The 57671-nt window shown below is 51.1% G+C and carries 49 protein-coding genes, 3 tRNA genes and 1 pseudogene (1 of these 53 running past the window's edge); 26 read left to right on the top strand and 27 right to left on the bottom strand.

Annotation, left to right across the window (positions count from 1 at the left end; all coding sequences use genetic code 11):
* Window positions 1-98, top strand: partial view of a 2,3-diphosphoglycerate-dependent phosphoglycerate mutase gene (locus tag IR141_RS04395; protein ID WP_135034450.1) — the 3' end only. The gene continues 586 nt to the left of window position 1, outside the view; 98 of the gene's 684 nt are visible here — the last part of the coding sequence; its start codon lies off the left edge, out of view; its stop codon occupies window positions 96-98.
* Between the two features lie 83 nt (window positions 99-181).
* On the opposite strand, the gene IR141_RS04390 is transcribed toward IR141_RS04395, so the two are convergent.
* The 3 genes from IR141_RS04390 to fba all read right to left on the bottom strand — a co-directional run bounded on the left by IR141_RS04390 (window position 182) and on the right by fba (window position 2305).
* A complete protein-coding gene (locus tag IR141_RS04390; RefSeq protein ID WP_135034449.1) occupies window positions 182-541 on the bottom strand; it encodes an MliC family protein in 360 nt (119 codons plus the stop codon).
* A gap of 435 nt (window positions 542-976) precedes the next feature.
* The gene (locus tag IR141_RS13785) at window positions 977-1111 is read right to left on the bottom strand and encodes a hypothetical protein (RefSeq protein ID WP_255518793.1); all 135 of its coding nucleotides are present in this window, start codon (window positions 1109-1111) and stop codon (window positions 977-979) included.
* Window positions 1112-1240: 129 nt separating this feature from the next.
* Window positions 1241-2305: a class II fructose-bisphosphate aldolase gene (fba, locus tag IR141_RS04385; RefSeq protein WP_135034448.1), complete on the bottom strand. Its 1065-nt coding sequence runs from the start codon at window positions 2303-2305 to the stop codon at window positions 1241-1243.
* Between the two features lie 278 nt (window positions 2306-2583).
* On the opposite strand from fba, the gene IR141_RS04380 reads away from it, so the two are divergent.
* On the top strand, window positions 2584-2982 hold the full coding sequence (locus IR141_RS04380) for a thioesterase family protein (protein WP_135034447.1): 399 nt from the start codon (window positions 2584-2586) through the stop codon (window positions 2980-2982).
* A 349-nt stretch (window positions 2983-3331) separates the two neighbouring features.
* On the opposite strand, the gene IR141_RS04375 is transcribed toward IR141_RS04380, so the two are convergent.
* Window positions 3332-3406, bottom strand: a tRNA-Glu gene (locus tag IR141_RS04375).
* 14 nt (window positions 3407-3420) lie between these two features.
* Window positions 3421-3497: transfer RNA gene (locus tag IR141_RS04370), tRNA-Arg, on the bottom strand.
* A gap of 103 nt (window positions 3498-3600) precedes the next feature.
* On the opposite strand from IR141_RS04370, the gene IR141_RS04365 reads away from it, so the two are divergent.
* From IR141_RS04365 to IR141_RS04350, 4 genes are all read left to right on the top strand, one after another.
* The gene (locus tag IR141_RS04365) at window positions 3601-4998 is read left to right on the top strand and encodes a PolC-type DNA polymerase III (protein WP_135034453.1); all 1398 of its coding nucleotides are present in this window, start codon (window positions 3601-3603) and stop codon (window positions 4996-4998) included.
* Window positions 4999-5464: 466 nt separating this feature from the next.
* Complete coding sequence (locus IR141_RS04360; protein WP_135034446.1) at window positions 5465-6256, top strand: Cof-type HAD-IIB family hydrolase; 792 nt, start codon at window positions 5465-5467, stop codon at window positions 6254-6256.
* A 313-nt stretch (window positions 6257-6569) separates the two neighbouring features.
* Window positions 6570-8021 (top strand): oligopeptide:H+ symporter, encoded by a 1452-nt coding sequence (locus IR141_RS04355; protein ID WP_135034445.1) that lies wholly within the window; start codon window positions 6570-6572, stop codon window positions 8019-8021.
* A 48-nt stretch (window positions 8022-8069) separates the two neighbouring features.
* A complete protein-coding gene (locus IR141_RS04350) occupies window positions 8070-9860 on the top strand; it encodes an aminopeptidase P family protein (protein WP_135034444.1) in 1791 nt (596 codons plus the stop codon).
* Window positions 9861-10728: 868 nt separating this feature from the next.
* Here the strand turns inward: IR141_RS04350 and IR141_RS04345 are convergent.
* The 13 genes from IR141_RS04345 to wecB all read right to left on the bottom strand — a co-directional run bounded on the left by IR141_RS04345 (window position 10729) and on the right by wecB (window position 30529).
* Window positions 10729-12516: a 2-isopropylmalate synthase gene (locus IR141_RS04345; RefSeq protein WP_135034443.1), complete on the bottom strand. Its 1788-nt coding sequence runs from the start codon at window positions 12514-12516 to the stop codon at window positions 10729-10731.
* Window positions 12517-13391: 875 nt separating this feature from the next.
* A complete protein-coding gene (locus IR141_RS04340) occupies window positions 13392-14234 on the bottom strand; it encodes a crotonase/enoyl-CoA hydratase family protein (protein ID WP_135034442.1) in 843 nt (280 codons plus the stop codon).
* Window positions 14235-14904: 670 nt separating this feature from the next.
* The gene (locus tag IR141_RS04335; protein WP_135034441.1) at window positions 14905-15261 is read right to left on the bottom strand and encodes an STAS/SEC14 domain-containing protein; all 357 of its coding nucleotides are present in this window, start codon (window positions 15259-15261) and stop codon (window positions 14905-14907) included.
* An 11-nt stretch (window positions 15262-15272) separates the two neighbouring features.
* Complete coding sequence (locus IR141_RS04330) at window positions 15273-16169, bottom strand: DMT family transporter (protein WP_135034440.1); 897 nt, start codon at window positions 16167-16169, stop codon at window positions 15273-15275.
* Window positions 16170-16396: 227 nt separating this feature from the next.
* On the bottom strand, window positions 16397-17659 hold the full coding sequence (locus IR141_RS04325) for a capsule biosynthesis protein (protein WP_135034439.1): 1263 nt from the start codon (window positions 17657-17659) through the stop codon (window positions 16397-16399).
* A gap of 211 nt (window positions 17660-17870) precedes the next feature.
* Window positions 17871-20012 (bottom strand): capsular polysaccharide biosynthesis protein, encoded by a 2142-nt coding sequence (locus IR141_RS04320; RefSeq protein WP_135034438.1) that lies wholly within the window; start codon window positions 20010-20012, stop codon window positions 17871-17873.
* 1 nt (window position 20013) lies between these two features.
* Window positions 20014-20994: a glycosyltransferase gene (locus tag IR141_RS04315; RefSeq protein ID WP_135034437.1), complete on the bottom strand. Its 981-nt coding sequence runs from the start codon at window positions 20992-20994 to the stop codon at window positions 20014-20016.
* Window positions 20991-22136: a DUF6270 domain-containing protein gene (locus tag IR141_RS04310; protein ID WP_135034436.1), complete on the bottom strand. Its 1146-nt coding sequence runs from the start codon at window positions 22134-22136 to the stop codon at window positions 20991-20993. Before IR141_RS04310 ends, IR141_RS04315 begins: the two co-directional genes overlap by 4 nt.
* Window positions 22137-22329: 193 nt before the next feature.
* Complete coding sequence (locus IR141_RS04305) at window positions 22330-23517, bottom strand: glycosyltransferase (RefSeq protein WP_135034435.1); 1188 nt, start codon at window positions 23515-23517, stop codon at window positions 22330-22332.
* A gap of 19 nt (window positions 23518-23536) precedes the next feature.
* Entirely contained in the window at window positions 23537-25903 is a 2367-nt protein-coding gene (locus tag IR141_RS04300) for a glycosyltransferase (RefSeq protein ID WP_135034434.1), read from the bottom strand.
* A complete protein-coding gene (locus IR141_RS04295; protein ID WP_135034433.1) occupies window positions 25900-27963 on the bottom strand; it encodes a glycosyltransferase in 2064 nt (687 codons plus the stop codon). The genes IR141_RS04300 and IR141_RS04295 overlap by 4 nt, the downstream gene beginning before the upstream one ends.
* Window positions 27964-28119: 156 nt before the next feature.
* Entirely contained in the window at window positions 28120-29388 is a 1269-nt protein-coding gene (wecC, locus tag IR141_RS04290) for a UDP-N-acetyl-D-mannosamine dehydrogenase (protein ID WP_135034432.1), read from the bottom strand.
* Window positions 29389-29401: 13 nt separating this feature from the next.
* On the bottom strand, window positions 29402-30529 hold the full coding sequence (gene wecB, locus IR141_RS04285; protein ID WP_368665548.1) for a non-hydrolyzing UDP-N-acetylglucosamine 2-epimerase: 1128 nt from the start codon (window positions 30527-30529) through the stop codon (window positions 29402-29404).
* Between the two features lie 365 nt (window positions 30530-30894).
* On the opposite strand from wecB, the gene IR141_RS04280 reads away from it, so the two are divergent.
* The 4 genes from IR141_RS04280 (at window position 30895) to IR141_RS04265 (ending at window position 34726) form a co-directional block, all read left to right on the top strand.
* Window positions 30895-32061: a polysaccharide biosynthesis/export family protein gene (locus IR141_RS04280; protein ID WP_135034430.1), complete on the top strand. Its 1167-nt coding sequence runs from the start codon at window positions 30895-30897 to the stop codon at window positions 32059-32061.
* A 105-nt stretch (window positions 32062-32166) separates the two neighbouring features.
* Window positions 32167-33282: a capsule biosynthesis protein gene (locus IR141_RS04275; RefSeq protein ID WP_228068158.1), complete on the top strand. Its 1116-nt coding sequence runs from the start codon at window positions 32167-32169 to the stop codon at window positions 33280-33282.
* Window positions 33282-34079, top strand: a complete 798-nt coding sequence (locus tag IR141_RS04270; RefSeq protein ID WP_135034428.1) for an ABC transporter permease — start codon at window positions 33282-33284, stop codon at window positions 34077-34079. The genes IR141_RS04275 and IR141_RS04270 overlap by 1 nt, the downstream gene beginning before the upstream one ends.
* Window positions 34076-34726: an ABC transporter ATP-binding protein gene (locus IR141_RS04265; protein ID WP_135034427.1), complete on the top strand. Its 651-nt coding sequence runs from the start codon at window positions 34076-34078 to the stop codon at window positions 34724-34726. The genes IR141_RS04270 and IR141_RS04265 overlap by 4 nt, the downstream gene beginning before the upstream one ends.
* Window positions 34727-35090: 364 nt before the next feature.
* Here IR141_RS04265 and groL read toward each other — a convergent pair whose 3' ends face one another.
* Window positions 35091-36731 (bottom strand): chaperonin GroEL, encoded by a 1641-nt coding sequence (groL, locus tag IR141_RS04260; RefSeq protein ID WP_135034426.1) that lies wholly within the window; start codon window positions 36729-36731, stop codon window positions 35091-35093.
* 79 nt (window positions 36732-36810) lie between these two features.
* A complete protein-coding gene (groES, locus tag IR141_RS04255; RefSeq protein WP_135034425.1) occupies window positions 36811-37098 on the bottom strand; it encodes a co-chaperone GroES in 288 nt (95 codons plus the stop codon).
* Between the two features lie 153 nt (window positions 37099-37251).
* On the opposite strand from groES, the gene IR141_RS13780 reads away from it, so the two are divergent.
* A complete protein-coding gene (locus tag IR141_RS13780; RefSeq protein ID WP_255518792.1) occupies window positions 37252-37377 on the top strand; it encodes a hypothetical protein in 126 nt (41 codons plus the stop codon).
* 298 nt (window positions 37378-37675) lie between these two features.
* Here IR141_RS13780 and IR141_RS04250 read toward each other — a convergent pair whose 3' ends face one another.
* Window positions 37676-38296 carry an isochorismatase family protein gene (locus tag IR141_RS04250; protein WP_135034424.1) on the bottom strand — a complete coding sequence of 207 codons (621 nt, stop codon included), beginning with the start codon at window positions 38294-38296 and terminating at the stop codon, window positions 37676-37678.
* A gap of 351 nt (window positions 38297-38647) precedes the next feature.
* On the opposite strand from IR141_RS04250, the gene IR141_RS04245 reads away from it, so the two are divergent.
* From IR141_RS04245 to IR141_RS04215, 7 genes are all read left to right on the top strand, one after another.
* Window positions 38648-38723 (top strand) — tRNA-Phe (locus IR141_RS04245).
* A 268-nt stretch (window positions 38724-38991) separates the two neighbouring features.
* Window positions 38992-40671 carry a type IV-A pilus assembly ATPase PilB gene (pilB, locus tag IR141_RS04240; protein WP_135034423.1) on the top strand — a complete coding sequence of 560 codons (1680 nt, stop codon included), beginning with the start codon at window positions 38992-38994 and terminating at the stop codon, window positions 40669-40671.
* 154 nt (window positions 40672-40825) lie between these two features.
* Entirely contained in the window at window positions 40826-42064 is a 1239-nt protein-coding gene (locus tag IR141_RS04235; RefSeq protein ID WP_135034422.1) for a type II secretion system F family protein, read from the top strand.
* A gap of 1 nt (window position 42065) precedes the next feature.
* Window positions 42066-42929 carry an A24 family peptidase gene (locus IR141_RS04230; RefSeq protein WP_135034421.1) on the top strand — a complete coding sequence of 288 codons (864 nt, stop codon included), beginning with the start codon at window positions 42066-42068 and terminating at the stop codon, window positions 42927-42929.
* 110 nt (window positions 42930-43039) lie between these two features.
* A complete protein-coding gene (coaE, locus tag IR141_RS04225) occupies window positions 43040-43660 on the top strand; it encodes a dephospho-CoA kinase (RefSeq protein ID WP_135034420.1) in 621 nt (206 codons plus the stop codon).
* Window positions 43657-44415 (top strand): cell division protein ZapD, encoded by a 759-nt coding sequence (gene zapD / locus IR141_RS04220; RefSeq protein WP_135034419.1) that lies wholly within the window; start codon window positions 43657-43659, stop codon window positions 44413-44415. Before coaE ends, zapD begins: the two co-directional genes overlap by 4 nt.
* 9 nt (window positions 44416-44424) lie before the next feature.
* The gene (locus IR141_RS04215) at window positions 44425-44622 is read left to right on the top strand and encodes a DNA gyrase inhibitor YacG (RefSeq protein WP_135034418.1); all 198 of its coding nucleotides are present in this window, start codon (window positions 44425-44427) and stop codon (window positions 44620-44622) included.
* Window positions 44623-45178: 556 nt separating this feature from the next.
* Here IR141_RS04215 and rfbD read toward each other — a convergent pair.
* The 4 genes from rfbD to rfbB all read right to left on the bottom strand — a co-directional run bounded on the left by rfbD (window position 45179) and on the right by rfbB (window position 48735).
* Window positions 45179-46054: a dTDP-4-dehydrorhamnose reductase gene (gene rfbD / locus IR141_RS04210; protein ID WP_135034417.1), complete on the bottom strand. Its 876-nt coding sequence runs from the start codon at window positions 46052-46054 to the stop codon at window positions 45179-45181.
* Window positions 46051-46587 (bottom strand): dTDP-4-dehydrorhamnose 3,5-epimerase, encoded by a 537-nt coding sequence (gene rfbC / locus IR141_RS04205; protein WP_135034416.1) that lies wholly within the window; start codon window positions 46585-46587, stop codon window positions 46051-46053. The genes rfbD and rfbC overlap by 4 nt, the downstream gene beginning before the upstream one ends.
* 81 nt (window positions 46588-46668) lie before the next feature.
* Complete coding sequence (gene rfbA / locus IR141_RS04200) at window positions 46669-47547, bottom strand: glucose-1-phosphate thymidylyltransferase RfbA (RefSeq protein WP_135034415.1); 879 nt, start codon at window positions 47545-47547, stop codon at window positions 46669-46671.
* 105 nt (window positions 47548-47652) lie between these two features.
* Window positions 47653-48735, bottom strand: coding sequence for a dTDP-glucose 4,6-dehydratase (gene rfbB / locus IR141_RS04195; protein WP_135034414.1), 1083 nt, complete (start codon window positions 48733-48735; stop codon window positions 47653-47655).
* Between the two features lie 188 nt (window positions 48736-48923).
* On the opposite strand from rfbB, the gene IR141_RS04190 reads away from it, so the two are divergent.
* The 3 genes from IR141_RS04190 to IR141_RS04180 all read left to right on the top strand — a co-directional run bounded on the left by IR141_RS04190 (window position 48924) and on the right by IR141_RS04180 (window position 51019).
* Entirely contained in the window at window positions 48924-49514 is a 591-nt protein-coding gene (locus tag IR141_RS04190; RefSeq protein ID WP_135034413.1) for a LemA family protein, read from the top strand.
* A 138-nt stretch (window positions 49515-49652) separates the two neighbouring features.
* On the top strand, window positions 49653-50510 hold the full coding sequence (locus tag IR141_RS04185; RefSeq protein WP_245231721.1) for a YgcG family protein: 858 nt from the start codon (window positions 49653-49655) through the stop codon (window positions 50508-50510).
* Window positions 50510-51019, top strand: coding sequence for a TPM domain-containing protein (locus IR141_RS04180; protein ID WP_135034412.1), 510 nt, complete (start codon window positions 50510-50512; stop codon window positions 51017-51019). The genes IR141_RS04185 and IR141_RS04180 overlap by 1 nt, the downstream gene beginning before the upstream one ends.
* A gap of 53 nt (window positions 51020-51072) precedes the next feature.
* Here the strand turns inward: IR141_RS04180 and IR141_RS04175 are convergent, their stop codons facing one another.
* Window positions 51073-52068 carry a hypothetical protein gene (locus tag IR141_RS04175; protein WP_135034411.1) on the bottom strand — a complete coding sequence of 332 codons (996 nt, stop codon included), beginning with the start codon at window positions 52066-52068 and terminating at the stop codon, window positions 51073-51075.
* Window positions 52069-52257: 189 nt separating this feature from the next.
* Here IR141_RS04175 and IR141_RS04170 point away from each other — a divergent pair, with 189 nt between their 5' ends.
* From IR141_RS04170 to IR141_RS04155, 4 genes are all read left to right on the top strand, one after another.
* The gene (locus tag IR141_RS04170) at window positions 52258-53604 is read left to right on the top strand and encodes a DUF2868 domain-containing protein (protein ID WP_194198375.1); all 1347 of its coding nucleotides are present in this window, start codon (window positions 52258-52260) and stop codon (window positions 53602-53604) included.
* Window positions 53605-53674: 70 nt separating this feature from the next.
* Window positions 53675-54850: a DUF262 domain-containing protein gene (locus IR141_RS04165; RefSeq protein WP_135034410.1), complete on the top strand. Its 1176-nt coding sequence runs from the start codon at window positions 53675-53677 to the stop codon at window positions 54848-54850.
* Between the two features lie 13 nt (window positions 54851-54863).
* The gene (locus tag IR141_RS04160) at window positions 54864-55427 is read left to right on the top strand and encodes a HEPN domain-containing protein (RefSeq protein WP_135034409.1); all 564 of its coding nucleotides are present in this window, start codon (window positions 54864-54866) and stop codon (window positions 55425-55427) included.
* Window positions 55424-56755 carry a GTPase/DUF3482 domain-containing protein gene (locus tag IR141_RS04155; protein WP_194198374.1) on the top strand — a complete coding sequence of 444 codons (1332 nt, stop codon included), beginning with the start codon at window positions 55424-55426 and terminating at the stop codon, window positions 56753-56755. Before IR141_RS04160 ends, IR141_RS04155 begins: the two co-directional genes overlap by 4 nt.
* A 289-nt stretch (window positions 56756-57044) precedes the next feature.
* Here IR141_RS04155 and IR141_RS04150 read toward each other — a convergent pair whose 3' ends face one another.
* Window positions 57045-57353 carry a hypothetical protein gene (locus IR141_RS04150; RefSeq protein ID WP_135034407.1) on the bottom strand — a complete coding sequence of 103 codons (309 nt, stop codon included), beginning with the start codon at window positions 57351-57353 and terminating at the stop codon, window positions 57045-57047.
* A gap of 109 nt (window positions 57354-57462) precedes the next feature.
* Here IR141_RS04150 and IR141_RS04145 point away from each other — a divergent pair.
* Window positions 57463-57671 (top strand): annotated as a pseudogene (locus tag IR141_RS04145) (IS1595 family transposase); the annotation flags it as partial.

The raw sequence follows: 57671 nt of genomic DNA, 5'->3' as shown, positions 1-57671 counted from the left end.
CAGATGACGACATTATGGGTTTGGAAATCCCCACCGGGCAACCGCTGGTGTATAAACTCGATGATAATTTGAAAGTGGTTGAAAAATTCTACCTGTAAGCCCGCGGGATAAAGCACTGCCATGCCAAAGGCCGTCTGAAAGGCTTTCAGACGGCCTGCTGGAATTGAAGTGCCGGAAGTTTTTATGATGCGTTGCAAACGGTTTCTACTTTATTGCCGTAGGGGTCGGTGAAGTTGAAGATGGCGGTGCCGTTTTTTTCATGCCATTGGGCGCCCGAACCAAACAGCCCGCTTTTGCTCACATAACGTACTCCGGAGCCTGAAACGGCATGATCCATCACGGTGGTTTTGTCGTTCAGTTGCAGTGCGATGCGCTCGGTACCCAGTTGGCGCACCGAAACGGACAAGCCGTTTTCGCATGAGTAGCGCATACTTTGTGCATGGTTGCTGCGGTTGTTTTCCATAGGCTCGGGGGTGTTGGGGGCGGCGCAGGCGGCAAGCATCAGTGCGGTAGAAGCAAGCAGGCAGAATCTGGTTTTCATGGGTATTTTCCTTGAGTAAAGTGAATCAGTGTGTAATTGGTGAATCCGGCAAAGCTGCAACGGCGGCTTTGCCGTAAATGATGCTAATCAATGCCGGCTTGGGCGGCAATGCCGTTTAACGTGAATTTACTTTTGAACGCGGCAATGTGGCTTTTTGCCGACTATGGTGCATCTTGCTTCATTTTCGATACAAAACAAGCCGCAGCCAGCGCAGACGGTATGGGCGGCATGAAACCGGTTTTGTTGCCTGGGCGGCCGGTAAAAGTGTTTGCTTTGGGTTGAGCCGCGGCAACGCAGTCATGGAAACGCAGTAGGTTCACTATATATGCAGACGTTGAGAGATCAGGCAATTATCAAGGCCGTCTGAAAGATTTTCAGACGGCCGTTGTTTTTTCAGACGGGATTTATAGAGCGTAACAACAAACGATGTGCGCCCTATCGGGCGGCGGGGCGCGGGGTGTCGGCCGCCGCTTCTGCGATTTGACGGGGTTGGAACCGCAATACGCCGAATTGCATACACAGCACGGTGAAACGCCCGATTATGCCCGCGATGCCTGTTTCAATTATCAAGCGTCAGGCTCGGCGTTTTTCACCGTTGTTTTTACAAAGCAGGCTTGGTGTCTGCCTGACGGATGGCGGGCAGCATAAAGGCCGTCTGAACATTCAGACGGCCTCGGTATTCTGTCTTTGGGAGCGGCGTTATTTTACGATTTGGTTCAGCTCGCCTTTGGCGTATTTCACGGCCATTTTTTCCAATGATACGGGCTTGATTTTATCTGCCTGCCCTTCGCAGCCGAAAGCGGTGTAGCGGTCGATGCAGATCTGCTTCATGGCTTCTACGGTTTTGGCCAGATATTTGCGCGGGTCGAATTCGGCGGGGTGCTCGGCCATAAATTTGCGGATGGCTCCGGTGGAGGCCAGGCGCAAATCGGTGTCGATATTGACTTTGCGCACGCCGTGTTTGATGCCTTCCACAATTTCCGCCACCGGCACGCCGTAGGTTTCGCCGATGTTGCCGCCGTATTCGTTGATGGTTTGCAGCCATTCCTGCGGCACCGAGCTGGAGCCGTGCATCACGATATGGGTGTTGGGCAGGGCGGCGTGGATTTCTTTGATGCGGTCGATACGCAGCACATCGCCGGTGGGCGGGCGGGTGAATTTGTAGGCCCCGTGGCTGGTGCCGATGGCAATCGCCAGCGCGTCCACGCCGGTGTCGCGCACGAAACGGGCGGCGTCTTCCACGCTGGTGAGCATTTGTTCGTGGGAAAGCTTGCCGGCGGCACCCACGCCGTCTTCTTCGCCGGCTTCGCCGGTTTCCAAATTGCCTAAAACGCCGATTTCGCCTTCGACCGACACGCCGCAGGCATGGGAAAATTCCACCACTTTGCGGGTTACTTCGGCATTATATTCGTAGCTGGACGGGGTTTTGCCGTCTTCGAGCAGCGAACCGTCCATCATTACCGAGCTGAAGCCCAGTTGGATGGAGCGTTGGCACACATCGGGTGATGTGCCGTGGTCTTGGTGCATCACCACGGGAATGTGCGGAAACTCTTCAACGGCGGCCAAAATCAGGTGGCGCAGAAACGGCGCGCCGGCATATTTGCGCGCACCTGCGCTGGCCTGTACGATAACGGGTGCGTTTACCTGGTCGGCGGCCTCCATAATCGCACGCATCTGTTCGAGATTGTTTACATTGAAAGCGGGCAGGCCGTAGCTGTTTTCAGCCGCATGATCAAGCAGTTGGCGCATGGATACGAGTGCCATAAACATCCTCCGGATTGGGGTGAAATATTGGATAACGGGCGGATTATATCAGGTTCGCTCAGAAAACTACACGCGACAACAAAAACAAGCCGTTTGAATAAAAAGTTGCTTCAGGCAGGGGCGGTGCTGCAGGTATGCGCCGGTACGGCCGGTTTGTTTGGGGAATCGCTTAGAATCACGGAATGCCGCATAGCCTCAGGAAGGCAGGCCGTGTCGTTATCGTGTGGCTGCCGGCGGCTTTGCAATGGTTGAAGCGGTTGTTTCTTAAGGAAGGGGTTATGCCGCGTATTCATCTGCCTTTGCCCGAAGCGGTTTTGTTCCGCACCGGCATAACGGTGCAAATCGGCGATATTAATTACGGCGGTCATTTGTCTAATGATGCGGCGTTGCGTTTGTGTCATGAATGCCGTTTGCGCCGGCTTGTGCTGCACGGTTTCAGCGAGTTGGATGCGGGCGGGGTCGGGCTGATTATGACGGATGCGGCGGTGGAAATGGGCGCGGCAGATGTCGGCCGCAGCGGTTTTGCACTGCTTTACCACATCAGCCGCGAAAGCGATGGTTCCAGTATTGCCAAAGTGCAGACGGGCACGGCGTGTTTCGACTATGCCGCGCAGAAAGTCTGCCGCCTGCCCGAAAGGTTGGGAGGGATATTGCGGCCGTCTGAAAAGGTGTTTTGATTTGGGTTGCAATATGTGCAGCCGAAACCTTTGTGAAACTACTTTAAGGCCGTCTGAAAATGCTTAACCTCCGTCATTCTTGTGCAGATGGGAATCTAGGGAGCATCTAAACATTTAAACATTTGTTTAAGCAATACATTAATATTTTCATCTGTATGCCCACTTGGGCGGGAGTTTAAACTTTTCAGACGGCCTGAAGATATTTTTCGAAAGATTCTTGCTGTTCGAACCGTGTTTTGATGGGGCTGAAAATTCATAGGCCGTCTGAGAAATGTTTTCAGACGGCCTGTGCGGCAGGGGGGGGGTGAAAAAAACGAAGCCCTTGAATATTTCAAGGGCTTCGGTTGTATGGCACGCCCACGGGGAATCGAACCCCGGTTACCGCCGTGAAAGGGCGATGTCCTAACCGCTAGACGATGGGCGCGGATAAATAAACTGTGGCGCACCCGGAGCGATTCGAACGCCCGACCCTCTGGTTCGTAGCCAGATACTCTATCCAACTGAGCTACGGGTGCGTGGAAGATTTGTATTATATGAATGCCTGTTAATGCTGTCAAGCGATTGCTGGCGAAAAAGTGTAAAATAGCGGGCTGTTATTTGAATTTAATCGGAAATATGATGGCGCTAGCCTCTAATCGTTGGCCGCTGCTGGCGGCGTGTTTCGACCGTTTGGGTGTGCCGGTGGTTGTGGTGGATGTCGAATCGACCGGCGGCAATCTGTTTGAGGACCGTATCACCGAGGTGGCGCTGCTGCGTTTTGAAAACGGTAGGGCAGAGCGGTATGAGCGGCTGGTGAATCCGCAACGGTCGGTTTCGGCGTTTATCACCCGCCTCACCGGCATCAGCAATGAGATGGTGACCGCTGCGCCGGCGTTTGCCGATTTGGTGGGAGAGCTGTTGCCGCTGTTGCGCGGTTCGCTGCTGGTGGCGCACAACAGCCGCTTCGACTACACCTTTCTTTGCCATGAGTTCCGGCGTGCGGGCGTGGATTTTGCCGCGCCGGCTTTGTGCAGCGTGAAATTGTCGCGCCGCCTGTATCCTCAGTTTCACAAGCATAATCTTGACAGCATTATCGAGCGTTTCGGCATTTCGGCGGCCAACCGCCACCGTGCGTTGGCCGATGTGTTGGCGTTGGCCGATTTTTTGGAAGCCAGTTTGGCCGAAAAAGGCGCAGAATGGGAAAACCATTGCCGAGAGCTGATGAATCCGAAGCTGCTGCCGGTTTGGCTGAATGCAGGTTTGGCGGAGCAGATTTATGCGCTGCCCGATACCCCGGGCGTGTCGGTTTGGCGGGACGGCTGGGGGCGTGCGCTGGAGGTTTGCGTGCATGAGAAGGCATTTGCCGAAGTGGCGATGATGCTGCATCTTGAAAGAAACCGGCCGTTGGTGTCGGAAACCGGCGGTTTGGATTTTATCCCGGCGGCGGGGCCGCTCCATGCGCTGTGGCTGAAAGTGCAATTGGCGGAACAATACGGCATCCGGCCGTCTGAAAGCGCCGGCGGTTATTTCACGGTTGAGTTTGTGCCGGACGGGCAGGCGCGCTTGCAGGCGCGGGTGGTGCCGTTGGTGCAGGGCGGCAGGCAGAATCCGCCCAATGGTTTGTTTGTGCACAAAAAAGCGGCCAAGCGTGCATTGGTGCAATGGGCGCAGGCGCACGGTTTGTGTCCGTTGCCGCTTGATATTCTGCCGCAAACCCATGCCAAAGGCGTGCCGTGTCCGCTGCAGGAGGCAGGGTGCTGCGATGGCGGCTGTGCCGCGGCGGGCGGTATCGAGGCGCAAAACAACCGTATTGCGCTGCTGGCGGGGCGGCTGCCGGTGGCGGGGTGGGGAAGGTCGTGCAAAATCGAAATCGTGGAAACCGATTGCCTGTCGGGGCGGTCGGCGGTGCTGCGCTGCGAAGGCGGTGCGCTGGCCTTGCCCGGCGGCCGGTGGTATTTTGATGAAACCCTGCCGCCGCTGTTGAAAGCCAAATTCAAGCAGGGCGGGGCGGCGGTGAAGGTGTTGGAGGCCGTCTGAAAAGATTGTACTGTTGATTTTTTCACGTTTTCCGACACTCGGATGCTGCGGCCGTCTGAAAAGGCGGCATGGCCGGCTCGATGAAACCACGGCAAGGCATCGGGCGGCAGACACAAACAGTGGGCGGGTGGTTGTGAAGCCGCCGGCTGAGGCGAACCAGCCCGAGGTCTGCCGTGTTTTGCCCGGCAACGGAAAAGTATAGTGAATGCCTTTGTTTCGGCACAAAGCAGGCTGTGGGCGGTGCGGGTATGGTGGAGCCGGTTCCGCTGCGGCTTCAGCGGCCTGTAAAACCTTTTTCTTTGAGACAAGGCCGGTACACTGTAACAGAAATAAAGCAGGCCATATCGGCTCCGGCCGTTTTCAGACGGCCTTATCCGCGCGATCGCTGCCGAGGGCAAACGGGCGCGGTGTATCGCGATGCCGGCAGTTTTCGGCAGCCTGCGGACATTATTCAGAAAGAAATGCTATGAAAACTCCCAAAATCATCTTTTTCGATATCGATGATACGCTTTACCGCAAATACACCGACACGCTGCGCCCATCGGTGGCGGAGGCCGTGAAAGCGTTGAAGGCGCGCGGCATCCTCACCGCCATTGCCACCGGCCGCCCGTATGCCGCCATGCCCGCCAAGGTGCGCGCGTTGGCGGCAGAGGCCGGTATGGATTTGCTGCTCACCATCAACGGCCAGTTTGTCCGCTATCGCGGCGAAGTGCTGCAAAAATATCCGCTGGAAACCGCCAAGGTCGAAGCATTGTGCGCTTATTTCGACCGCAAGGGCATTGCTTATGCGTTTGTGGCCGATCACACCATCGCCGTGTCCGAGCCCGTGCCTGAGGTGGAAGGGGCGATGGCGCATATTTTGCCCGATCACCCTGTGGACAAAGATTTTTACCGCCGCAACGAAGTGTTTCAAATGCTCGGTTTTTATGCTGCCGGGCGTGAAGCCGAGATGGCGGCCGCAGCGGCGGAACACGGTTGCAGAACCGTGCGCTGGCACGAATCGGCGGTGGATATACTCGATATAGAGGGTTCGAAAGCGCGCGGTATCCGCGCGGCGGCGGCAGGGTTGGGCATCGATATGCAGGAAGTGATGGCGTTCGGCGACGGTTTGAACGATATAGAAATGATAAAAGCCGTGGGGTTTGGCGTGGCAATGGGCAACGGCCATCCTGATTTGAAAGCGGCGGCGGATTATATCTGCCCGACAGTAGAAGAAGACGGCGTGTATAGCGGATTGAAATCGCTGGGGATTATCTAGCACCGCTCTGCCGGGCAGAAGCGGTCGGGGCGCGGGCGTTGGAACCGCCGAAGGTGCGGCGGGGATTGGCCGTCTGAAACCGTTTTTCGGACGGCCGGTGCCGTTTCCGGCGCCGCCGTGCCCGTGGTATGGTGCTCCGGCATGAGGGCAGGAGGTGCACGGGATGGTTGGCGCGCTGAAAAACAAAGCAGGTCTGCCGGCGTTTCAGACGGCCGAATCCGCCCGCAGGCAAACTGTTCTGCAAGGGCATTATCTGCTAAATTAAAAAAACGGAATCAAACCGGCTGTGCAGCCGTTTCAAGGAAAAAAAACAATGAATAAACTTGTAGAGAAAGAGCGTAAGTTTTTCGGGCATCCGTGGCAGCTTTCCTCGCTGTTTCAGATTGAGCTGTGGGAGCGTTTTTCGTTTTACGGTATGCAGGGTATCCTGCTGATCTATCTTTACTATCAAACCACCGAAGGCGGTTTGGGCATCGATAAGGCGGCGGCAGGCGGTATTGTCGGCACTTACGGCGGCAGCGTTTATCTTTCCACCATTTTGGGCGGCTGGCTGGCCGACCGTTTGTGGGGGGCGGAGCGCACGCTGTTTTATGCGGGCATGATGGTCATGGCCGGGCATATCGCGCTGGCTTTGATCCCGGGCGTGGCCGGCTTGTTTTGCGGCTTGGTGCTGATTGCGCTGGGCAGCGGCGGGGTGAAGGCAGCGGCAGGTTCGATGGTGGGATCGCTGTATGAAAGCGAAGAGTTGCGCCCGCTGCGCGATGCGGGGTTTTCGATTTTTTATATTTCCATCAATATCGGCGGTTTTTTGGGCCCGCTGCTGACCGGCCTGCTGCAAAGCAATCTGGGTTTCCATTACGGCTTCGGGGCGGCAGCAGTGGGCATGGCTTTGGGCCTGCTGCAATATGCGTACGGGCGCAAAGCGCTGCCGCCTACGCCGGCGCCGTTTCCGCTGCCCGCAGGTAAGGGAAAAGCGGCGGCAGCGGCAGCCGCGGGTGTGGTTGCGGTTTTGCTGGCAGCGGTATGGTCGGGTTGGCTCAATTTGGATAATTTTTCAACCTTGCTGCTGGCTGCGGTGATTCTGGCGGCTTTGGTTTATTTTGTGCGCCTGCTCGGCGGCTCGGGCGTAGAGGCGCAAAACAAGCGTTATATTACCGCCTATATCCCGCTGTTTGCGGCGATTTGTATTTTTTGGGCGCTGTGGTTCCAAGTGTTTACTGCGGTTACGGTGTATTTCGATGAAACGGCCGACCGCAGCATCGGCAGCTTTACCATACCCGTGGCGTGGAAAGATTCGCTGCAAAGTTTGTGGGTGATACTGTTTTCCGGCCTGATGGCGGCAATGTGGACGAAAATGGGCAGAAAACAGCCGAAAACGCCGTTGAAATTCGCGTTGTCGGTGATTGTGCTGGGCGTATCGTATTGGTGTTTCGTGCCGTTTATCACATCGGGCACGGTTATGCCGCTGGCAGTGTTTGCACTGGTTATTTTGGGCATCACCATTGCCGAATTGCTCATTTCGCCGATTTCTTTGTCGCTGACTACCAAAATCGCGCCGCCCCACTTCAAAACCCAGATGGTTGCGCTGACCTTTTTGGCATTTTCACTGGGCTTTACTTTGGGCGGGCGATTGTTTAAAGAATATTTCACCGCTGAAAATGCCGCCGCGTTTTACCGTTTGATCGGCACGGTGGGGCTGGCGGCAGGCTTGGTGCTGCTGGTGTTGGTGCCGGTATTGAACCGCCTGCTCGAAGGCGTGGATTGACACCGCCCCGGACAAATCACAGCAATATCACTTTTCGGAGAGTTCAGTATGGACACGCCTTCCCAACGTTTGGCCGCTCTGCGCCAAATCATGAGCACACAATCATTTGATGCGTGGATTATCCCTTCGGCCGACCCGCATTTGTCGGAATACCTGCCGCAGCACTGGCAGGCGCGGGTGTATGTTTCGGGCTTTACCGGCTCGGCCGGCACGCTGGTGGTAAAAAAAGACAGCGCCGATTTGTGGGCAGACAGCCGCTATTGGGAGCAGGCGGCGCAGCAGCTTGCCGGCAGCGGCATCGCCCTGCAAAAACTCGGTTTGGGCAAAACCCATGTGGAAGACCTGGCTGAGAGCCTGCCCGAAAACGCCCGCGTGGGCATCGCGCCCGATATGCTGTCGCTGGCCGCCAAACGCCGTCTGAAAAGCGCGTTTGCGGCAAAAAACATCAGCCTGGTTCACAGTGGCGATATTCTCGCCGCCGTTTGGGAAAACCGCGCCGCCTTGCCGCAATCGCCGGTTTACCCGCACGATGCCGTCTTTGTGAACGAAAGTGCCGCCGCCAAACTGGCGCGGGTGCGCGCGGCCATGAAAGAGCAAGGTGCGGATTACCACCTGGTTTCTTCGTTGGACGACACCGCCTGGCTCACCAATCTGCGCGGCAGCGATGTGCCGTTTAATCCCGTGTTTTTGTCTTATTTACTTATCGGGCAGAATCAGGCCGTGCTGTTTGCCGCGCCCGAAGCCTTAACGCCCGCCGCCCGCGCCGTATTGGCCGAAGCCGCTATCGATATTGCCGGTTACCATGAAGCGGCGGCCGCCTTGTCGCAGATTAACGGCAGCCTGCTGATTGATCCCGCCAAAACGGCGGTCAGCACGCTGGCGCAACTGCCCGACAGCGTGCGGCTGGTCGAAAGCACCAACCCCTCCACCCTGTTTAAATCGATGAAATCCGCCGCCGACATCGCCCATATCCGCGAAACCATGCGCCAAGACGGCGCGGCTCTGTGCGGCTTTTTTGCCGAGCTGGAGCAGAAGCTCGCAAACGGCGAAACCGTTACCGAGTTGGACATCGACACCCTGCTGCTGGCGCACCGCAGCCGCCGCCCGCATTTTGTCTCGCCCAGCTTCAACACCATTGCCGGCTACAACGCCAACGGCGCGCTGCCGCATTACAGCGCCACGCCCGAAGCCCATGCCGTTATCGGCGGCAACGGCCTCTTGCTGATTGATTCAGGCGGCCAATATCAGGGCGGCACTACAGACATTACCCGCGTGATGCCTGTCGGCACGCCGAGTGCCGCGCAAAAGCGCGATTTCACGCTGGTGCTCAAAGCTCATATCGCGCTGGCGCAGGCAGTGTTCCCCGAAAATATTCCCGCACCGATGATTGATGCCCTTTGCCGCGCACCGCTGTGGCAGGCGCAATGCGACTACGGCCACGGCACGGGGCACGGCGTGGGCTATTTTCTCAACGTGCATGAAGGGCCGCAGGTGGTTTCCTATCATGCCGCCCCCAATCCCGGCCATGCCATGAAGGCCGGCATGCTCAGCTCCAACGAACCCGGCCTCTACCGCCCGCAGCAATGGGGCATACGCATTGAAAACCTGGTGGTAAACCAGCCGGTGGAAAACCCCGCCGAAGCTGCGTTCGGCCGCTTTTTGTGTTTCGAAACCGTTACCCTGTGCCCGATCGACACCCGCCTGGTGGATAAGGATTTGATGACGGCTGCCGAAACCGAATGGCTCAACCGCTATCATGCCCAAGTGCGCGAAAAACTGCTGCCGCTGGTGGAAGGCGCGGCGAAAGCCTGGTTGGAAGCGCGCACCGCCGCCGTTTGAGCCGCGCGTACCCGCCAAACCCGCATAACCGTTGTCAGGCAGAAACTTTTGCAAAATTCATTTAGGCCGTCTGAAAGCAGGCGGAATCAGAATTTCAGACGGCCGCAGGAGATATGTTCAGGTTGGAATTTGCTTTAATCAATATTTCATGCCTTGATGAAAATAAAATAAGGCCGTCTGAAAAAATGTTCAGACGGCCTTTAGCCTGCTGTTTTTTAGAGCCTGCGGTTTCGGCAACGGCTCAACCGCTATCACGTCCAAGTGCGCGAAAAACTGCTGCCGCCGGTGGAGGGCGCGGCGAAAGCCTGGCGGCACGCGCCAGCGTTGTTTAAGCATCGTATTCAGCCCCGCCCGGCATAAACCGTTGCCGGGCGTTATCAGGCCGTCTGAAAACCATTGCAATCAGGCTTTCAGACGGCCTGAGGCTTTTGCAGAAATCTCTTAAAAGGCTGTCTGAAATGTTTGAATATCGTCATTTCCGCGCAGGCGGGAGTTGACCGTTATCGTGCGCTATGGAAATACAATGATTGACGGTTCCCATGCCGGATTCCCGCCTTGCAGGGGGCAGCGCAGCAGGCTTGCAAAGTTGATGGCGGAGCCCGGGCTTTCGGGAGGCGGCTTGCCTGTAGCGAAACCATGCGTGTCTGCTGCCAATACCGGGATTATGGCTGCCGGGGGCGGGAATTTGCGCGATTTATTCATTTTTCTATTTATATTTCAAAACTTTATAAAATATCAGGCCGTCTGAAAGAGGTTTCAGACGGCCTTGGGCATGACTGCTCGTTTGGGGTTGCCGTTTAAGGCACGGCAAAGCCGGCAAGCGGAGTGATGCGGTGGGTGCGCCGGGCGGGATTGCGCAGCGGGCGGTTTAAATACCGCCTTGTGCTTTCACTTTTGCAGCGCCGAATTCCAGCTTGCTCAGGGCGGAAAGATAGGCTTTGGCGGTGGCCGCCAGCACATCGGTGTCGGCTCCTTGCCCGTTGACCACGCGGCCGCCGCGCGCAAGGCGCACGCTGGTTTCGCCCTGGCTCTCGGTGCCTTCGGTTACGGCGTTTACCGAATAAAGCTGTAGGACGGCACCGCTGTCTGCCACGCTTTCGATGGCTTTAAAGATGGCATCTACGGGGCCTGAGCCGGTGGCTTCGGCCTGTTTTTCTTCGCCTTTCACGCTGAATACGATTTGCGCGCGCGGCTCTTCGCCGGTTTCGGTGATGATGCGCTGCGACACAAATTTATAGGCATCTTGGGCAAGGCTGTGCATTTCATCGGAAACCAGCGCGTGCAGGTCTTCATCGAAGATTTCGCGTTTTTTGTCGGCCAGCTCTTTAAAGCGGGCGAAAGCGGCATTTAAGGCCTCTTCGCTGCCCAGCCCGATGCCCAGGTCGGCAAGCTTGGTTTTAAAGGCGTTGCGGCCGGAAAGTTTGCCCAGGCTCAGGCGGTTGGCCGCCCAGCCCACCGATTCGGCCGACATGATTTCGTAGGTTTCGCGGTGTTTGAGCACGCCGTCTTGGTGGATGCCCGATTCGTGCGCGAAAGCGTTGGCGCCGACAATGGCTTTGTTGGGTTGCACGGGGTAGCCGGTTATGGTGGACACGAGTTTGGAAGAAGGCACGATTTGGGTGGTGTCGATGCCGGTTTCCAAGCCGAAAACATCGCTGCGGGTTTTCAGCGCCATTACGATTTCTTCGATGGCAGCGTTGCCGGCGCGCTCGCCCAAACCGTTAACGGTGCATTCTACCTGGCGCGCGCCGCCTTTCAATGCCGCCAGCGAGTTGGCAACGGCCAGCCCCAAATCGTTGTGGCAGTGTGCCGACCACACCACTTTGCTGCTGCCGGGGGTTTTGGCAATCAGCTCGCGGAAAAATTCTTCGGTTTTGTGGGGAACCGAATAGCCTACGGTGTCGGGAATGTTGATGGTGGTGGCGCCTGCTTCAATCACCGCGCCGCAGACTTCGGCGAGAAAGCCGATTTCGGAACGCAGCGCGTCTTCGCATGAAAATTCAACATCATTGGTGTATTCTTTGGCGGTTTTCACAGCTTTCACGGCAGCCTCCACCACTTTGGCCGGTTTCATTTTCAGCTTGTGTTCCATGTGGATGGGGCTGGTGGCGATAAAGGTGTGGATGCGGCGGTTGGCGGCAGGGGCAACGGCTTCGCCCGCTTTGCGGATGTCGTTTTCAACCGCGCGCGCCAGCGAGCAGACGGTGGCGCGGGTGAGCGTTTTGGCGATTTCGTTTACCGCTTCAAAATCGCCGGGGCTGGCGGCGGCAAAGCCCGCTTCAATCACATCCACTCCCAGCTTTTCAAGCTGGCGGGCAATGCGCACTTTTTCTTCTTTGCTCATGGCGGCACCGGGCGACTGTTCGCCGTCGCGCAGGGTGGTGTCGAAAATGATAACGCGGTTGTTTTGGGGCATGGTTTGTTTCTCCAGGGTGGTGTGTTGCTGTAAAAAGGCATTCAAATCCAAAGGGCGGCCTTGCGCTTCGGCCAGGGCGGTGAGTTTTTGCAGCTGCGCCAGCGGCAGCGAACCGCGGCTGCGCCATTTGTAGATGGCCGCCGTGCTGGCGGCGTTTTCGGGATCGTGTGCTTTCAGGGCTTCGGCCAGGGCGTTTACGCCGCCGAAATAGGCGATTAAGCGGTCGATGTCTAATTGCATGGGGTGCCTTTGTCTAATTTTGTTTCGGTAGTGTGGGATATGTAGCGATTATACATAAATCAGACAAAACGGCAATAAATTTAAAGAAAGTTTGTTTGCGTTTGAAAAATAATCCAATAAATAATACTTTTTGTCTAATTGATTGGTGTCTGATTGTTTTCGGCATTTGGGAAGGGTTTGGCTTGGGGCCGTAACGATTAACGGTTTGATTGGTTTATGGCTGCTGCTTAATAATGGCTTTAACCGCTTTGCTGTACCGTTTGCGTTTATCCGCCCTGTTTCTGCTTTTCGGCGGGCGGCTGCCTGTTTTTATGGAATAGATACGGTTGAAAGGCCGATAACCCGGGCAGAATTAAACAAGCCCTGCAAAAAAGTTTGTCTGCCGTTATTTCTGTGCGGGCGGGAAAAACCGCGCTGTATAGTTTTTCAGACGGCTGGGGATAGGTTTGCAAGGGCTTTTCGTTGGTAAGAAATGCGCTCTGTATGGGGCGCAATATCAAGTTTGGGGCCGTCTGAACATTTCAGACGGCCCCAACGCCGGAAAAGGCGGGTTGCTTCTTTTTTCTATGCCGCGCGGCTTTGTTCTGCTGAAATAATGGCTTTGTGGTTTTGGGGCAGGCTTGGGAAAGGCACGGCGTTGCCGCGCCTTTGGGCATGCTCGGCAAGCTTCAAAAATTCTAAAATGCGCTTCAGGCAAAAAACGGAAAGCGTACACAACGCCGGGGTTTTCTGTATTTGAGGCCGTCTGAAAATATTGGGGTTTCAGACGGCCTCTGCGAAGATTGCGGGCTGCGCCTTACCGCAGCTTGTTTTCACATCATGGCAGCGTTTGCTTTGCAGCGGGCCGGTTGCCGCCCGGTTCTGCCGTTTTGTATTTATTTTGGCGGATTGGCGGGGTTTGCGAATTTATTGCCCTGTTTGTGCAGCAGATGCGCCATTACCTGCAAATCGCGCCCGCCCAGCTTGAGCGCGGCATCGACCCAGATGGCGGTGATGTCTGCAAGCTCTTGATAGGAAACGGGGTTGCAGTAATCTTTTACCCGGCGCATGGCGCGGTGGCTGTTGGGGGATTTTTCAGCGCGCTCGATATAGCGCAGCACTTCCTGCCGCCCGCAGTTTTTTTCGGCCAAAATGTCCACCACACCCATTTCGTAAAGCTGTTCGGCGGTGTAGATTTCGCCGCCCATCATCATTTTTTCTGCCACGCCCGTGCCGGCTTTGCGCGAGAGCATCGAATACGCGCCCATGCCGGGAAAAAGGTTGAACAGCACTTCGGGCAAGCCCATGCGCGTGCCTTTTTCGGCCACCAGCACGTTGCCTGCCAGTGCGCCCTCGAAACCGCCGCCCAGTGCATCGCCTTCGACCAGATTGATGGTGGTCAGCTCCCGGTTCAAATGGGTCATCACTTCGTACAATACTTTGATGCAGTCGGCGGCATAGCTCATCAGGGTGCTGCGGTCGCGGCGCGCAATCGCTTGTGCAAACAGGTGTAAATCGCCGCCGAGGTTATATACGCCCGGTATGCCCGATGTGCCGACAATATAGCGGTATTCGCGGCGGCCTGAGTCGATTTCGGTGCGCACATCATCGAAATACGCTAACAGGCTGTGCAGCAGCGCCGGCGTGAAGCACGGCAGGGGTTGTGCCGCCATCGCCACCCAGGCGGCTTTGTGCTGCGGGTCATAGCTGACCTGCATGTGGGGATAATGTTTATCCATGCTGTTCCTTTGCTGTTGCCGGCCGTAACGGCCTGTTTATTGTGAATCCGCTGTGTTTTCGGCAGCGGGCAGGCCGCAGCGGGAATAAAGCGGATCCGCTATATCAGTTACTGATGTTTGGCAACGGTAAAAGTTCCGGCATATTCACAGAGGGGAAAACAGGCAGAGACTCTTTGCAACAATATCCCAATGCCGTCTGAAAGGCTTAAATACTGCCATTACCGCGCAGGCGGAAATCTATGAAAATATTGCAGTATTGTTTAAACAGATACTTGGGCGGCAAACAATCGGCTTTCCGCCTGTGCGGTAACAACGGCAGATAAACTTCTTGTGTTTTTTGAATTTTGCAAAAGTTTCAGGCCGTCTGAAAGCATAGTCGGGCGTTTCAGACGGCCTGTCGTTGAAAATGCGGTAAAACAAAGCAAAACCATGCAGCAAACCGAAAGCGGCAGATGGCGCGGAGCCGGTTATCTTACCCCTTCATCTCTGTTACGGTCTCGCGCCTTAGCACAAAGAGAACGGTTTTACCGCCGCTTCGGCAACAGAGCCGGTTCCGTATGGTTTGATGCTGTCTGCGGCCTTGCGGCGAAAATAAAGGAACTGCCGCTTCGGCGTGAAGCCGGGGCGGGCAATGCGGCATCATTTTATTTTGATTGGCTTTATTTTCGAGCTATGCCGGCTGCGACTCCTGCAACCAGGCCTGCGCAGAAGCGGTATCTTCAAAATATTTGGGGTGCTGTTGGGTAATCAGCCCGGAGAGGCGGGTGCCGAGTTTGATCCAAACATCATCGACCACAATGGCGATGCGGCCGAAATCGTTTTCGTGTTGGCGCATAAATTTAAGCTGTTCCACCGCCATATCGATGGTGAAATCTTTGAGCATGGTTAAATCGAGCAGCATATCGGGGCGGTGGACTTTCTGCGTGCATTCCAAAGCGGCGCGCTCGAATTGGTAGAAATCTTCCAGCGTGAATTCGTTATACAGTGCCACATTCAAACCATAGGCCTGCTCTCTGATGGAAATCATGATGCTGCTCCTTAGTGTTGTCGGGATTTGCGCCGCTGCGGCGGTTTGATGCTGCTCAAAATACCGCTTGCCGCAATAATACCCATTCCCAGCATTTCCTGCCAACTGATTTTGTCGGACAAAAACCAAGCGCCTGCCAGCGAAGAAAACACCACGGTGAGATAGGAGAGCGAGGCCACGGTGAATGTGTTGCCGACTTTATAGGCGCGGGTGAGGCAGAGCTGCGCGGCCAGCGCCGATGCGCCGATGCCCAGCAGGGAGGGCAGGGAGGCGGCGGTGGGCAGGTGCCAGCCGGTGAGGCTTGCCCACAGCGCCGATAAAGCCATGCCGACTAACGAGAGATAAAACACCACCCGCCAGCCCGGCTCGCCCAAAAGTGAAAGCCCGCGCACCTGCAGATAAGCCCAGCCCGCCAAGAGGCCGCCAAGTAGGCCCACCAAAGCCGCCGGTTCCTGCCCGCTTTGAAAAGAAGGGTTGAGCAGCAACACCACGCCGCCAAAGCCCAGCAGCAGCACCGCCAGCGTGTAGGCCGACACCCGCTCTTTCAATACGGCAAACGACAGCACTGCCAGAAAAATCGAAGAGGTATAGCCCAGCGTTACGCCGGTGGCCAGCGGCAGGTGCATCACGGCATAGAAAATGCAAAACATCCCCAGCGTGCCGGAAATGCTGCGGTTTAAATGTGCACGCCAATGCGGCGTGGCGAAAGTTTTGCCTTGCACTTTGGCGGTGGCGCCGAGAAACAGCGCGGCAAAAGCCATGCGCCAGAAAACCAGCTCGCCGGCGCCGAAGCCGAAAGTTTGCGAAGCGGTTTTCACCCAAAAATTCATCAGGGTGAAGCAGAGGGCGGCCAAAATCATCCAGCCCGAGCCGAGCGGGTCTTTGGGGGCGGAAAGGGGGGAAGCCATAGCGGTTGGTCGGTTTGGAAGTGGAAACAGCGGCTTTATAGCGGATATCCGTTTTGCGCACAAGGCCGGCAGGCAGTGAGGCAGAGCGGTGCCGTAAAAGCCGTCTGAAAGGTTGGCCGTCTGAAAGGTTGGCCGTCTGAAAGGTTGGCCGTCTGAAAAGGTTGTTCAGACGGTTGGCGGTTTGACGGCAGGCCGGCTGCCGGGCGGTTGGTTTCTGCTTGGTTTTTTCAGCTTTCAGGCGGCAGGGTGCCGCTGCCTGCGGTTGCGGGCAGGCGCACTTCGCTGTAGAAGCTGCCGTTAATCTGGGTGGTGTTGATGTGATACATACGGTAGGCATGGAATAATTCTTCATCGGGCGGCTCGGGGTGTTTCCAAAATTCGGCCAAGCTGCCTTGAAAGGTGATGCCGGGAATATCGTAGGCGGCGCGGCCGATGGTTTTGACCGGCATGCCGTGAATCAGCGCGGAGAGACCGCTGGTGCTGTTGAGCGTAACCATGCCGGCGCCGTAGCGCAGAAAAACGGGCAGCGGGGCATCGTGCACATAAAAAATGCGGCCTTTGAGCTTGGGGTGTTGCCGGATAAAGCGGTTGATGTCGCGGCGGTAATCGGTAAAGCCTCTGTCCATCGGGTGGTGTTTCACAATCAGGTTGGTGTGTTCGGGCGCGTGGGCGGCAAACGATGTGAGCACGTGCAGCAGAAAATTCTGCACCGATGAAAAATCGCTGTGTATGCGCACTTGGCTGTCGTTGAACACTTGCAGCGGCAGAATATAAAACCTGCCGTAGCGGCCGCTTGCTGTTTCGCGGCCGAATTTGCGGTCTTGCAGCATATAAACGGCGCGCTTGACACCTGAGCGCGCCCAAGCGCGGATATAGTGGCTTAAGCTGTTGATGCGGTGGTGGATATAATGCGGATAGCGGCTGTGCTGCCGGGCGGCGGCAAAATAGTAGCGCACCGCGCATTTTGCCATCGGCCAAAAACCGCCGCGCACGGGGGGCGGTTCAATGTATTCTTGCCGGCGCAGGCGGGCAAAGGCCGTCTGAAAAAAGGCGGCATCGCGCGGAAGCGGCGAAAAAGCGTTTACGCCGTGTTTTTCGAGCGTGATGTAGAAAGGGCGGAAATAGCCTTCTTCAAATACCCAAAAATCGATGCCGTGTTCTTCGGCCACCTGCCTGGCGGCGGTGTGGTAGGGGCGGAAATCGCCGAAACACACCACGGCATCGATGCGGTTTTCCTGCACAAATGCGGCCAGAAAGGCCGGGAAGGCCTGATAGGTGTCGCGGTAGGCAAAGGTGCGCGGCATATGCAGCGGGTAAAACACCTCATCGCCATAATTGAAATTGAGCTTGAACACGGTTTTGCGGCGGTTTTCGGTGAGCCATTGCGAGAAGGTTTTGAAAAACGGCCCCACCGGCCCCTGCAACAGCAAAATGCGCCTGCTGCTGCGGCAGAGTGCTTCCAGCGATCCGGGAATAAAGGTGTTTGTCATCAACACTTCCTTAATGGTTCAACCTTGTGGTCTATATCGTGAATCACTTTATCTCCTTTCAGTAAGGCGTTGCTGCGGCTTGGTGCAGAGAGAACGGGTTGTCAGCTTCGGGGCGGCAGCAGAGTTCGGCTCCGTTATCTTCAACTGTTTGCGGCCTGCTGCCTGTTGCTGAAATAAAGCATTCAATATATTGATTTTTTGAATCCGGCTTTTATGGCCTGAATAACACGCGCAGCTGTTTGAGTTTGCCCCACTGTTTGGCGGCAAAACTTCTTTTCAGACGGCCGCCGCCTTGCTGCGTTTTCTGCCTGCGCAGAATATTGACGGCGGTTTGCGCATCGACCGGGCGGCGGGTTTCGGGGCAGACATAATCGGGGTAATAAACCAGCGTGCCTGCCACCAGCTGCCACAAAGCCAGTTTGCGCGTGCGGCGGGGAAGCGGCAGGTGGTCGCGGGTCAAACCCCAGCCCGCATAAAAAGGCAGGCCGTAGCAATGCACGGTTTTGCCGCGCAGCAGGGCTTCGAAGCCTGAAAGCGAGGTGAGCGTGTGCACTTCGTGGGCGTGTTGCAGGCAGGTGGCAATATCGCATTCGGTTACGGTTTGGTCGGCATAGCGCGCGGCCTCTTCGGGGGGGATGTGGCCGGTGCGGTTACCGCTCACCACATCGGGGTGCGGTTTGTAGATAATGTAGGCATAGGGGTTGAGCGCACGCACTTTTTTCAGCAAATCCAGATTTTTGCGGATTGCGGGCGAGCCGTGGCGCAGCGAGGCATCGTCTTCAACCTGGCCGGGCACCAGCAGCACCCTGCCGGCATCGGGCGGAACGGCCAACGCGCCGCCGCCGACATTGTATTTGCTGATGCCCGCTTCGGTGAGCGCGTTTTGCAGCGATGAGGCCGTCTGAAAATCCCGCCGGGTAAATGTTTGGTTTTGCAGGATATGCTCCAAGCGCGAGGGCTTTTCTGCGTTAAAGTAAATGCCCATAGGGTCGCAAACCAGCGAGAGCGGCGGCACCAGATTCGAGCCCAAGCCCACCGAGCGGATAAAGCCGTCTTCCATATGCAGCACGGGCAGGCCGCGTTCGGCGGCAAAATCCAGCAGCTCCTGCCTGCCGCAGCCCCACACCAACAGCCGCGCATCGGCAGGCAGCGGCATTTCGCGCAGTTTTTTCAGCGATGAAACAAAATGCAGGCGGCAGGCGGGAGCATGGAAAAACGGTTTCATCACCGCCCGTTTCCACAGCGATACGCCCACGCAGTAAAGATTGCCGCGCAGTTTTTCGTTGCGGCGGCGCTCGGCGGCCAAATGGCCGATAACGTCAAACACCGTGCCTGCTTCGCCCGTGTTGGGATTGAGATAGCGGCTGTATTGCAGATAGGCTGCGGCAAAAAGCTGCATCAGCGTGCGCGGGGCGCGGCGGTTCTGCTGCTGCAGGGTTTTCACGCCCGCATGGCGGTCGTCTGAAACGCCCCAGCCGGCATACCAGGGCAGCCCGAACACTGCCACCGGTTTGCCCAGCAGCAAGGCCTCGAAGCCCATCTGCGAAGTTACGCAATACACTTTATCCACTTGCGCGAGCAGTGAGAGCGGGCTGACATCGGCCGCCAGCAGGCGCACGTTTTGCGCTTGCGGCAAATCGGTGAGGTAGCCGCGTTTTTTGCCGTTTAACACATCGGGGTGGGTTTTCACCCAAATTTCAGCATCGGGATTTTCGGCTGAGGCCGTCTGAAACATTTGCGCAAAGGTTTGCGCATCGGCTGCACCGTATTGCACCGCCATATCGCCGTAGGTTTGGTCGATAACCAGCACGATTTCTTTTTCAGACGGCCTGAGATGTTTATTTCCGTTATACTCGGGCTTGACCTGAGTATCCCGCTTTGTCTCTGCCCCGCTTGATTTGCCATACGCGGATTCAGGCACGCACGCGGTATCGGAATGCCCGGCCTGAAACACATCCCAAGAAAAATCAGGCGCATGGTTATATTTCGACAAACCGTGGGCAACGATTAATTCTGCCGCTTTTGGGGCATCGGCCAATGTTTCAGACGGCATCTGATCCGCTGCCAAAATCAACGCCTCCAAGCGGGAGGGGCGGGTGGTGTCGTAATAGATGCCCAAATCGTCTGCCACCATAGAAAACGGCGGCCAACCTTCCACGCCCAAGCCGAGCGAGCGCAGAAAGCCGTCTTCAAGATAAATAACGTTTTTTTTCAACACCGAGCGTATCCAATATTCCCGCCGGGTATGTTTTCTGCCCCACAATAGAACCTCTCCGCCAGCCTGCCCGGCAGGGTGAAGGAGGGCGCGCAGTGTTTTTTGTTGGCGCCAAAGCCCGAAACTTGAGAAAAGCATTTTATTTTGTTGAGTGGATAACAGATTGGATTTTTTCTAAAAATTTCCGCCAAGTGAAATGGTTTAACACAAAGTCTGCCCCGGCCTTGGCCATTTCCAAATCATGTTCAGACGGCCCGTGTTTCAAACGTTCAAATAAAGCTGCCGCTTCATCTTCATGGTTCACGATATGGCAATAATCTTTAAACAGCCTGTCCATCGCTATGCCGGGGGTGGAAACCAAAATGCCGCCGCAGGCCAGAATTTCCACTACCCGCCGTGAAAACATAGTGGGTGAGTCTTCAATGGTGTTTACATTCAGCGACACTGCAAAACGGCGGTAGATATCGGCGGTTTGGGCATAATCTAAAGCCGGCATGATTTTCAGGCCGAATTCCTGCTCAGGGTAACGGTAGTTGCTTGATTTTCTGTTTGAATTTCGGTCGAAAACCGTAACCGGCAAACCCGCCTTCAAAGCCGCAGAAAACAGCATTTCCTGGCGTTCGCGGCGTTTGTTGTGAATATGCCTGCTGAAGCTGCCGACAAAATTTGCTTCCACCTGCCGAAAGTTAAACCCTTGATAGTTATGGATACGGGGTTGGACGGGAAACATCGCTACATCAACCGTGGTTGAGGCAGGCACAACCGCCCGATATCGCTCCACACAATTTTCATCCACGGTAAAAATATGGTCGAAATGTTTGGCAGAATCAATAAAGCGGTCGAAATGAACCGAATCTTCTTTATTCCAAAAAACGGTGGGAATCCCCTTATCTTTTGCGGTCTGAACCAAACGCACCAGTTTTTCGTTGCTGCGTTTGGGGTGGTCGGGATAAGAGGCGATTTTGAACTTCCAGCGGTTTTTTCGGCCGTTCCATGCAGACTCGACCAATAATACCGAGCCGTTGTTTTTGCGGAGGGAAAACCAACTGCTGCTTAGTGATATATCTTCTTTTTGTAGAGATGTTTGGGTCAAGCTGTCGCTGATTAAATAGATGTTCATTTGCCGGCCTTGTTGATCTCTGCTTCTAAGATTATATTTTTTCCTTTAGGATAAAATTCTTGAATGGAAAAAACGGCACGCGCACCGGCGGGTATGCAGAATCTGATTTCACGTTCATAAACGGTATAAGCTTGGGTGGCGATATACTTGAAATAGCCGATATCTTTTACAGCGGAAAGGGTGTATTTTTGCCCGGCATACCACTCGGTTTCTTCCGGTTCGTATTTCAGCGTATGCAGTAAATCTTTTTCCCCTGCCTGCTTGTTTCCTGCGAGAGTAATCTTGATGCTGACCGTGTAGCTTTGGTTTCCTCCTATAAAAACCAAAGGCTGATAAGCTGAATGGTTTCTTTTGATGGGTAGTGTATCCATGAACAGCGGCAGGTAATCGGTGTGGACAATATTGTCTTCCAGCGCCTTCCGGTAGGTTTTCAGACGGCCTAGATAGTTCAAAAGATACAGATACAGCGGCTTGGCATAGTGATAAGGCTGAACACCCCATTTATGGTCGGAATCTGCTTTAAACAGCTCTTGGGGGTATTCCAATATCTTGATGCCCCCTGTTTTTTCTATATGGGAGTAAAGCTCTTGTAACCAGCGGTTGTTTTCATCAATCCAAGATTGGTATAAATCTGAAACAACCTGTCCGCCGGAGCTGGTTTGGTTAGTCCAAAATACCTTATTTAAAATAATTTTATGCAAAAATTGATGTTTTTTTGCCAAATCGATAAAGTTGTCCCACCCCTTTTTCCAACGCTCAAGAAATTCATCGCTGTTAGGAGTAAGCACCTTGCCGGGTTTATCGAAGATACAATTGTTGGAAAACTCCGGGGAGAGTGTAAATACTTCTTCGTTGTCGGATACGAAAATATTAAAACGTTCGTCAATCAAATCAATAATCAGCCAATCAAATTCGTTATGCGTTAAGGCATGGGCCGTTTGTTTCGATAAATCGTTTTCTACCATTCTCTGTTGAAACGAAGATGGTATTTTTGATAAGTCTATATCTTTAACAGGCTGATGGTGGAAGGTGCCGGCAAAAGAGGTTCGAGCCAAATAAGAGACTATGTGGTATACATTTCCTTCCTCTAATGCGAAAGCATCCCTGCTGACACACGATCCTAAAATAAATAATTTATTCATTTCAATTCCATAAACTATTTTTAAAATGTGTAATTTTCTCTTGTCTAGCCAAATCATTGACTATGAATAATAAAAAACCATTCGTGAATTTTTGGAATCTTCAGGCAATCTTAAAGCATAGTATAATTTTCTTCACTTATCTATCTTTAATAAAAAGGTAGGATGCATTTGATATTTAAGATAGCCTTTAAAGTTAAGAAATGGAAATAGATTTTATAGATATTGATTTAAATCTATCGTCCCATATTATTATTCTAAAATCAGTAAGCTGTGCTGGTTTGTCCAAGATAAATGATAATGTTCCATTGGCGGTGCCATTAGATCCACAAATATATTTAAACCAACCGATATCATTATAGGATGAAAAAGTTAATCCTGATTGAACTGTTACATTCTGATCAAATTTGAAAGAGAATACTATAGCTTTGGGAGAGGTCAATTGTTTGGATAGAATAATTTCATATTCTAATTCAAATAAACATTTATCTTTATTCTTCTGAATAGCTATCGATGTATCTTTTTTGGATATTTCTAGATTGGATATAGAAAAATAAGATGTTTTCTTATCTGAAAATTCTCTAATATTCATATCCAATACAGGGAAACAAGCTATTAGTTGTTCGGAATTTTTATTTTTTGGATATTTTGATAACTCTGCTTCAACAGTAGCCTCTTGAATATTTGTTGCTTTCGAGAAGCGATAGTTAGAGTCTTGTTGTTCGTGATACGTTTGCAAATACATTATATTTGCAGAGTCTACAATAACAGGAATATTTTGATCTAAATTATGATGGCTATACATTGGAGGTAGTTCTAAATTTTTACCAGACCAGTAACCTATATAGGCCTGTCCCATAGAGGGATACTGTTGCACGACATTTCTAAAATCCATATAATTATTTTGTTTATAGAGGGCAGCAATACCTTTTCCAAAGGAAACGGCCATGTTTTTATAGGCTGACTTATTATATTTTGCTAAATTATCTAGATAGTTTATAGATAGCAGATCGTCATCATCTAAACGAAAGAAAGCTACTGCCCCACTTTCCTTTCCTTTTAAAATTGAATATAAAGGGTTTTCATTTTTCGAATCTACTTCACATAAATACAGAAAAGGATATTTTTTCTGCAAATTAAATAGTATATTTTTCCATTTTTGAGGTAAGATTGACGAATAAGAGACAATATGACGGAAATCGTATTGCTTTCTCATTTTATTCATTAAAGGTATTGATATTTCAGAAAAAATATTTACTCTAACAGACATGCGCTCATCTGAAAACAGATGAGCAATGTACTCTTCTTCTGTAAAATTAGAAACATTCCAAGCATTGCTTCCCGGAATGTATAAACTAAATCTGGTTTGTCCAATAAAATACATATCAACCTCTAATGATTAGTTAAAGTTTTATTAGATTAACATTCGTTAATTCAATATCTGCATCTTTGTGCCATAAAATTAATTTTAATTGTTCAACTATGTTGGCTTTAGATAATGTTATTTCTAAAAAATGGCTTTGTCCGCTGACCGTTGTATTCAGATATTTGTACAGACCGATTTCTTTAAGATCAGACGGCTTAAATCCCGGTACAGGTTCTGTATTAGTTGATTTAAGGGCAACTAAAGCGGCATTAACTTTGGTGTTGGCAGAAAGCTTTAGGCTGTATTCCAAGATTAATTTACAGTTGCTTTGCGCTTCTTTCGGCAATTCGATAACAATACCTTCGGCAATAAGCTTGCGGTTATGAATTTCTATAAGGCAGTTACGATTTACTGCATCGTCCTCTCTTGGTGCCGGTGCAGTCGGAAACAAGGTTGCAGAAATGTGGAACTGTCGCCGAAGCTGCTTGACAAAGGCTTCTACCGAGTAACGATTTTGAATAAGTTCTAAACCTTGTTGATTGTAGCAGTTGAATTTATTTAATGTATTTTGGGCATAAATATGTTCTGCCATGAGCTCAAGTGAATCGAATATATATTTGGGGGGATAGATATATTCTGCGCCATTCCAATTCAATAATACGCCTTGGTTGCCTGCAGAAAAGCCATCTGCCGGAGCAATATGAAAGCTTTCCGGGATCTTTTCATTATCACTGGTGGATAGAATAAAGCCGATATTTTTTAATTCTGTTTTAACATTTACCCAACCTTTGATGATAACGTGTTGGCTCAGATTGTTTTGTTTAATGAATTGTTTGCATTCATTAAAATAAGCCATTTCTTCCGGATTGTTTTTTATCCAAGGCAATTCTTCAGGCATTTTTCCGTAAACGTATAAACGGTATTTTTTATTTTTTTGCACAAGACTATTCAATAATTTTAATGCATTCAGATAACCTTTCCGAGAGGGTAGGATGCCGATAATCCCGAGATTGAAGAGCTTTTCTTCATTTTTAGAACGATCATAATCATTGCTGTCCAAATAATTGGGCAGCAGGCAGGCTTGCGATCGGGGAATACGGGTATATTCTATCAATTTTTCAAAGAAATATAGTGATACTGCAAACACGCGGTTGACTCTTGTAAAGTCTATTTGTTTGAACCAAGGAGTTGTCAGTTCAAAACGGTGCATACGGATAAAAAGTTTTTGGTTTTCTTTAATCCGTTGGCTATACCATACCGCGTTACCCAGCATCCATTCGCAGAAGATGATTTCAGCCCATTTTAGGCAGTTTTCACTGTATTGTTCATCGTGTGAGTTGTGTCCTGCCCATTCGTCTATGCGGATTTGGTAGTATTGTTTCAATTTTGGTAAAACGGGGGTAATAAATTTCAAGTCATAACCTGCTACGACCATTCTGAATTTGATTGCTTCAAGAAAACCTAAATAGTTTTTATGGTAGATTTCTTTTAATATATCTTTAACTCGTTTATTGTAGTTGAAACTTTCAATTAATTTTTTGTTTTTATTGATAAAGTCTGAAAGTTCGGCAAAGTCTTTTTTGTTAATGTCGAAACGGTTATAGGCTATCATGGATTGGATTGCAGTTTGTAAACCCACTTGCAAGCGGACTGCATAATAATCTACGCCCTGCTTTGCGAGCTTCTCTTGGGCTGTTTGCCAAACGGTTAAATGGTTTTTTAGCTCACGGGAACCATAACTTTGCGTTGAAGAGGCTTCTTCATTAATTTTTTTGTTATAAATAAATGTTGGATGATCGATATAAATAACATTATCCGCAACAGATAATACATCGGCCAAATAAATTGTATCCTCCCCCATCTTGAGATCGGAACGCCATGTAATCTGATGCTTTTTCAGCAGGCTGTGTTTAATCAGGCTGGGTACGGTTGTACTTTGTTTGCGGATAATGGTTTCAATGATTTCACGTTTATTCAGGCTATCGAGGTTTTCTAAAATCCGATTGGCAGGAAAACGTTTGTTACCATCATTGACAATAAGATAGCCGCGTACAATATCTGCATTTTTCTGCTGTGAGGCCTGTATATGTACAGCTAATGTATCACTAAAAATTTCATCATCACAATCAAGAAAAAAAATGTATTCACCTAAGGCATGAGAGACACCGAGATTACGGGGTTCGGAAGGGGAGCCGCTATTTTGGCTCATTTGCAATATTTTCCAATTAGGATGTTGTGCCGCCTGCTCATTCAGGTATGCCAACGTGCCGTCTTTGGAGCAATCATCTACAAAAATAATTTCATATTGTGAGTCGGGATAATCAATTTGCTTTAGGGAGGCAATACATGCTTCTATTTTTCCGATAGCATTGTAACAAGGAATGATAATACTGATATCCATCATTCATTCTCCTGTTTGCCGATATAGTAAATGGGGTAATCCATTGTTTGGCCGAAATGAGTTATGGCTTCGGTGAATTTTTGTGCGGATGCAAAAATATGGTTCATTTTCATTTTGGATTCAAATATATATTTTTGTTTTTTATGGGCTGTAAGTGCAATATAATTGTCTTGAATATAGCTGCTGTGTAATAGTGCTTTTTCAATAAAAGCATGTTGTAAGTTTTCCAAGCTGTCGGTTAAAGCAAAATATGGGGTTTCCAAATATTGAGAATGCTCATTTCCGTAGCGGTAAACATAAGACTCTGCCAAAATATTGATTTTCTGATAATTGAATGTTGAGTAAAGCTCTGCTGCGTCTAAATCGGAAATGGCATCTGTCAAGATTGCAAGCAGACGGTATTTATCGCCGCCAAATTTCTGCTTGAATATGCGGATTTCTTCCTGCAATTGCCTTGCATCTGATATTTTTACCGTTAGAGTAACTTTTTCTTGCTCTTGGTTATAAATAATACCCACGGTATTCAAAATATTTTCAAACCGTTTTTGATAAGTGTGGTTTGCTAAAACATTATTGAGGTTTTCTTCCCTTATCCGCTCGATTTCTTCTTGATTTAAGGTTTTCAGACGGCCGGGTTCGGAGTCTAGAAAAACCACATTGCTGCCAAACATCTTTTCCATTCCTTTGGAATGGTTGGACACGACTAATGTGTTGCTGGACATGAGCTCGAAAACGCGCCGGGCAAACATGGTTTCGGAGTCGGTTACCGTATTCAGATTCAAGCCGAACAGGCTGGATTTGTATAGCCGGGCAGTTTCTTCATTGGGAACGTTCGGCTTTTCATACTGACGATATTGTTCGGGGATTAAATGGTTTGGGTCATCGTTGCCGTAGTAACGGTTGTAAAACTCCAATTCGTAGCCGCTGTCGATTAAATTGTCAAACAGTTGGTGCATTGTTTGGGAACGATTGATATGGTTCGCATACCAGCTCCCTGCAAACACCATTTTTTCCGTACGGGGCGTTTGAGGGTTATCTATAGGGTTGAAAATGGCCGGATTGGTTGCAAACGGTAGCGCATACACATTCTCAAGACCGTATTCCTGTTTGTATTGCTCTACACATTCTTGGGCGGTTGTAAAAACAAAGTCGAAAAGGCAGGCCGTTTTCACAAAGTCGTGAATACGGTCGGAATAATGAGCCGGGTCTTCTTTATTCCAAAATATGGTCGGGATACCGTGAGTATGGCAATAATCTAAGATTTCGAGCAATTCGTTACGGTTTTCTTTTGGAAAATTCACACTGGCATAGATTTTTCCTTTCCAAGGTCTGGTTACGCTGTCTGTGCCGCTCCAAGCAGATTCGCAGAAAAATAAGTCGGGCTTTTGCTGTGCAAAAACGATTTTCCAATTATTCGGAGTAATAATCAGTGGCGTAAATTCGTCTTTAAAGGAGTTGAAACTGAATTCGTCTAAAATAATGGCAACTTTAAGTTCTTTGGCTTTTTTGTGGGCAAAATTGCGTTTCAGTATTTTGCGTTGTGCAGCCGGTATGCCGGTTGTTGATACTGTTGCCGCAATATCCTGTTGTTTCAATAGGGAAGCAGCGGGGTGTATTAAAGCTTCAAATGTATTATCTATCGGTTTCGGAGCATCCAGGTGCCCAAACCATTTTTTACATTTTTGCTCAAAAGAGCTGAGTGGATTTTTTCTCGCTTTGCGATTTAAATGTTGTATGTAAATCGACAATAGGGCATTGGGGGTAATAAAGTTGCGGATGGGGTTTTTAAAAAAATCCAGTATCAGACGGCCGAATTGATAAGCAATCGTTTGGTTATGCCTGTCTTGAAAACGTTGGGTTACCAGCAGTTGGTATTTACTTTTTTCGATACGCAAATGATACAGCTCGTCTTGCAGCTGATGGATTTTTTTTTCTTGATCTGTTTGAACGCCGTCTGAAAACTTTGCAAGCCATTTTATGGTTTTCTCAAGCTGTTCATCATCGAGCTGTATATTTTCCTGTTGGAAATAACGTTTCAAATCATCTAAATTTATTTTATTCATATGGCTGGCTCGGCATTATTCTATTTATTAAACATTAGAATAATTTTTATTTTATTGTCTGCAACTTTAATGGGGCGTGCGGTTCCGGTGGTGAGGGATACCGGTATCGCTTGATTGGCGGTAATCTGAGTTTGGCATGTTGCGATTGGCAAAAATCTACCAAATACCTTTAGTATCAACCACTACGGAACCTACAGAGGCCGTCTGAATGTTTTTAAATTCTTTATGGTCAACCAAAACCACTAAAACATCGGCTTCTGACAATGCTTTGTCCAGTTTGGTGTGGCGGATGTTTTTGGCCGCAAGTTTGGCAGGCAGGGTTTCAACGTTTGGTTCGACGGCCAAAATCTGATTGGGGTATTTCTCGGCCAGTTGCTCGGTAATCTTTAAGGCGGGGCTTTCGCGCAAATCATCGATATCGGGTTTGAATGCCAATCCCATGCAGGCAATTTTGATGTCGGCTATGGTTTTGCCGGGGTTTTTCTGCAAGGCTTCAATTACTGCGTTGTTGATTTTGTTGATAACCCATTCGGGCTTGCCATCGTTTACCAAACGCGCGGTGTGGATGAGTTTGGCCAGGTCGGGTGTTTTATTCACGATAAACCACGGATCAACGGCGATACAATGACCGCCTACGCCGCAGCCCGGTTGCAGAATATTGACGCGGGGGTGGCGGTTGGCCAGTGAGATCAATTCCCACACGTTGATATCCAGTTTGTCGCAGATAATGGAAAGCTCGTTGGCGAAGGCGATGTTTACATCTCGGAACGAGTTTTCGGTCAGTTTGCACATTTCGGCCGTGCGGGCATTGGTGATAATGCAGCTGCCTTTTACAAAAGTTTTATATAAGGCTGCGGCTTGTTTCGAACATTTAGAAGTCATGCCGCCGATAATGCGGTCGTTTTCAATCAATTCCCGCATCACTTGGCCGGGGAGTACGCGCTCGGGGCAGTGGGCGATTCGGATATCGGAGTCTTCACCTTTTTGTTGGGGAAAACTTAAATCCGGGCGTTCTGCGGCCAGCCAGCCGGACATTTGTTCGGTGGCGCCAACGGGAGAGGTGGATTCTAAAATCACTAAGTCGCCTTTTTTCAAAACAGGAGCGATGGCGTTGCAGGCGGCTTCGATATAGCTTAAATCAGGTTCGTAATTGTTGCCTTTAAACGGAGTGGGTACGGCGATTAAAAATGCTTCGGCAGGCTCGGGGGATAAGGTGGCTTTGAGTGTGCCGCTGCTGACGCATTGGTGCACGGCAGTGTCCAAATCGGGCTCGACAATGTGGATTTTTCCTTGATTAATCGTATCTACTGCATGCTGGTTGATATCTACGCCGATAACTTTTACGCCGTGGCCGGCAAAAGCAGCCGCAGTGGGCAGGCCGATGTAGCCCAAACCGATAACGGAAATAGTTTGAAAAGGTTGCATTGCGCTTTCCTCGTTAAATGGCAAGTTGTTGTTCGGTTTCTGCCGGTTGGGTAAATACCGACAAAATCTGATCCGCAGCTGTTCCGTTGCCATAAGGGTTATGTGCATCGGCCATTTTTGCGTATTCGGCAGAGTCGGCAAGCAGCCGGTTTACTTGCTCGATAATCACTTCTTGAGATGTGCCGACCAATTTAACGGTACCTGCCGCCACTGCCTCGGGGCGTTCTGTTGTATCGCGCATCACCAGTACAGGTTTGCCTAAAGAAGGGGCTTCTTCTTGAATACCGCCGGAATCGGTAAGAATCAGATACGACATTCTCATCAGATAAACAAAAGCCAAATAGTCCAAAGGCTCTATCAGATGGACGTTGTGTTTGCCGCTAAGCAGGCGGTTTACGGGCTCACGCACATTGGGATTCAGGTGCACGGGGTAAACGAATTGCACATCAGCGTGTTGATCTGCCAGTTTGGAAACCGCTTGGCAGATGTTTTCAAAACCTTCTCCGAAATTTTCCCTTCGGTGGCCGGTAATCAAAATGATTTTACCGCTGCCTAAAAAAGAGAAACGCTCTGCATATTGCTGCATCAATTCTTTATTGCTGTCGATTTTGCAGCAGGTAAGAAACAGGGCATCGATAACGGTATTTCCGGTTACATATATGCTTGAGAGGGGAACGCCTTCACGAAACAGATTGTTTTTGGTGCTTTCGGTGGGCGCGAAATGATATTTGGCGATAGCGCCGGTAAGTTTGCGGTTTCCTTCTTCGGGCCAGGGGGAATAAATATCGTTGGTGCGCAAACCTGCCTCGATATGGGCGATATCGATTTGGTTGTAATAGGCGGCTAAAGCAGTTGCCAAGGTGGTGGCAGTATCACCGTGTACAAAAACAACATCGGGTTTGTAGTCGTCTAAGATAGGCTGGATTTTTTCTAAAATAGCAGAATTTACAGTAGATAGTGTTTGTTTGCTGCTCATAATGTCCAAATCATAATCGGGTATGATTTCAAACAAGTCAAGCACTTGGTCGAGCATCTGGCGGTGTTGGGCAGTTACGCAAACACGGAAATCTGCCTTTCTTTTTTTCAAACCTTCAATTAAAGGGGCCATTTTGATAGCCTCCGGCCGGGTGCCGAATACAATCAGCAGTTTTTTAGCACGTGCGGGAGGAGGGGATACCGCTATGGGATTAAAAGCAAATGAATCGTTGAATGTTGTCAATGTCAGAGCACTATTATCGGCGTTATTGTTTTTTTGCACGGCACAGCCTTTCGTATTACACGGGTAGAACTTTGTCATATGTTTTTGAATTGCTAGGGATTATAACTCAGTTTGTGAGTTTTTGAAAAAAATTGTTTTTTTTTTTTTTTTTTTGAGTTTGTTTGGTTTGTTTTGTTAAAATAACTCCGCTTTGCGTATTGCAGGCAGTAATATTTGGCTGCAATACGCAACACTCCGATAAAAAGTGTTGGTCTGTTTTTGGCTATTTGTATAGAGAAAGTTTGTTGATGACGCGTTTCCAGTTGCCGGCCGGATGCATTCTATTGCTGCTTTTAGGGTGTGGTGCTTTGCCTACTTCAGGGCCGAATCAAACCAAGGTGATAAGTTTGCAAAATCAAAGCCGCCAGGCGGCAGTGCCTGATGTTGCTGTGGTTGATGTGGACGAGCGGGTAATTTCCACACTGTATGCGGCAGGCAGAGGGCAGTCGCTGGCTGATTTGGCAACGCGCCATTCGGGTTTTGCCGATGCAGTGGGAGAAGGCGATGTGTTGGAGATTACGCTGTGGGAGGCGGCACCTGCGGTGCTGTTTGGCGGGGCATTGAATTCTGTGGGTTCGGGGTCGGCCCAAACAGTAAGCCTGCCGCCGCAGATTGTGGACACGCGGGGCAGGGTGTCTGTGCCGTTTTTGGGCGATGTGGCGGTGAGCGGTAAAACGCCGGACAGGATACGCAGGGAAATTGTAGGCCGTCTGAAAAAAATGGCCAACCAGCCTCAGGCAATGGTGCGTGTGGCGCAGAATAATTCGAGTAATGTAACGGTAATCCGTGCCGGCCGCAGTATCCGTATGCCGCTCACCGGGCACCGGGAGCGGGTTTTGGATGCGGTGGCGGCAGTTGGCGGTACCGATAGCGGCGTGCAGGATATTTCGGTGCAGCTTACGCGCGGCGGTATAGTGCGCACGGCTGCATTGGAAACCGTTACGGCAGAGGCGGGGCAAAATATTGTCTTGCGCCCGGGGGATGTGCTGACCCTGCTTTCCAAGCCTTTGAGTTTTACGGCTTTGGGCGCGTTGGGACGCAACCAGCAGGTGCAGTTTTCGGCCAAGGGCATGAATTTGGGTGAGGCCATCGGTGTGGTGGGTGGTTTGCAGGATCGGCGTTCGAATCCGGAGGGAGTGTTTGTGTTCCGCTATCAGCCTGTTTCTGCGCTGCCGAAGGGAGAGCAGGATAAATGGTTGGGTAAAGGCTACGCTTCAGAAATGGAAGTGCCGACAGTTTACCGTGTCAATCTTTTAGATGCCAACTCGCTGTTTTGGATGCAGCGTTTTTCGATGCGGGATAAAGATATTGTGTATGTGTCGAATGCGCCGGTGGCAGAGCTTCAGAAATTTTTGCAATTTGTATTCTCGCCGATTGTCAGTGGTGTGAACAGCATTAATGATTTGGGTAATTAACCGGAAAGCGTGAAAATGTCTGAGCAAAAAGTGGATACGGAAAATACTCAAGTGTCGGCAGAAGTGAAACAGGCAACAGCTGCTAAGGCGGTCTGTGCGGCGGATATGCTGCAGCAAGGGAAAAGGTTTCGGGTGAAAAAAATCAGCAGGCTGTTTTGGGTTACGGTGATTCTTCCAACGGTTTGTTCGCTGGTTTATTTTTCGGTCTGGGCTTCAGACCGTTATGTGTCTGAATCAAGTTTTGTGGTGCGCTCGCCAAGCCATCAGGCTTCGTCTGGCGGGTTGGGGGTGCTGTTGCAGAATGCAGGGTTTTCGCGTGCGCAGGACGACACTTATACCGTGCGTGAATACATGAGCTCGAGATCGGCACTTTCAGCTTTGGAAAAAGCTATTCCGGTGCGTTCGTTTTATGAAGATAAAGGCGATATTTTCAGCCGTTTCAACGGGTTTGGCTTATACAGTGCCCATGAGGCTTTTTACCAATATTATAAAGGCAAGGTTAATATTGCGTTTGATGCCGTTTCAGGTATTTCTACTTTGAGTGTGGAGTCGTTTGATGCCGGAGACTCTCAAAAAATCAATGCGGCGTTGCTGAATCGGGGTGAAGAGCTGATTAACAGGCTCAATGAGCGGGCGCGCAAAGACACAATCGCCCAAGCGGAGCACAATGTGGCCGTGGCGGAAGAGCGGGTTAAAGAAGCGGCAGGAGAGATGGCGGTTTACCGTACCCAAAACGGTATTTTTGATTTGAAAGCGCAATCAGAGGCGCAGATGGGTTTGGTGTCTAAATTGCAGGATGAGCTGATTGTGATTCAAACCCAGCTTGACCAAGTGCGTGCGGTAACTCCTGAAAACCCTCAGATTCCGGGCTTGCAGGCGCGTGAAAAGAGCCTGAAGCGGGAAATCAAACAGCAAATGCAGATGATTTCAGGCGGCTCGGGCAATTCGATTACTGCCCAGGCGGCCGCTTACCAACGTTTGTTTTTAGAAAACGAGCTGGCCGAGAAACAACTGGCTGCGGCCATTGCCTCACTGGAGAGTGCCAAGGCGGAAGCCGACCGCAAGCAGCTTTATCTCGAAGTGGTGTCGCAGCCGAGCCGCCCCGATATGGCATTGAAACCCCACCGTGTTTACAACATCATTGCTACTTTTTTTATCGGTTTGATGCTTTACGGCATTATCAGCCTGCTTGCAGCCAGTGTGAGAGAGCATAAAAACTGATGAAAGCCCTGCAAGAAACTTCATTTAAAGAATCGCTGGTTATTCAAGGGCGGGTAATCGGCGCGCTTTTGATGCGCGAAATCATCACCCGTTACGGGCGCAGCAACATCGGTTTTTTATGGCTGTTTGTCGAACCGATGCTGATGACGGCATTTATCGTGTCGATGTGGAAATTTCTGCGTGCAGATGAGATTTCTGCATTGAATATTGTGGCGTTTGCGCTCACAGGCTATCCGATGGCTATGATGTGGCGCAATGCTTCCAACCGTGCCATCGGTGCCATTTCGGCCAATGCAAGCCTGCTGTATCACCGCAACGTGCGGGTGTTGGATACGATTTTTGCGCGGGTATTGCTTGAGGCGGCGGGAGCCACGGTGGCGCAAATCGTGATGGTGGCCGTGTTGGTGATGATAGGCTGGGTTGAAATGCCTGCCGACATTTTCTATATGCTGCTTGCGTGGATGCTGATGGCTCTGTTTGCCTTGGGGTTGGGTTTGGTGATGTGTTCTGTTGCCTTTAAATTTGATGCGGTAGGAAAACTGTGGAATACGGCGAGTTTCGTGATGCTGCCGCTTTCGGGCGCTTTCTTTTTTGTATCTTCGCTGCCGCAGCAGATTCAGGAATACGCTTTGTGGGTTCCGATGGTGCACGGTTCGGAAATGTTCCGCCACGGCTATTTCGGCAGCGGGGCAGTAACGATGGAAAACCCGTGGTATCTGTTGTTGTGTGATTTGGCATTATTGCTGATAGGCTTGGCAATGGTGGACAAGTTCAGCAAAGGGGTTGAGCCGCAATGATTTCCATCAAACATGTTTACAAGCAGTATCAAACCCGCAACGGAATGCGGACTGTATTGAACGACATCAATTTTTCATTGGCAAAGGGTGAGAAAATCGGCATTCTCGGCCGCAATGGTGCAGGAAAATCCACATTAATCCGCTTAATGAGCGGTGTAGAACCGCCGACCAAAGGCGAGATCAGGCGCAGCATGAGTGTTTCATGGCCTTTGGCATTCAGCGGCGCTTTCCAAGGCAGCCTCACCGGCATGGATAATTTGCGCTTTATCTGCCGCATTTATCATGCCGATATGGCTTATGTGAAAGCATTTACTGAAGAGTTTTCAGAGTTGGGCCAATATCTTTATGAGCCGGTAAAGCGCTATTCTTCAGGCATGAAAGCGCGGTTGGCGTTTGCACTGTCGCTGGCGGTAGAGTTCGATTGTTATCTGATTGACGAAGTAATTGCCGTGGGTGACTCGCGTTTTTCCGAAAAATGCCGTTACGAACTGTTTGAAAAACGGCATGACCGTTCGATTATTTTGGTGTCGCACAGCCCGGGCGCGATGAAACAGTATTGCGATAATGCAATGGTGCTGGAAGCCGGGCATCTGTACCGGTTTGATAATATGGATGAGGCTTATCGATATTACAACAGACAAATATAAGCCAAAGGCCGTCTGAAAATTTTCAGACGGCCTGAGTTTTTGAATCTTATTACCAAGACCTTGTTATCCACACCTGTTCGGCAATATAGCAAAACCATGTAAGAGCACCAAGGCAACGGAGCAGCCGGAACGGCAATAGAGCCGTGGCGTGTCGCCTGCTTAAAGTTTGCCGGTTTGTTGTGCTGTTTGTGTGTATTGTCATCTGTGCAGGCTGATTGCTTGATATTGATTTGAGTGGATTGGCCGGCTGCCCTGCCTTCGGCTCCACTACCTTACCCCATTCTGTGTGGTTTCATGAAAAACACCCGCACGGTTTGTGCCGTACGGGTGTTTGAATAGTGCCACTCTATATTTTCAGACGGCCTTACATCATGCCCATGCCGCCCATACCGCCCATGCCGCCCATATCGGGTGCGGCAGGTTTGTCTTCGGGGGTTTCGGCAATCATGCAGTCGGTAGTCAGCATCAGGCCGGCAATAGAAGCGGCGTGTTGCAGCGCCGAACGGGTAACTTTGGCAGGATCCAGCACGCCCATCTCCAGCATATCGCCGTAGGTGTCGTTGCCGGCGTTGTAGCCGTAGTTGCCTTTGCCTTCCAGCACTTTGTTCACCACCACGCTCGGCTCGCCGCCGGCGTTTTTCACGATTTGACGCAGCGGGGATTCTACAGCGCGCAATACGATTTGAACACCTGCGTCTTGGTCGGTATTGGAAGTTTCCACTTTAGACAAGGCCGCACGGGCACGCAGCAGTGCTACGCCGCCGCCGGCTACAATGCCTTCTTCCACTGCGGCGCGGGTTGCGTGCAGAGCATCATCAACGCGGTCTTTTTTCTCTTTCATTTCCACTTCGGTAGCCGCGCCCACTTTAATCACAGCCACGCCGCCGGCCAGTTTGGCCACACGCTCTTGCAGTTTTTCTTTGTCGTAATCGCTGGTAGCGGTTTCGATCTGCTGGCGGATTTCGGTCACACGGCCTTCAATCAGAGCGGCATCGCCGAAGCCGTCGATAATGGTGGTGTTTTCTTTGCCGATTTCGATGCGCTTGGCTTGGCCCAAGTCTTCCAACGTGGCTTTTTCCAAAGACAGGCCGACTTCTTCGGCAATCACGGTGCCGCCGGTGAGAATGGCGATGTCTTGCAGCATGGCTTTGCGGCGGTCGCCGAAGCCCGGGGCTTTAACGGCCACGGTTTTCAGAATGCCGCGCAGATTGTTTACCACCAAGGTGGCCAATGCTTCGCCTTCCACGTCTTCGGCAATAATCAGCAGCGGGCGGCTGGTTTTGGCAATCTGCTCCAAAACAGGCAGCAGGTCGCGGATGTTGCTGATTTTTTTGTCGAACAGCAACACGAAGGGGTTGTCGAGGGCAGCGATTTGTTTCTCGGGCTCGGTGATGAAGTAAGGGGAGAGGTAGCCGCGGTCAAACTGCATACCTTCTACGACATCAAGCTCGTTTTCGAGAGATTTGCCGTCTTCAACGGTAATCACACCCTCTTTGCCCACTTTTTCCATGGCTTCGGCGATGATGGCACCCACCTGCTCGTCAGAGTTGGCGGAAATAGAGCCTACCTGGGCGATTTCTTTTGAAGTGTCGCAGGGTTTGGAAATGTTTTTCAGCTCTTCCACCAAAGCGGTAACAGCTTTGTCGATACCGCGTTTCAGGTCGGTGGGATTCATACCTGCGGTAACGTATTTCATGCCTTCGGCTACGATGGCCTGCGCCAAAACAGTGGCGGTGGTGGTACCGTCGCCGGCTACATCATTGGTTTTGGAGGCGACTTCTTTCACCATTTGCGCGCCCATGTTTTCAAATTTGTCTTTCAGTTCGACTTCTTTGGCCACGGTTACGCCGTCTTTGGTGATGTGCGGGCCGCCGAAGGCGCGGTCGAGCACAACGTTGCGGCCTTTGGGGCCTAAGGTTACTTTTACTGCATCGGCCAATACATTTACGCCTTTAATCATTTTTTGGCGGACTTCATTGCCGAACTGTACGTCTTTTGCTGCCATAATCTATATACTCCGTTAATTAATTAAAATAGGCTGTTACCGGCCGTTTGAAAAATGTTTTCAGACGGCCTTTTGTCTTTTATTCGACAATGCCGAAGATATCTTCTTCGCGCATCACCAACAGCTCTTCGCCATCGGCTTTCACGGTTTGGCCGCTGTATTTGCCGAAGATGATTCTGTCGCCGACTTTTACATCGAGCGGACGGCGGTTGCCGTCGCGGCCGATTTTGCCGGCACCGACGGCGATAACTTCTCCCATATCGGGTTTTTCAGCGGCTGCACCCGGCAAAACGATGCCTGATGCGGTTTTTTCTTCAGCTTCCAAGCGTTTGACGACTACACGGTCGTGCAGGGGGCGGATAGTCATGTATATGCTCCAAATAGATAATAAAAACAAATGCCTGAATATAAGGCTGTTGAGAAAAAAATACGGCGCGCCGAGATTGTGCGCAGTATTTTGCTTTGAACGGAAGGCAAAATAGGGCTGCGTGCGGTAAATTCAAGCCCTTAAAGCGGTATTTTGTTAAAAATATTTTTCAGACGGCCGTCTGAAGGTAACGGGCAGGGCTTTATTTCTAAAAAGCGGCTTGCCATCGAAATAAAACCGCTTTCGCTGCGGCAGGAATATGTAGTGGATCCGCTTTGATTTTTGGTATGTAATCAGCAAGCCGCAGGCACCGGGGGCAGTACGGCAAGGCACAGCAGTGCTGTAACGGAAATGAAGCGGATCCACTCACTATCAGTGTTGGAAAAGGTTGGGTTGTTTACACTTTTTATACCATACCGCTTTTGTTTTCGCTGAAATGATGGTTGTGATTTTTGAGTATGCTTGAGAGCCGGGCAGATTTGCTCTATCTTTCTGCATTTTTGATCGCGCTCAAAGATTCCAAAATAGGTTTTAAGCAACAACGAAAAGTGTAAACAACGCGGGGAGCTTCTTGGTTTTAAGTCAATAAGGTAGGAATATCATCGGTGTGGTGTGCAATCAGTGCACCGGCTTTTTCCATATTGTAGATGGCCTGGCGTTCTTCTTTTGTGTTCAGGCTGCGGCAGGCGTCCAAATTGACGATTACGCGCCATTTGCCATACCAGCAAAGCTGCAGCACGGTGGCCTGTACGCAATATTCGGTTGCCAAGCCGCCGACAATCAAGGTTTCGGCATTGCGGCTGGTCAGCCATTCTATCAGGCCGGTGCTGATATTTTCTGCCATATCGTGAAAGCAGGCACCGAAAGTATGGGTGTGGCTTTCCAACCCGATATGCACTAAAAAATGGTAGTTGTCGGGCAGGGGCAGGCCGGGAAGGCTTTCATAACCTTTGGTACCCAAAACTGCATGGCTCACCCAGTCTCCGGCCATTTCCATCGGCAGATAGTGCTCCTGGCTTTCAGTTTGCCATGGTTCGTGGGGGCTGTGCGCGTCTTTGGTTAAAACCCGGTAGTGCGCCCAAGCGGCTTGGCGGTTGAGATGGGGAACAATGGATAGCGCATCCGGTACGGGAAGCTCGTTCGGGCAGAGCTCTGAAAATGTTTTCTGGGGATGTATATCAATGGCAACAATACTCATAGTAAACACCTATTTTGGAGAAAAGAGAATTCCACGCTGTGTGGTATTTATCATAATTTGCATCGTTTTTATTCTTGAAGAATTTGATTCTTTTAAAGAAGTAAAAAAACTTTGCAGTTATTTAAAATCTTACCTATATTGGATATTCGGTTTATATTACAGATAATCGGTAGTTTAGGCAAAATATTTGCGGTAAGCAGATGTTTTGAGGAGTGATTGTGCATTCTGTAAGCAACAATGCCGGTTTTATTTTTAGAAAAAATAGCTGCTTACCTTAAAGTAACACTCTTTTTTTACAAAAAACTTGCGCCGTATGGGTGATTCTGTTTTAATACATACTTTCTCAGGTACGGCCAGATAGCTCAGTTGGTAGAGCAACGGACTGAAAATCCGTGTGTCGGCGGTTCGATCCCGCCTCTGGCCACCATTTACCGCAATCATGCGGTTATTTTTTATCTGTTGCTTTTACGCTGAATAAATATAAAATTGAATGTATTTGAATACAGGCCGGGTAGGTTTACCCGGCCTGTTCGCTTATAATGATATTGTTTTTGCCGGAATAGTTTTATCAGGTATGAAACAACATTGCGGGTTTATGTCGTGCGGAAAATCATCATTGATGCCGTATAATGAATGACATATTTAATAATAATGGCAATTGCCTGTATATCAGGCAGTCAGGCAGGAATAACAACATGAGCGTCGGTATATTAAGAGTATTGGTGCAAAGCCAAATCGTTGATGCAGCACAAGTCGAACGGTATCAAAGCGTATTGAAAAGCAATAAGTCCATCCTTCCTCTGTTGTTTGAAGAAGGTGTGATTACGCCCAAAGCGTTGGGGGAGTTGCTGGCGAGGGTGTTTAGTTATCCGTTGTTGGATCTGCGTTATTATCCGCGCAGCAATATCCTTTCAGATGTGCTTTCAGAAGAGCAGATGCTGCAAAACCGCTGTATTCCGATTTTTCAGCGGGGGAGAAAAGTTTATTTCGCGGTGTCTGATCCTACCCGAATTCAGAGTTTTCAAAAAATTGCTTTCGCTTCCGGTATATCGGTTGATTTAGTTGTGGTGTGCGATGATCAACTGAACACCCTGCTTGAGTGGCTGGGTCAGCGCTCGACTTCTATCTTGAACGAAATGAGCAAGGAGCATGACGCCTCCACTCCTGCCCAGGCGCTGTATATCGATAATGAAGAGGCGGAAGATGGGCCGATTCCCCGCTTTATCCATAAAACACTTTCAGATGCATTGAATGCCGGTGCGTCCGATATCCATTTCGAGTTTTACGAACAGATGGCGAGGGTGCGTTTCCGCGTGGACGGCCAGCTGCGCGAAGTGGTGCAGCCGCCTGTGGCTGTGCGCGGCCAGTTGGCATCGCGTATCAAAGTGATGGCACGTTTGGATATTTCAGAAAAACGTGTGCCGCAAGACGGTCGTATTCAAATTGCTTTTCACAAGCACGGCCGCCCGATTGACTTCCGTGTCAGTACGCTGCCTACCCTGTTTGGCGAAAAAGTAGTGATGCGTATTTTGAATTCGGATGCGGGGGCACTCAATATCGATCAACTCGGTTTCGAGCCTTTTCAAAAAGAGATGCTGCTGGAAGCCATTCACCGCCCATATGGAATGGTGCTGGTAACAGGCCCTACCGGATCAGGTAAAACAGTGTCGCTTTATACCTGCTTGAATATTTTGAATACCGAGAGTGTGAATATTGCCACTGCGGAAGACCCGGCCGAGATTAATCTGCCGGGTATCAACCAAGTAAACGTAAATGATAAACAGGGACTTACTTTTGCGGCAGCGCTGAAGTCTTTCCTGCGCCAAGACCCGGATATCATTATGGTGGGCGAGATTCGTGACTTGGAAACAGCGGATATTGCCATTAAGGCCGCACAAACCGGGCATATGGTGTTTTCTACTCTGCATACCAACAATGCACCGGCCACTTTGTCGCGTATGTTGAATATGGGGGTGGCTCCTTTCAATATTGCCAGTTCGGTCAGCCTGATCATGGCGCAACGCTTATTGCGCCGCTTATGCCAGGCCTGCAAGGCGCCGATGGAACGCCCGCCTGTATCGGCTTTGAAAAAAGCGGGTTTTACAGACGAAGATTTGGCTAAAGACTGGGTAATGTATCGTGCAGTAGGGTGTGATAGCTGCCGTGGAAAAGGCTATAAAGGCCGTGCCGGTGTTTATGAGGTAATGCCGATTACCGAAGAAATGCAGCGGGTGATTATGAATAACGGCACCGAAGTGGATATTATGAATATGGCTTATAAAGAAGGTATGGTGGATTTGCGCCGTTCCGGTTTGTTAAAAGTAATGCAGGGGATAACTTCTTTAGAAGAAGTTTTAGCTCACACCAACGATTGATGATTTTAAGAAACTGTCATCAATCAATCTTATATCAACTTTGCAATTTTGTTGTGCAATCAGTTTTGATATCTGCTGTTCGTATCAGAATGCGGGATAAATTGATTGCTTGACAGTCTCTAAAAAACAGTTTGATTATTTTAAGGGGTAAAACATGACCAAAAGCAGTATAGGCAGCCGCTCGGCCAAAAAAGACAAGGGCGTGCGTTTTTCTTTTGAGGGCAGAAATATAGACACCGAGCAAATGGTGCGCGGTGAGGTGGTGGCCAAAAACGAAGAAGAGGCGCGCAAAAAGCTCCAGCGGCGCGGTATTAAACCGCTACGCGTAAGCAAGGTTAAAGCGGTGCGTAAAAAGCGGATCACTCAGGAAGACATTACCGTATTCACCCGTCAGCTTGCTACTATGATGAAAGCCGGCCTGCCGTTGATGCAGGCATTTGAAATCGTGGCGCGCGGCCATTCCAACCCTTCTATGACGCAGATGTTGATGCAGGTGCGTGCAGATGTGGAGCAGGGTAGCGCATTGGGCAAGGCATTTTCTAAACATCCTAAATATTTCGACCGTTTTTATTGCAATCTGATTGCCGCAGGTGAGGCGGGCGGCGTGCTTGAGTCGTTATTGGACAAGTTGGCGGTATATAAAGAAAAAACCCAAGCCATCAAAAAGAAAGTAAAAAGCGCGCTTACTTACCCGATTGCTATTGTGGTGGTAGCTGTCGTGCTGGTGTTTATCATGATGGTGTTTGTGTTGCCGGAGTTCGGCAAGGTGTATAGCAGTATGGGTGCAGAACTACCAGGATTAACCCAAATCGTGATGAATATATCGAATTTGATGGTGAAGTATGCCTGGGTGATTGTGGTTGGTGCCATTGTTGCCGGCTTCGGTCTGTATCAATGGTATAAAAGATCACCAATGTTGCAAAAACGGGTTGATGCGGCTTTACTCAGGCTGCCGATCTTCGGCGATATTGTGCGCAAAGCCACGATTGCACGCTGGGCGCGCACCACAGCCACATTGTTTACTGCCGGCGTGCCTTTAGTAGAGGTGCTGGATTCGGTGTCCGGGGCAGCCGGCAATATTCTTTATGAAGAGGCCACTCAAGATATTCGTGCCAAAGTTACCCAAGGCTTGTCGCTGACCTCCAGTATGCAGGGCACCGATATGTTTCCCAATATGGTGTTACAGATGGCCGCTATTGGAGAAGAATCCGGTTCGTTAGACGATATGTTGAACAAAGCCGCCGAATTCTATGAAGATGAAGTGGACAATGCCGTTGCACAGCTCTCATCATTGATGGAGCCAGTCATCATGGTGGTGCTTGGGTCGATTATCGGCGTTATTCTCGTGGCTATGTATCTGCCCCTGTTTAACTTGGGTAACGTGGTGGGCTGAAATGTTGGCATTTCTTCACGGGCTGGCACCCTTTGCGGTGCCTTTGGCTGCTTTGACCGGCTTATTGACAGGCAGTTTTTTAAACGTAGTGATTTACCGTGTGCCGGTGATGATGGAGCGCGGATGGACGGTATTTGCCAAAGAACACCTGGGTTTGGAACTGACGGCGGCAGAGCAGCAGCCCTTTAATTTGATTAAACCGGACTCCCGTTGTCCGAAATGTTATACACCGGTTAAGCCGTGGCAGAATATTCCGGTGGTCAGTTACTTACTGTTGGGCGGTAAATGCGGGAGCTGCAAAGCCCCCATCAGCAAGCGTTATCCTTTGGTAGAGTTGCTGACCGGTATATTGTTTGCTGCTGTAACGTGCCAATACGGGTGGAGCATGGTTACTTTGGGCGGTTTGATCTTCACCGCCATGTTGATTGCGTTAGCCTTTATCGATGCCGACACACAATATCTGCCCGACCAATTAACTCTGCCGCTGATATGGCTAGGTTTGCTGTTCAACTTGAACGGCACGTTCGTACCGCTTGCTTCAGCCGTACTCGGCGCAGTCTGCGGATATATGAGCCTGTGGATGTTGTGTTATATTTACAAACTGCTAACCGGTAAAATCGGCATGGGCGGCGGTGATTTCAAGCTGTTGGCAGCGCTGGGCGCATGGTTGGGAGCAGGCGTATTGCCGGTATTGGTATTTATAGCCGCCCTGATCGGGATAGTTGCCGCGTTGGTGATGCGGGTGGCGAAAGGCCGGCCGTTTGCGTTCGGCCCCAGTTTGGCTGTAGCAGGGTGGTTGGTTTTTATTGCTAACGACAAAATCAGTGCCGCAGTGAGATGGTGGCTGGGTGTTTCCGGGTTTTAAAATGCTGCACAATATCGTATGAAGCCCTATCTTGAAAAAAAGGGGCGGCAATTGCATGAAAGGATGCCGGCAGGCAGAGAAAACCCAAACGGTTAGGAGGCCTTTGAAGCATGGTATGTTGGGTAGGATTGACCGGAGGAATCGGCAGCGGTAAATCACAAGCCGCTGCCGAATTTGCCCGCTTGGGGGTGCCGGTGATTGATGCAGATGCGGTCAGCCGCAGTTTAACGGCGGATAACGGTGCAGCTTTACCCGAAATACGGAAAGCACTCGGCAACCAACTGTTTGATGCGGAAGGCCGTCTGAAACGTGCCGCGTTGCGGGATATGGTTTTCAGACGGCCTCAGGCCAAACAGATTTTAGAAAACATCATGCACCCCCTGATTTTGGCGGAAATCCGGAGGCGGCAAAGTGTAGTCGGACAGGTTTACGGAGTGGTTGATATTCCTCTCTTAATAGAGCGGCCCGTATTTTCCGGGCTGACCGAGCGTATTTTGGTGGTGGATGTTTCGGAAACGACCCAAGTCGGGCGCGTATATAGCCGCAGCGGGCTCGAAACCGAAGAAATCAAACGCATCATGGCCTCGCAGGCCCGCCGCAGAGACCGTTTGTTGGCTGCCGATGATGTTTTATCCAACGAAGGCACGTTAGCGGAGCTGGCAGGCAAGGTGCGGCGCCTGCACCGCTATTACCTGGCTCTTTTTTCCTGTTTTACGGGAGCAAATCCATGATTCGTTTCGAGCACCCGCTTTCCGAGCGGGTACGCAGTTTTTTACGTATCGAACACTTGTTCAGGCGTTTTCATACAGAAAGCCTGAGGCAGGAAAACAGCCCGTGGCCGCATCATTTGGCACTGTTCACCTTGTTTGAAATTATGGAATGTGCAGGCCGGGCGGAGTTGAAACTGGATATTTTGCAGGAGTTGGAGCGGCAAAAGCAGTTTGCGGCAGTCGGCCGGATTGGAGGAGGGCAGACCGCTTTATCGGCACAGCTGCATGCGGTGGCCGAAAATTTGCAGGGAATCAAACAGAAATTCGGCCAGCATTTACGTGAAAACGATTGGCTGATGGCTATTAAGCAGCGTATGTCGGTGGCCGGCGGCACCAGTCCGTTTGATTTGCCGGCCTATTATTTTTGGCAGCAACAGCCATACGCGCACCGCTTGGCCGATTTGCAGAAATGGGCGGCCACTTTGCTGCCTACCCAAGAAGCAGTCGGTATGCTGCTGTCTATTTTGCGGGGCAATGCTGTTACGGTTGACTGCGTGGCACAGAAAGGCAGTTATCAAAGCAGCAGTTTGACGCAAAGCATCCATATGTTAATCATCGAAGTGGGCATGCAGCATCAGGTGCTGCCTGAAATTTCGGCCAATAAATACGTTACCCATATCCGTTTTTTGGAGGCTTCGCAGGAGTATGCACGGGGCAGGCCGGCAGCCGAAGATGTACCGTTTAAGCTGATGATGTGCAGTTTCGACCCGACCTAGAGAATGTGTATGGCTCAAAAAAATGTTTGGGTGAAATGCCCGACTTGCCGAAGGGCAAACAAATGGTCTGCCGACAACCCTTTCCGCCCGTTTTGCAGCGAACGCTGCAAACTGATTGATTTGGGTGCTTGGGTAAATGAGGATTACACGGTGGAGACGGGGGAAGAAGAATGGCTGTCCGGGGCAGAATTGAATCACAGGCATTGAGCCATGTTTGGTTTTCGGTTGTTTCCCGCCGCCGTTAAAGAGATTTGGCCGGTGCGCTGTGAAAACAAAAAACGGAAGGGCATGGGAAGAGGGTTTTTTGCCGGATTTGCTTAGGCCGTCTGAAACAGCGGGTTGCCGTCATTTGGGCATAAGTGGATACGGAAAAATAAAATTTGGTTATGCTTTGAGATTTTGTATAGCGCTCTCTGAAAATGTTTGTTTCCGTTGGGCCTGGTGATGTCGGTGAAAATAAACCGGGAAGCAGGCCGCAGATGTGATCAATTAAACAGATGTTATAAGTAGTGAGCCTGGATATTTTCAGTATCGGGCAGCAAGCTGCAAACAGCAAACAGTATGCGGAGTGTGGTAACAACCGTAACGGTATAGTGCAAAGCGGGTCAAAGCCCCATTATTTTAAAGCGGGCGGGCTGTGGTATGGTAGGGCGCAGCAGTAGGCGGTAGTGGGTATCCATTTCACTGTATAACGCAATCAAACAATCCGGGAGGCCGTCTGAACAGTTTCAGACGGCCTCCCGGATTGTTGCAGAGTTTTATGTCAAACAGCCTGTTCGGTCAGTTGTTCCACCACCCGGCCCAAGGCTTTTTGCCAGTCGGAAGGCTCGATACCCGATTCGGTTCGGATTCTGCTGCAATCGAGCACGCTGTATGGCGGGCGCGGGGCGGGAGTGGGGTAGGCTTCGGTGCTGATGGCGCGGAGCACAGGCGTTTTGAAAGCCGGGTTGTGATCGGCGGCCGTCTGAAAAATACGCTCGGCAAATTCATACCAACTTACCGGCTTATCGCCGCAAAAATGATAGATGCCGCGCGGAACGGCGGGGCTGCGGAGCATATCGATGACGGCCTGCGCCAAATCGCCGGCATAGGTGGGATTGCCGATTTGGTCGTTGACCACCGAAAGTTCGCTGCGCTCTGCGGCCAAGCGCAACATGGTTTTGACAAAATTATTGCCGTATTCGCTGAATACCCATGCGGTACGCAGAATCAGGCTGTCGGGGTGGGCGGCCAGCGCCAGCAGCTCGCCCGCCAGCTTGGATTTGCCGTACACGCCGGCCGGGTCGGGCAGCGAGGCTTCGGTGTAGGGTGTTTTACCGAGCCCGTTAAATACATAATCGGTGGAGATGTGGATAAAGCGGGCTTTCACTGTGCGGGCGGCGGCGGCCAGATTGTGCACGGCGGTGCCGTTTACCGTGAAGGCCTTTTCGCGTTCGCTTTCGGCCTTATCCACAGCGGTGTAGGCGGCAGCGTTTACGATGGCATCGGGCTGGAAGCTGCGCGCCATATTCAGCACGGCGGCGGCATCGGTGATGTCGAGCGTGGCCGAATCGGCTGCAATCACCTCCCAATCTTCGGGCAGACGGTCTTTGAAACAGCGGCCGAGTTGGCCTTTGGAGCCGGTAAGCAGAATTCTCATTTAAACAGTTCCTCCAGGGTTTTGCCTTGTTGGTCTTTGGCGGAGAGCAGCGGGTTGCGCAGCGGCCATTCGATGCCGATATCGGGGTCGTTCCAAATCAGGCAGCCTTCGGCTTTGGGGTTATAGAAATCGGTGCATTTGTATTCAAAATCGGCGCTGTCGCTCAACACGGCGAAACCGTGGGCGAGGCCGGGGGGGATCCAAAATTGGGTTTTGTTGTCTTCGTTGAGCATCACGCCCGCCCATTTGCCGAAAGTGGGCGAATCGGGGCGGATATCGACAGCCACATCGAACACTTCGCCGCGTACGCAGCGCACCAGTTTGCCTTGCGGGTTTTCGGTTTGGAAGTGAAGGCCGCGCAACACGCCTTTTTGCGAACGCGAGTGGTTGTCCTGCACGAAATCGGCTTCAATGCCGAGCATTTCGCGGTAGCGGTTTTTTTCAAAGGTTTCGAGAAAAAAACCGCGCTCGTCGCCGAACACTTTGGGTTGGATGATTTTTACGTCCAAAATAGCGGTATCGATAATCTGCATATCAATTCCTATCGAAAAAAGTTGGTTTTTCAGACGGCCTGCCTGTATGCGGCGGCCGGCCGTCTGAACAAAAAGCCGGTTTCAGGCCCTGCGGCCGCTGTCGAGCAGCTTTTGCAGATAGCGGCCGTAGCCGGTTTTGGCCAGGGGCTTGATGCACTCTGCCAATTCTCCGGCAGAGAGCCAGCCTTTGCCGAAAGCGATTTCTTCAAGGCAGGCGATTTTCAGGCCCTGGCGGTTTTCGATGGTGTGCACGAAATGGGCGGCTTCGAGCAGGCTCTCGTGGGTGCCGGTGTCTAGCCAGGCGAAACCGCGCCCGAGCAGCTCGACATTCAGACGGCCTTGGGCAAGATACGTTTGGTTGATGTCGGTGATTTCCAGTTCGCCGCGCGGGGAGGGCTTGATTTGTTTGGCGATTTGAACCACATCGTTGTCGTAGAAATACAGGCCGGTAACGGCATAGTTGGATTTGGGTCGGGCGGGTTTTTCTTCGATGGAAACGGCTTTGAAGTTTTCGTCAAACGCCACCACGCCGAAACGTTCGGGGTCGGCCACCTGATAGCCGAATACGGTGGCGCCGGTTTCGCGCGAGGCCGCTGCCGTGAGTTTGTTGCTGAAATGTTCGCCGAAATAGATATTGTCGCCCAACACCAAACACACGCGGTCGCTGCCGATAAACTGTGCGCCGATGATGAAGGCCTGCGCCAAGCCGTCCGGGCTGGGCTGTACGGCATAGCTGATGTGGATGCCGAAGCTGCTGCCGTTGCCGAGCAGGCGTTGGTAGCCCTGCATATCATCGGGGGTGGAAATGACCAGGATGTCACGGATGCCTGCCAGCATCAAAACCGAGAGCGGGTAATAAATCATGGGCTTGTCGTAAACGGGTAACAACTGTTTCGACACGCCCCGGGTGATGGGGTAGAGGCGGGTGCCGGAGCCGCCGGCCAAAATAATGCCTTTCATGCTGTTCCTTTTCTTTTTGTTATTGTTTTTCAGACGGCCTTATATGTTGTTTGGCGGCGGGGAGGCAGGCCGTCTGAAAGCCATCGGTTTGACAAGCCGTTCTTATCATGAGTCCGAATGTTTGCCCTGATATGAGCCGTCAAGCACGGCCTGCCACCAGTTTTCGTTGTCGAGATACCACTGCACGGTTTTGCGTATGCCGCTTTCAAAGGTTTCCTGCGGTTTCCAGCCCAAGTCGCGTGCGATTTTGGCGGCATCGATGGCGTAGCGCACATCGTGGCCGGGGCGGTCGGCAACGTGGGTGATTAACTCGGCATATGATGCGATGCGGCCTGCCGCGGCAGGGTTGCCGGCAACGGGGCGGATTTCATCGAGAATGGCGCAGATGGTGCGCACCACATCGATATTCTGCCGCTCGTTGTGGCCGCCGATGTTGTAGCTTTCGCCGTTTTCGGCACGGGTGAACACCGTCCACAAGGCGCGGGCGTGGTCTTCCACATAAAGCCAGTCGCGGATTTGCCTGCCTTCGCCGTAAACGGGCAGCGGTTTGCCCGCCAGGCAGTTGAGTATCATCAGCGGAATCAGCTTTTCGGGAAAATGGTAGGGGCCGTAGTTGTTGGAGCAGTTGGTGAGCACTGCCGGCAGGCCGTAGGTGCGCTGCCAGGCGCGCACGAGATGGTCGCTGGAGGCTTTGCTGGCCGAATAGGGGCTGCTGGGCGCGTAGGGCGTGGTTTCGGTAAACAGGCCGTCTGAACCGTGGAGGTCACCGAACACTTCATCGGTGGAAATATGGTGAAAGCGGAACTGCGGCTTGTTGGGCTCGAAGAGCGTGTTCCAATATCGGCGCGCGGCTTCGAGCAGGGTGTAGGTGCCGACAATATTGGTTTCGATAAAGGCGGCCGGGCCGGTGATGCTGCGGTCGACATGGCTTTCGGCAGCCAAATGCATCACGCCGCGAGGCCGGTGTTCTGCAAACAGCGCATCGAGTGCGGCGCGGTCGCAGATATCGGTGTGCGAAAACACATAGCGCGGGTTGGCAGCCACGCCCTCCAGCGATTGCAGGTTGCCTGCGTAGGTGAGTTTGTCGATGTTCACCACTTTGGTGTCGGTGTTTTCAATAAGGTAGCGCACAAGCGCGGAGCCGATGAAGCCGGCACCGCCGGTTACAAATACGGTGTTTTGCTGCATGAATCGATTTTGCGGTTAATGTAATCGGCGGTAATTGTATCGGCAAAAGGCCGTGCTGCACAATAACCGTTTGTGGTTTAGAGTTTGTTGTCGGGGCGGTTTTCTATATACTCCCAATGTTTTCAGACGGCTCCGGCAACTTCAGGCCGTTTGAAGCCCTTTGATTATTTTTTCACGGAGAGATCATAATGCTGAAAAAATGGCTGGCCATTATCGCCGTATCCGCTTCGCTGTCCGCCCTTGGCGGCTGCGGCTACAACACCATGCAGACGCAGGACGAAGCGGCCGATGCGGCTTGGTCGGAAGTGCTCAACCAATACCAGCGCCGCGCCGATTTGATTCCGAATTTGGTCAACACCGTTAAAGGCTACGCCAAACACGAAGAGCAGGTATTTACCGAAGTAACCGCCGCGCGTAGCAGGGTGGGCAGCATCCAAATGACTGCCGAAGATGCCGCAGATGAAGAAAAGCTCAAGCAATATGCGCAGGCGCAGGGCGAATTGAGCAGCGCGCTATCCCGCCTGCTGGTGGTTTCCGAAAACTACCCGCAGCTTAAAGCCGACCAAAACTTCCGCGATCTGCAGGCCCAGCTCGAGGGCACCGAAAACCGCGTTACGCTCGCGCGCAACAACTACATAAAAGCGGTGCAGGTTTATAACACCAACCTGCGCCAGTTTCCGCAAAACATCACGGCCAAAATCTTCGGCATGAAAGCGCGTCCGCAGTTTAGCGTTGAAAACGAAAAAGCCGTATCTGCCGCGCCCAAGGTCGAGTTTTAACGGGCGGCCTGCATAGATTCATAGATTGCGGGATACCGGCCGTCTGAACAGTTTTCCGCCCCGGCAGCCGGGGCAAAGTTTTCAGACGGCCGCACCAATCTCGATAGGCCGTCTGAAAAACGATGGGAAAGGAAAGCCGTGCAAACAGTGATACAGCGAATCGGCGTTTTCGCCGCCTTACTGCTGGCCGGCACGTGGCTGTTTGCCGCCGTGCCGCAGCTTACCGACCCGGTGATGGACACGGCGCAGATGATGCAGCCGCAGGCGCGGCAGGCACTCAATGCGCATTTGCTGCAATACAGCCGCGAAAAAGGCAGCCAGATTGCGGTGCTGACCGTGCCTGGAATCGAGCCGGAAACCCCATTCGACTATGCCGCGCGCGTGATGGAGCAATGGAAACTCGGCCGTGTGCAACACAGCGATGGCGTGTTGCTGCTGCTGGTGCGGGATGAACGCAAAACCCATCTGGCCGTAGGGCGCGGCCTCGAAGGCGCGATTCCCGATGTGTACGCCAAACGCATTCTCGAAGACATTCTGCGCCCCTATCTGCGCGAAGGCAAAACCGATGAAGGCATCAGCGCCGCCGTGGTGCAGATTGAGAAGCTGATTGCCGGCGAACAACTGCCTCAAGCGCAGCAAGAGAGCAGCGGGGAAGGCGGTAGCGACAACCTGATTCTGCTGTTGATACTACCGTTTGTTGCCGGCGGTTTTCTGAAAGCGGTGTTCGGCCGGTTTGCCGGCAGCCTGCTGACGGGCGGCGTGATGTTTGCTGCCGCACTGCTGCTCGGTTTCGGCGCGATAGTCGGTGCATTGGCTGCGGTTGCCGGTATGTTGGTGTCGTTTGTTGTCGGCAGCGGGGCGTTTGTTTCAGGAGGCGGCGGTTTCGGCGGGGGAGGCTTCGGTGGCGGCGGCTGGAGCAGCGGCGGCTTCGGCGGCGGAGGTTTTAGTGGCGGCGGCGGCGGTTTCGGCGGCGGCGGCGCATCGGGAGGCTGGTAATGGAACAAAACAAATTCAAACGCTTGTGGCAACATTGGCTGCACCCGCGCGCTCGTGTCGAACGGTATTTCCCCACCGCCGATTTGCAGCGTATCAGCCGCCATATCGGCGAATCCGAGCAGCATCATCAAGGACAGATACGCTTTGTGGTCGAATCGCGCTATCCGGGCAGCGCCGTGTTGGGCGGCCTGCAACCCCGTACCCGCGCCTGGCAGTGGTTTGGAGAGTTGGGCGTGTGGGATACCGGGCTGAATATCGGCGTGCTGGTGTATGTGTCGTTTGCCGACCATGCTGTCGAAGTAGTGGCCGACCGAGGCATCGCCGCCAAAGTGGGAGAAGAGCAGTGGCAGCACGTTTGCGAAACCATGCGCGAAGCCTTCAAGCGCGGAGCCTTCGTAGAAGGCTTGGAAAACGGCTTGCGGGAAGTAAACGCCATCTTAACCGCACACTTCCCGCGTAACGGAGAGACAGCGGCAGACGACCTGCCGAACAACGTGGTGATCAGATAGGGTGAGTTTCAGGCTCTCTGAATAGGAAAAAGGGGGCTAATCTACGTCAGCTCCTAAAACAAAGCCTCTGCCCGCAGCAGCGTGCCGATATGGTGGGGGCGGTTTTCTTCGCGGTTGTTTAAATAATTGATTTCGGTCTGCACAAACAGCCACTCGCGCCAAATAGGCTGCCGCCAGCCTGCAAACGGGCCGTAGCTGTTGAGCTTGGCTTTTCGGGCTTTGATGTTGCCGCTTGTGTAGATGCCGTAATTGAGCCGTTTGTGCCCGGGCAGGTTGTGCTGGCGGTAGAGGCTGTTGCCCCACGTCCATTCTTCGTCATTGTTGCGGGTGTATTGAAGGTGGAACTGGTTGGCGGTGAAGGTGTTGCCTTCGGGAAAGCGGCGCACTTCCCAATTGGTGCGTACATAATGTTTGCTGTCGATGCCGTAGCGGTAGATTGGCTCGAAACGGGTGCTGAAATCGCCGCCGAGCTGCCAGTCTTTGCTGCCTTTCAGGCGCAGGTAGAGGTCGTTGCCGGAGCGTATGCCGATGTCGGCATCGGTGTCGATGCCGGAGCGTTTGCCGATGCCGGACCAGCGCAATGCCAGCGATGAGTTGCTTTCGCGGCTGTGGGTTTTATCGAAGGTTTTGTTTTCGGGTGAGGTGTTTTCTTCGTAAATCTGAATGTTGTTGCGCGGTTCGTTATCTAGGGAGTCGTCGCCGAACACCACGTTTATGCGCTGTTGTAACACGGGGAGTTTCACCCTGCCGCGTATGCGCGGTTTCACCGAAAAATGGTCGTATTTGTTCCATTTGGTGTCGATCATCACGCGCAGGTTGGCATCGGCAGGGTTGTCGGGGTCGGGTTCGCCGAACCAATCGTCTATATTGTGTGCCCATGATTTCAGCCGGTTTTTTACCGCTTTGTGCCGGCGGTCGGCCCAAGTGTCGTTATCAGGTGCGGCGGCAGATGTGGGGCCGGTGCCTGTATATCGATATTCGGCAGCGTTATCGGCCCATGCGGAGCAGGAGGCGGCCAGCAGCGGAATAATCAGGTGGCGGGTGTTCATGTTGCACTCCTTTGCAATTTTTGATATGCCTATGGGCAAACTTTAACATTGTTAACCATAAAAGCATACCGAATCTGCCGCAAAGATGCCGCCGGGTTGTTTGAAAACCACTGTTTAGGCCGTCTGAAAGCCCGAGGCGCTGTGTTAGAATGACTCCGTTTTTTCAGACGGCCTTATCTTTCCAAAACCATGCTCATACCGCCCCGCCAGCTCGCCGAACTGGTGCGCCTTTTGCAGGAGCGCGGCTATATTTTCGCCGCCGATCCGCAGCCGCTCACCGAAGCTCTGCGCCATGCCGAAGGCAGCGCCGAAACCAAGCTCTGCCGCCGCGCCGAAATGATAGACAGCGACCGCAGGCTGCACGACAGCCTCGAGCGCGTGCGCAGCCTGTTTTCCCGGCTGCTGCTGGCCGCCACCGCTTTCTGGCTGGTTGGCGGCTTTGCCGGCACCGCAACGCTGATGCAGCAGCAGGGGTTGAATTTTTTCTTCGTGCTCTTTGGCGTGCTCGGCGTGCACACGCTGATGCTGTTGTTATGGCTGGGCAGTGTGCTGCTGCCGCGCTTCAAACCGCACGGCTTGTTTGCCGACCCCGCGTTATGGGTACGCGGCAAAGACCCCGTTAATCAAGCCATTTTGCGCCTGTATAGCGATGAATGGGGCAGGCCCGCTACCCGCTGGCTGATCGGCCGCACCACCCACCGCCTGTGGCTCTCTGCCTTGTCGGGTATGCTGGCGGCTTCGGTTTTACTGCTGGCCGTGCGCCAATACACTTTCAATTGGGAAAGCACCATTTTGAGCGATGCCGTTTTCGTGCAGGCCGTTCAGGCGCTTGGCTGGCTGCCTGCCCAACTCGGCTTTCCTATACCCGATGCCGATGTCGTTTTAAACAGCCGTCTGAACAACAACCTTGCCGCTGCCCGCCGGTGGGGCGGCCTGTTAATCGGCAGCATCGTCTGCTACGGCCTGCTGCCCCGCTTCGCAGCATGGCTTGCCTGCTATATTCTTTCCCGCCGCAGCATGAGCACGCTGCCGCTCGAAAAACCCTATTACCAGCAAATCATCCAGCAATGGCAGCAGCGCGTGGTCGATGCCGACACCCAAAGCGAAACCGTTGCCGCCGCCCCGCAAATCAGCCTCAGCAATGCCCCTAAATGGGCGGTGATGCTCGATGCCGAATGGGCGGATAAAACCTGGTTCCAACATGTTTTGGGGCAAGAGTGGCTAAACAAAGGCACCGCCGCCGGCCGCGATGCGGTCGCCGCGCTGAAAGCCGATTTGCAGGCCAATCCCGCCCAACTGCTGATCGGTGTGCGCGCCCGCAACATGCCTGACCGCGGCATCCTGCGCCAACTCACCGCCATAGCCGAAACCGCGCAGGGCGGGGCGGTGGTGCAGCTTTTGGCCGAAAAAAACGTTTCAGACGGCCTTGAAGACTATTTGAAACAATGGCACGCCGCGCTCACCGAACGCCGCCTGCCGTGGCTGGACCCGCCCCGAATCAGCCAAAGGGAAAGGCTGGGGCAAGAGGCCGTTTAAAACAAAAAATATTACGACAGCGTATGGTGAAATTTTATAAAACCCTAATTTAAAATTAAAGGAGTCAATTATGTATTCTGAAAATACAGAGTTAGTTGTTGATGATTATGTAGATCAAGAAGATGATTTATTGGCTGATGGATATGACATTACGGCAATTCCAAATGATTTTAATGTCATGACCTTGTATAGTTTTATTGAATCTGGAGCTGTTAGTATACCAGGATTTCAAAGGAATTTTGTATGGGATATTGGTCGTTCCTCTAAATTAATTGAATCATTATTATTAGGATTACCTGTCCCACAATTATTTCTTTATGAAAAAACGAGAAATAAATTTCTTGTTATTGATGGGCAACAAAGGCTAATGTCTATTTATTATTTCATAAGGAAAAGATTTCCTAGAAAAGAAAAAAGAGCGGAACTTCGTAATATTTTTGATAATAATCACAAAATACCAGATGATATTTTACATAATAATAATTATTTTGAAGATTTTAATCTTAAATTGTCAAATCTATCTAATGAGGAAAATAAATTTCATGGTTTAAATTATTCAACTTTAAGAGATGATAGAACTCAACTTGATTTAAGGCCTATTAGAAATATTATTGTAAAACAAAATGCACCAACTAATGATGATTCATCTATGTTTGAAATATTTAATCGACTAAATACAGGAGGAGTTAACTTAAGGCCGCAGGAAATTAGGGTAAGCATGTATCATTCAAAATTTTATGATATGTTATTTAGGATAAATAGGCTTCCTGAATGGAGAAAAATACTTGGAGCATCAAATTTGGATGTTCACATGAAAGATATTGAAATATTGCTTAGATCTTTTGCAATGCTAATGAAAAAAGATGAATATAAACCATCTATGGCCAAGTTTCTAAATCAATTCTCTAAAACATGTGAGGGATACTCTGCTGAAGAAATAGAATATTTGGAAGGCTTATTTAAGTCATTTCTTGCTGCCTGTTCACAGGTTCCTAGTGAGTCATTTAGAAGCAGATCTAGGGGTAGTTTATTCAATATTGCAATATTTGAAGCAGTGTTTTTTGCTGCATGTAAAAAAGTATATGATAACAAGGATTGTATTACAAAATTAATTGAAAAAGATAGTATTCATGAATTAGCCAATGATGTAGAGTTTTCTGAAGCTTTATTAAAAGGCACTACGCATGCTAGGAATGTAAATAAACGATTAGATCGTGCGATTGAAATTATTCGATTTAAAGATTAAATAAAGGGGCAGAATGTCTGATTCTATTGATCGAATATATCGAGAATCTGAAGAGTTAGATAAATTCTTAATAGATTCTGGAGAGTTATCTTTTAGCAGTTCTGTAAAAGATTTATATCGTAAAACTCTCTTACTCTCAATTGCAAGCCATTTTGAAACTAAGTTAACTGGTATAGTTGTTGAATATATAAGTGAAATAACTGGCCCTAGAAGCATTATAACGGAGTTGGTAAAAAGTAAGGCAATTAATCGACAATATCATACATGGTTCGATTGGAATAATGGTAGTGCAAATCCTTTTTTTGCTTTATTTGGAGAAGACTTCAAAAAGTATGCAATAAACGAAAAAAATCAATCTATCGAGTTAAATAAATCAATTAAAGAGTTTATAAGCTTAGGATTGGATAGGAACAGATTAGTTCATCAAGATTATGCTAATTTTTCATTAAATAAGACTACGGAAGAAATATATGAAAGTTATAAATTAGCTTGCTATTTTATTGAATGGATTCCTAAAGTTTTAAGAGAGCATAGTTCTGAAGAGAGTGATTTTACATCAATAAATTATTCATCATGAAAAATAGTTCATTATCCCTAGCCGTGGTCGGCCACACCAACACCGGCAAAACCTCACTGCTGCGCACGCTGTTGCGCGACAGCCGTTTCGGTGAAGTGAAAAACGCGCCCGCCACCACCCGCCATGTGGAGCAGGCGGCGATTAACGACGGTGGCGAAACGCTGGTGTATCTCTACGACACGCCCGGGCTGGAAGATGCGGGCGGCGTGCTCGACTGGCTGGAAGTCAACACTTCGAGCCGTTCAGACGGCATCGAGCGTTTGCAGCGGTTTCTCGAAAGCCCCGAAGCGGCGGGCGATTTCAATCAGGAAGCCAAAGTGCTGCGCCAGCTGCTGCAAAGCGATATGGCACTGTATGTGGTGGACGCGCGCGAGCCGGTGCTGGATAAATACAAAGAGGAACTAAAGGTTTTGTCGTGGTGCGCCAAGCCGATGATGCCGGTATTCAACTTTATCGGCGGGCAGGATTTGGGCGGATGGACGGAGATGCTGGCGCGACACACGCTCCACGTTTACAGCGGTTTTGATACTGTAGCCTTTGATTTTGAAGGAGAAATACGCTTGTGGAGCAGTTTGGCCACCATGCTGCCCCAACGCAGTATTATCGACCGCCTGATTGCGGTGCGCCGCCGCGAATGGCAGCAGCTCGACCACGAAGCACGCAGCGAAATCGCTCATTTTCTGCTCGATGTGGCGGCTTATAAGCAGGAAATCGATGAGAGCGACAACCCTGAACCCGTGCTGAAGACCATGCAGGCGGCTGTGCGACAGCTTGAGCGGCAGCTTCAGCAACAACTGTTCCAAACCTACCGTTTTTACCATAACGAAATCGACACCGGCGAATGGGTGCTCAAGGCGTTCCGACAAGACCCGTTCGATGCAGATTTGCTGAAAGAATACGGCATCCGCACCGGCACAGGCGCCGCCACCGGCGCATTAATCGGCTTGGGCGTGGACATGGTTACGCTCGGCGGCTCGCTCGGTTTGGGCACCGCCATCGGCGGCGTGCTCGGCGGCGTGTTGCCGAATATGCAGACGATTACCGACAAACTGTCGGGCAAACAAACCCTGCATATCGACCCGGAAACCCTCACCCTGCTGGCCGCACGCGCCTTAGATCTGCTTGCCGCCCTGCAAACGCGCGGCCATGCGGCGCAGGCCGAAATCCAAATGCAGAGCGGCAAAACCCCGTGGCAGGCCGCGAAACTGCCGGCCGAGCTGAATAAGGCCCGCAGCCGCCAGAAATGGTCATCGCTCAACACCCATCTGCCCGAGCTGAGCCGGCGCGAACGAGCGGAAGCAGCGGCAAAAGTGGCCGCGAAGCTGTAAAACCGGAAAAGGCCGCAGGCTTTATGCCTGTTTTCCCCTGTGCCCCGTTATACTCAGGCCTAGTTCGGGTATTTCGGGTATATTGTTGATTACCGCAAATTTCTCAATTTGCACAGCAATATATCTAGGAAAAGCCAGTGCACTTTTGCGATGGTTTACATGCATAACATCTAGGTTGGGTTCCGCTTTATGGTAAAGCGAGACAGTTTGTAACAAATGGGGAGTGGCTCAGTTTCGTACGATATTTGACATCATCGACCACGATAAAATGTAAAAGACTGGCGGAGAGTTAGTCATCTGCAACTACTGAATAAGGTAGAAGTCTGATGTTGGACTTTTCTATTACCGTGCGGTCAGAATTGCAATAAGCAATAAGGTAGTGCGGGCATGATTTGTAACAGGCTGGTTTCTCAAGCAAAATGGCTACCGAGCGTCCATGTACTCCACTTGTTGCCGTTACTGCTGCTTGGCGGTTCAATCTGTTGTACAGTCTGTTCAAAACCTTGTCTGCAAAATGACGGCCATGGCGGTTACCCCAAAACAAAGCCGCGTTTTCCGCATATTCTGAGGTTGCTTTGCAGATTTCGATAGCGGTCAACTTCCCAAACTTCTGTGGATTGCGTTGCAGACCTATGATGCCGAAAAATCGTAATTTTTATTTTAAGAAAGGGGCTGACGTAGATTAGCAGTCATGACAGGCTGCTAAAATGAAGATAACAAACTGTAAATTAAGCAAAAAAGCACAGAAGACACTATTCAGATATTTTGTGCCGGAAGTTACCGCCGTTCGGCTGCCGATGTCTTGGGTATCCGGCCCAACACCGCCATACTCTTTTACCGCAAAATCCGCCTCGTCATCAGCCATCATTCGGCCTTGGAGGCCGATCAGGTTTTTGAAGGTTCCGTAGAGTCAGAT

Source organism: Neisseria sp. 19428wB4_WF04 (genome assembly GCF_015235335.1).
Lineage (GTDB): Bacteria > Pseudomonadota > Gammaproteobacteria > Burkholderiales > Neisseriaceae > Neisseria > Neisseria musculi.
The sequence above is the reverse complement of the archived record's forward strand: the minus strand, read 5'-3'. Positions and strand labels throughout refer to the sequence as shown.

Bases quoted from the DNA above. Each gene is read 5' to 3' on its own strand.
- IR141_RS04390 (WP_135034449.1), bottom strand. From the start codon at position 541: ATGAAAACCAGATTCTGCCTGCTTGCTTCTACCGCACTGATGCTTGCC.
- fba (WP_135034448.1), bottom strand. From the start codon at position 2,305: ATGGCACTCGTATCCATGCGCCAACTGCTTGATCATGCGGCTGAAAAC.
- IR141_RS04380 (WP_135034447.1), top strand. From the start codon at position 2,584: ATGCCGCGTATTCATCTGCCTTTGCCCGAAGCGGTTTTGTTCCGCACC.
- IR141_RS04365 (WP_135034453.1), top strand. From the start codon at position 3,601: ATGGCGCTAGCCTCTAATCGTTGGCCGCTGCTGGCGGCGTGTTTCGAC.
- IR141_RS04360 (WP_135034446.1), top strand. From the start codon at position 5,465: ATGAAAACTCCCAAAATCATCTTTTTCGATATCGATGATACGCTTTAC.
- IR141_RS04355 (WP_135034445.1), top strand. From the start codon at position 6,570: ATGAATAAACTTGTAGAGAAAGAGCGTAAGTTTTTCGGGCATCCGTGG.
- IR141_RS04350 (WP_135034444.1), top strand. From the start codon at position 8,070: ATGGACACGCCTTCCCAACGTTTGGCCGCTCTGCGCCAAATCATGAGC.
- IR141_RS04345 (WP_135034443.1), bottom strand. From the start codon at position 12,516: ATGCAATTAGACATCGACCGCTTAATCGCCTATTTCGGCGGCGTAAAC.
- IR141_RS04340 (WP_135034442.1), bottom strand. From the start codon at position 14,234: ATGGATAAACATTATCCCCACATGCAGGTCAGCTATGACCCGCAGCAC.
- IR141_RS04335 (WP_135034441.1), bottom strand. From the start codon at position 15,261: ATGATTTCCATCAGAGAGCAGGCCTATGGTTTGAATGTGGCACTGTAT.
- IR141_RS04330 (WP_135034440.1), bottom strand. From the start codon at position 16,169: ATGGCTTCCCCCCTTTCCGCCCCCAAAGACCCGCTCGGCTCGGGCTGG.
- IR141_RS04325 (WP_135034439.1), bottom strand. From the start codon at position 17,659: ATGACAAACACCTTTATTCCCGGATCGCTGGAAGCACTCTGCCGCAGC.
- IR141_RS04320 (WP_135034438.1), bottom strand. From the start codon at position 20,012: ATGCTTTTCTCAAGTTTCGGGCTTTGGCGCCAACAAAAAACACTGCGC.
- IR141_RS04315 (WP_135034437.1), bottom strand. From the start codon at position 20,994: ATGAACATCTATTTAATCAGCGACAGCTTGACCCAAACATCTCTACAA.
- IR141_RS04310 (WP_135034436.1), bottom strand. From the start codon at position 22,136: ATGAATAAATTATTTATTTTAGGATCGTGTGTCAGCAGGGATGCTTTC.
- IR141_RS04305 (WP_135034435.1), bottom strand. From the start codon at position 23,517: ATGTATTTTATTGGACAAACCAGATTTAGTTTATACATTCCGGGAAGC.
- IR141_RS04300 (WP_135034434.1), bottom strand. From the start codon at position 25,903: ATGATGGATATCAGTATTATCATTCCTTGTTACAATGCTATCGGAAAA.
- IR141_RS04295 (WP_135034433.1), bottom strand. From the start codon at position 27,963: ATGAATAAAATAAATTTAGATGATTTGAAACGTTATTTCCAACAGGAA.
- wecC (WP_135034432.1), bottom strand. From the start codon at position 29,388: ATGCAACCTTTTCAAACTATTTCCGTTATCGGTTTGGGCTACATCGGC.
- IR141_RS04280 (WP_135034430.1), top strand. From the start codon at position 30,895: ATGACGCGTTTCCAGTTGCCGGCCGGATGCATTCTATTGCTGCTTTTA.
- IR141_RS04275 (WP_228068158.1), top strand. From the start codon at position 32,167: ATGCTGCAGCAAGGGAAAAGGTTTCGGGTGAAAAAAATCAGCAGGCTG.
- IR141_RS04270 (WP_135034428.1), top strand. From the start codon at position 33,282: ATGAAAGCCCTGCAAGAAACTTCATTTAAAGAATCGCTGGTTATTCAA.
- IR141_RS04265 (WP_135034427.1), top strand. From the start codon at position 34,076: ATGATTTCCATCAAACATGTTTACAAGCAGTATCAAACCCGCAACGGA.
- groL (WP_135034426.1), bottom strand. From the start codon at position 36,731: ATGGCAGCAAAAGACGTACAGTTCGGCAATGAAGTCCGCCAAAAAATG.
- groES (WP_135034425.1), bottom strand. From the start codon at position 37,098: ATGACTATCCGCCCCCTGCACGACCGTGTAGTCGTCAAACGCTTGGAA.
- IR141_RS04250 (WP_135034424.1), bottom strand. From the start codon at position 38,296: ATGAGTATTGTTGCCATTGATATACATCCCCAGAAAACATTTTCAGAG.
- pilB (WP_135034423.1), top strand. From the start codon at position 38,992: ATGAGCGTCGGTATATTAAGAGTATTGGTGCAAAGCCAAATCGTTGAT.
- IR141_RS04235 (WP_135034422.1), top strand. From the start codon at position 40,826: ATGACCAAAAGCAGTATAGGCAGCCGCTCGGCCAAAAAAGACAAGGGC.
- IR141_RS04230 (WP_135034421.1), top strand. From the start codon at position 42,066: ATGTTGGCATTTCTTCACGGGCTGGCACCCTTTGCGGTGCCTTTGGCT.
- coaE (WP_135034420.1), top strand. From the start codon at position 43,040: ATGGTATGTTGGGTAGGATTGACCGGAGGAATCGGCAGCGGTAAATCA.
- zapD (WP_135034419.1), top strand. From the start codon at position 43,657: ATGATTCGTTTCGAGCACCCGCTTTCCGAGCGGGTACGCAGTTTTTTA.
- IR141_RS04215 (WP_135034418.1), top strand. From the start codon at position 44,425: ATGGCTCAAAAAAATGTTTGGGTGAAATGCCCGACTTGCCGAAGGGCA.
- rfbD (WP_135034417.1), bottom strand. From the start codon at position 46,054: ATGAGAATTCTGCTTACCGGCTCCAAAGGCCAACTCGGCCGCTGTTTC.
- rfbC (WP_135034416.1), bottom strand. From the start codon at position 46,587: ATGCAGATTATCGATACCGCTATTTTGGACGTAAAAATCATCCAACCC.
- rfbA (WP_135034415.1), bottom strand. From the start codon at position 47,547: ATGAAAGGCATTATTTTGGCCGGCGGCTCCGGCACCCGCCTCTACCCC.
- rfbB (WP_135034414.1), bottom strand. From the start codon at position 48,735: ATGCAGCAAAACACCGTATTTGTAACCGGCGGTGCCGGCTTCATCGGC.
- IR141_RS04190 (WP_135034413.1), top strand. From the start codon at position 48,924: ATGCTGAAAAAATGGCTGGCCATTATCGCCGTATCCGCTTCGCTGTCC.
- IR141_RS04180 (WP_135034412.1), top strand. From the start codon at position 50,510: ATGGAACAAAACAAATTCAAACGCTTGTGGCAACATTGGCTGCACCCG.
- IR141_RS04175 (WP_135034411.1), bottom strand. From the start codon at position 52,068: ATGAACACCCGCCACCTGATTATTCCGCTGCTGGCCGCCTCCTGCTCC.
- IR141_RS04170 (WP_194198375.1), top strand. From the start codon at position 52,258: ATGCTCATACCGCCCCGCCAGCTCGCCGAACTGGTGCGCCTTTTGCAG.
- IR141_RS04165 (WP_135034410.1), top strand. From the start codon at position 53,675: ATGTATTCTGAAAATACAGAGTTAGTTGTTGATGATTATGTAGATCAA.
- IR141_RS04160 (WP_135034409.1), top strand. From the start codon at position 54,864: ATGTCTGATTCTATTGATCGAATATATCGAGAATCTGAAGAGTTAGAT.
- IR141_RS04155 (WP_194198374.1), top strand. From the start codon at position 55,424: ATGAAAAATAGTTCATTATCCCTAGCCGTGGTCGGCCACACCAACACC.